This is a genomic window from Aquisphaera insulae, from assembly GCF_011064615.1.
GTDB lineage: Bacteria > Planctomycetota > Planctomycetia > Isosphaerales > Isosphaeraceae > Aquisphaera > Aquisphaera insulae.
This window is the reverse complement of record NZ_JAALJH010000020.1, coordinates 56,787-114,457: the sequence shown is the minus strand read 5'-3', so window position 1 is coordinate 114,457 and position 57,671 is coordinate 56,787. Positions and strand designations below refer to the sequence as shown.

The 57,671-nt window shown below is 69.8% G+C and carries 41 protein-coding genes (2 of these 41 cut by a window edge); 21 read left to right on the top strand and 20 right to left on the bottom strand.

Annotated features, from left to right (window positions below):
• The 6 genes from G6O54_RS13700 to G6O54_RS13675 all read left to right on the top strand — a co-directional run.
• Positions 1–939, top strand: partial view of a GTPase gene (locus G6O54_RS13700; protein ID WP_165226177.1) — the 3' portion only. 930 nt of this gene lie to the left of the window's left edge; the window shows 939 of its 1,869 coding nt (coding positions 931–1,869); the start codon falls outside the window, past its left edge; it ends in the stop codon at positions 937–939.
• Between the two features lie 9 nt (positions 940–948).
• Positions 949–1,215 (top strand): hypothetical protein, encoded by a 267-nt coding sequence (locus G6O54_RS13695; RefSeq protein ID WP_165226175.1) that lies wholly within the window; start codon positions 949–951, stop codon positions 1,213–1,215.
• Positions 1,215–1,613 carry an HNH endonuclease gene (locus G6O54_RS13690; protein WP_165226173.1) on the top strand — a complete coding sequence of 133 codons (399 nt, stop codon included), beginning with the start codon at positions 1,215–1,217 and terminating at the stop codon, positions 1,611–1,613. Before G6O54_RS13695 ends, G6O54_RS13690 begins: the two co-directional genes overlap by 1 nt.
• Positions 1,614–1,707: 94 nt before the next feature.
• Positions 1,708–3,684: a GTPase family protein gene (locus G6O54_RS13685; protein ID WP_165226171.1), complete on the top strand. Its 1,977-nt coding sequence runs from the start codon at positions 1,708–1,710 to the stop codon at positions 3,682–3,684.
• A gap of 27 nt (positions 3,685–3,711) precedes the next feature.
• Complete coding sequence (locus G6O54_RS13680) at positions 3,712–4,788, top strand: ligand-gated ion channel (protein WP_165226169.1); 1,077 nt, start codon at positions 3,712–3,714, stop codon at positions 4,786–4,788.
• A 141-nt stretch (positions 4,789–4,929) separates the two neighbouring features.
• Positions 4,930–6,753 carry a glycoside hydrolase family 20 protein gene (locus G6O54_RS13675; RefSeq protein WP_165226166.1) on the top strand — a complete coding sequence of 608 codons (1,824 nt, stop codon included), beginning with the start codon at positions 4,930–4,932 and terminating at the stop codon, positions 6,751–6,753.
• A 289-nt stretch (positions 6,754–7,042) separates the two neighbouring features.
• Here G6O54_RS13675 and G6O54_RS13670 read toward each other — a convergent pair whose 3' ends face one another.
• The 7 genes from G6O54_RS13670 to cheB all read right to left on the bottom strand — a co-directional run bounded on the left by G6O54_RS13670 (position 7,043) and on the right by cheB (position 18,772).
• The gene (locus G6O54_RS13670) at positions 7,043–7,855 is read right to left on the bottom strand and encodes a 3-keto-disaccharide hydrolase (RefSeq protein ID WP_165226164.1); all 813 of its coding nucleotides are present in this window, start codon (positions 7,853–7,855) and stop codon (positions 7,043–7,045) included.
• Between the two features lie 136 nt (positions 7,856–7,991).
• Positions 7,992–10,040 carry a polymorphic toxin-type HINT domain-containing protein gene (locus G6O54_RS13665; RefSeq protein WP_165226162.1) on the bottom strand — a complete coding sequence of 683 codons (2,049 nt, stop codon included), beginning with the start codon at positions 10,038–10,040 and terminating at the stop codon, positions 7,992–7,994.
• Positions 10,041–10,371: 331 nt separating this feature from the next.
• Entirely contained in the window at positions 10,372–12,357 is a 1,986-nt protein-coding gene (locus G6O54_RS13660; protein WP_165226160.1) for a polymorphic toxin-type HINT domain-containing protein, read from the bottom strand.
• Positions 12,358–12,515: 158 nt separating this feature from the next.
• Positions 12,516–14,423 (bottom strand): chloride channel protein, encoded by a 1,908-nt coding sequence (locus G6O54_RS13655; protein ID WP_165226158.1) that lies wholly within the window; start codon positions 14,421–14,423, stop codon positions 12,516–12,518.
• Between the two features lie 69 nt (positions 14,424–14,492).
• Complete coding sequence (locus G6O54_RS13650) at positions 14,493–16,250, bottom strand: hypothetical protein (protein ID WP_165226156.1); 1,758 nt, start codon at positions 16,248–16,250, stop codon at positions 14,493–14,495.
• A gap of 216 nt (positions 16,251–16,466) precedes the next feature.
• Positions 16,467–17,663, bottom strand: coding sequence for a SpoIIE family protein phosphatase (locus G6O54_RS38640; RefSeq protein ID WP_165226153.1), 1,197 nt, complete (start codon positions 17,661–17,663; stop codon positions 16,467–16,469).
• Between the two features lie 44 nt (positions 17,664–17,707).
• Entirely contained in the window at positions 17,708–18,772 is a 1,065-nt protein-coding gene (cheB, locus tag G6O54_RS13640) for a chemotaxis-specific protein-glutamate methyltransferase CheB (RefSeq protein WP_165226151.1), read from the bottom strand.
• A 244-nt stretch (positions 18,773–19,016) separates the two neighbouring features.
• Here cheB and G6O54_RS13635 point away from each other — a divergent pair, with 244 nt between their 5' ends.
• Positions 19,017–20,327, top strand: a complete 1,311-nt coding sequence (locus G6O54_RS13635) for a GumC domain-containing protein (RefSeq protein ID WP_165226149.1) — start codon at positions 19,017–19,019, stop codon at positions 20,325–20,327.
• A 28-nt stretch (positions 20,328–20,355) separates the two neighbouring features.
• Here G6O54_RS13635 and pelA read toward each other — a convergent pair whose 3' ends face one another.
• Entirely contained in the window at positions 20,356–23,418 is a 3,063-nt protein-coding gene (gene pelA, locus G6O54_RS13630; RefSeq protein WP_205678774.1) for a pectate lyase, read from the bottom strand.
• A gap of 357 nt (positions 23,419–23,775) precedes the next feature.
• On the opposite strand from pelA, the gene G6O54_RS13625 reads away from it, so the two are divergent.
• Together G6O54_RS13625 and G6O54_RS13620 are read left to right on the top strand one after the other, a co-directional pair.
• Complete coding sequence (locus tag G6O54_RS13625; RefSeq protein WP_165226147.1) at positions 23,776–24,822, top strand: DUF3500 domain-containing protein; 1,047 nt, start codon at positions 23,776–23,778, stop codon at positions 24,820–24,822.
• 308 nt (positions 24,823–25,130) lie between these two features.
• A complete protein-coding gene (locus G6O54_RS13620) occupies positions 25,131–25,598 on the top strand; it encodes a hypothetical protein (protein ID WP_165226145.1) in 468 nt (155 codons plus the stop codon).
• Positions 25,599–25,669: 71 nt separating this feature from the next.
• Here the strand turns inward: G6O54_RS13620 and G6O54_RS13615 are convergent, their stop codons facing one another.
• Positions 25,670–26,023 (bottom strand): hypothetical protein, encoded by a 354-nt coding sequence (locus G6O54_RS13615; protein WP_165226143.1) that lies wholly within the window; start codon positions 26,021–26,023, stop codon positions 25,670–25,672.
• Between the two features lie 326 nt (positions 26,024–26,349).
• Between G6O54_RS13615 and rbp the strand changes: the two genes are divergently transcribed.
• Complete coding sequence (rbp, locus tag G6O54_RS13610; protein WP_165226141.1) at positions 26,350–26,652, top strand: RNA-binding regulator; 303 nt, start codon at positions 26,350–26,352, stop codon at positions 26,650–26,652.
• Between the two features lie 139 nt (positions 26,653–26,791).
• Positions 26,792–27,109 carry a hypothetical protein gene (locus G6O54_RS13605; RefSeq protein WP_165226139.1) on the top strand — a complete coding sequence of 106 codons (318 nt, stop codon included), beginning with the start codon at positions 26,792–26,794 and terminating at the stop codon, positions 27,107–27,109.
• Between the two features lie 419 nt (positions 27,110–27,528).
• Here the strand turns inward: G6O54_RS13605 and G6O54_RS13600 are convergent, their stop codons facing one another.
• The 3 genes from G6O54_RS13600 to G6O54_RS13590 form a co-directional block, all read right to left on the bottom strand.
• The gene (locus tag G6O54_RS13600) at positions 27,529–28,314 is read right to left on the bottom strand and encodes a phytanoyl-CoA dioxygenase family protein (RefSeq protein WP_165226137.1); all 786 of its coding nucleotides are present in this window, start codon (positions 28,312–28,314) and stop codon (positions 27,529–27,531) included.
• Between the two features lie 107 nt (positions 28,315–28,421).
• Positions 28,422–29,174: an RloB family protein gene (locus G6O54_RS13595; protein ID WP_165226135.1), complete on the bottom strand. Its 753-nt coding sequence runs from the start codon at positions 29,172–29,174 to the stop codon at positions 28,422–28,424.
• The gene (locus tag G6O54_RS13590; RefSeq protein WP_165226133.1) at positions 29,171–30,502 is read right to left on the bottom strand and encodes an AAA family ATPase; all 1,332 of its coding nucleotides are present in this window, start codon (positions 30,500–30,502) and stop codon (positions 29,171–29,173) included. Before G6O54_RS13590 ends, G6O54_RS13595 begins: the two co-directional genes overlap by 4 nt.
• A 267-nt stretch (positions 30,503–30,769) precedes the next feature.
• On the opposite strand from G6O54_RS13590, the gene G6O54_RS13585 reads away from it, so the two are divergent.
• Together G6O54_RS13585 and G6O54_RS13580 are read left to right on the top strand one after the other, a co-directional pair.
• Complete coding sequence (locus G6O54_RS13585; RefSeq protein ID WP_250846877.1) at positions 30,770–32,632, top strand: AI-2E family transporter; 1,863 nt, start codon at positions 30,770–30,772, stop codon at positions 32,630–32,632.
• A 72-nt stretch (positions 32,633–32,704) separates the two neighbouring features.
• Positions 32,705–33,256, top strand: a complete 552-nt coding sequence (locus G6O54_RS13580) for a hypothetical protein (RefSeq protein WP_165226129.1) — start codon at positions 32,705–32,707, stop codon at positions 33,254–33,256.
• Between the two features lie 12 nt (positions 33,257–33,268).
• Here G6O54_RS13580 and G6O54_RS38525 read toward each other — a convergent pair whose 3' ends face one another.
• From G6O54_RS38525 to G6O54_RS13550, 6 genes are all read right to left on the bottom strand, one after another.
• Entirely contained in the window at positions 33,269–35,641 is a 2,373-nt protein-coding gene (locus G6O54_RS38525; protein ID WP_261357716.1) for a hybrid sensor histidine kinase/response regulator, read from the bottom strand.
• Entirely contained in the window at positions 35,638–36,405 is a 768-nt protein-coding gene (locus G6O54_RS13570; protein ID WP_165226127.1) for a chemotaxis protein CheW, read from the bottom strand. The genes G6O54_RS38525 and G6O54_RS13570 overlap by 4 nt, the downstream gene beginning before the upstream one ends.
• Before the next feature lies 1 nt (position 36,406).
• Complete coding sequence (locus tag G6O54_RS13565; RefSeq protein WP_250846876.1) at positions 36,407–37,699, bottom strand: CheR family methyltransferase; 1,293 nt, start codon at positions 37,697–37,699, stop codon at positions 36,407–36,409.
• Between the two features lie 4 nt (positions 37,700–37,703).
• Positions 37,704–38,243 carry a chemotaxis protein CheW gene (locus tag G6O54_RS13560; protein ID WP_250846875.1) on the bottom strand — a complete coding sequence of 180 codons (540 nt, stop codon included), beginning with the start codon at positions 38,241–38,243 and terminating at the stop codon, positions 37,704–37,706.
• A 230-nt stretch (positions 38,244–38,473) separates the two neighbouring features.
• Complete coding sequence (locus G6O54_RS13555; RefSeq protein WP_250846874.1) at positions 38,474–40,528, bottom strand: methyl-accepting chemotaxis protein; 2,055 nt, start codon at positions 40,526–40,528, stop codon at positions 38,474–38,476.
• A 43-nt stretch (positions 40,529–40,571) separates the two neighbouring features.
• Complete coding sequence (locus G6O54_RS13550; protein WP_165226123.1) at positions 40,572–41,981, bottom strand: urea ABC transporter substrate-binding protein; 1,410 nt, start codon at positions 41,979–41,981, stop codon at positions 40,572–40,574.
• A 290-nt stretch (positions 41,982–42,271) separates the two neighbouring features.
• Between G6O54_RS13550 and G6O54_RS13545 the strand changes: the two genes are divergently transcribed.
• From G6O54_RS13545 to G6O54_RS13530, 4 genes are all read left to right on the top strand, one after another.
• The gene (locus tag G6O54_RS13545; RefSeq protein ID WP_165226121.1) at positions 42,272–44,668 is read left to right on the top strand and encodes a DUF1592 domain-containing protein; all 2,397 of its coding nucleotides are present in this window, start codon (positions 42,272–42,274) and stop codon (positions 44,666–44,668) included.
• Positions 44,665–46,011: a DUF1552 domain-containing protein gene (locus tag G6O54_RS13540; protein WP_165226119.1), complete on the top strand. Its 1,347-nt coding sequence runs from the start codon at positions 44,665–44,667 to the stop codon at positions 46,009–46,011. The genes G6O54_RS13545 and G6O54_RS13540 overlap by 4 nt, the downstream gene beginning before the upstream one ends.
• Positions 46,008–47,474, top strand: a complete 1,467-nt coding sequence (locus G6O54_RS13535; protein WP_250846873.1) for an ankyrin repeat domain-containing protein — start codon at positions 46,008–46,010, stop codon at positions 47,472–47,474. The genes G6O54_RS13540 and G6O54_RS13535 overlap by 4 nt, the downstream gene beginning before the upstream one ends.
• A 157-nt stretch (positions 47,475–47,631) precedes the next feature.
• Positions 47,632–50,580 carry a serine/threonine-protein kinase gene (locus G6O54_RS13530; protein ID WP_165226117.1) on the top strand — a complete coding sequence of 983 codons (2,949 nt, stop codon included), beginning with the start codon at positions 47,632–47,634 and terminating at the stop codon, positions 50,578–50,580.
• Positions 50,581–50,731: 151 nt separating this feature from the next.
• On the opposite strand, the gene G6O54_RS13525 is transcribed toward G6O54_RS13530, so the two are convergent.
• Together G6O54_RS13525 and G6O54_RS13520 are read right to left on the bottom strand one after the other, a co-directional pair.
• On the bottom strand, positions 50,732–52,009 hold the full coding sequence (locus G6O54_RS13525; protein ID WP_165226115.1) for a hypothetical protein: 1,278 nt from the start codon (positions 52,007–52,009) through the stop codon (positions 50,732–50,734).
• Between the two features lie 215 nt (positions 52,010–52,224).
• Entirely contained in the window at positions 52,225–53,838 is a 1,614-nt protein-coding gene (locus G6O54_RS13520) for a sigma-54 interaction domain-containing protein (RefSeq protein ID WP_165226113.1), read from the bottom strand.
• A 362-nt stretch (positions 53,839–54,200) separates the two neighbouring features.
• Between G6O54_RS13520 and G6O54_RS13515 the strand changes: the two genes are divergently transcribed.
• The 4 genes from G6O54_RS13515 to G6O54_RS13500 form a co-directional block, all read left to right on the top strand.
• Positions 54,201–55,274: a sulfate ABC transporter substrate-binding protein gene (locus tag G6O54_RS13515; protein ID WP_205678773.1), complete on the top strand. Its 1,074-nt coding sequence runs from the start codon at positions 54,201–54,203 to the stop codon at positions 55,272–55,274.
• 4 nt (positions 55,275–55,278) lie between these two features.
• Complete coding sequence (gene cysT / locus G6O54_RS13510; protein ID WP_165226111.1) at positions 55,279–56,118, top strand: sulfate ABC transporter permease subunit CysT; 840 nt, start codon at positions 55,279–55,281, stop codon at positions 56,116–56,118.
• Positions 56,108–56,995: a sulfate ABC transporter permease gene (locus G6O54_RS13505; RefSeq protein WP_165226109.1), complete on the top strand. Its 888-nt coding sequence runs from the start codon at positions 56,108–56,110 to the stop codon at positions 56,993–56,995. The genes cysT and G6O54_RS13505 overlap by 11 nt, the downstream gene beginning before the upstream one ends.
• A 161-nt stretch (positions 56,996–57,156) precedes the next feature.
• Positions 57,157–57,671 carry the 5' portion of a sulfate/molybdate ABC transporter ATP-binding protein gene (locus G6O54_RS13500; protein WP_165226185.1) on the top strand. Its footprint extends 583 nt past the window's final position, so 515 of the gene's 1,098 nt are visible here — the first part of the coding sequence; the start codon lies at positions 57,157–57,159; its stop codon lies beyond the right edge, outside the window.

The window sequence follows — 57,671 nt, the reverse complement described above, 5'->3', positions numbered from 1 at the left end:
CGCGAGGCCCGCCAGATCATCCACGACACCGTCCGCGTGAAGCTCGACGCCCCGGTCCTCCCCGGCCACATCGTCACCGGCGAGATCTGGCGATGGCTCGAGCCCCGCCGGACGACCTTCGACCGGGCCGTGCACAAGTTCTACGGCAAGATCGGCGGCGCCGTGATGAAGCTGATCCCGGGCCGCCGCGACCCGGCCCGTGAGGAGGCCGATTACGTCAGGGCCGAGGAGGCGCTGCTGACGAAGGCCCTGGAGGAGATCTACGCCAAGCTCGACCTGGTCCAGCGAGCCGCCAAGCCGGTGCTCCGCGACGAGCTGACGCCGGTCCTCTCCGGCGAGGGGCGGCGCCGGGCCTTCGACGAGCTGCGGACGAGATTGGCCGCCACGCCGCTCCTGACCGACGCCTACCGCGCGGCGATCGCCGGGGACCTCGAGCGATTCGAGGCCGAGCACCCGAGGATGATGCGGGCGATCGAGTGGGGGCTGATCGCCACGGCGGTGATCCGGCCGGCCATCTCGATCGGGATGTTCGGCGGGGCGGAGATGCTCACGCACGCCGCCTTCCACGTCGGCTCGCACAGCGTGGTCCAGGTCGCCATCGACGTCGCCGCCGGGGCCGCCGGGGCCGCGGGGGGCGAGGGCGCGATCGCGGGGCTCTCCGCGCCCGCCCGCAAGCTGATCGCCGACCTCTTCGCCCAGTTCTACAAGGAGCGGGCCACGGTCCTGGCCCGCGTCATCCACGACTGCGTCCTGGGCCGCCATCTCGAGCGGATCGACGGCCTCGCCGAGCTCGCCGAGGGGGACGACTACCGCGACGCCTTCCGGATCGCCGCCGATCTTTCCCGGGAGCTCGCGGCGATCGACGGCGAGAATGCCGCCCCGGCAACCGAGTCGAAGGCCACTTCCCCGTCGCTTCGCAATCTTACGCTCCCGTGCTAGGATAGTGGAATGGAAACGCAGACCCTTGCCGCCCGGTTCCTGGACCGGATCCTCGACCCGCTCGCGTCCGCCCTGAACAGGGAGGCGGCCCAGAGCTTGCTCGATACCAGCCCCGACTCCGAGGTTCAGGCCAGAGTCGCGATCCTGGCAGGGCGAGCCAACGAAGGGCTCCTCACGAGCGAGGAACGCGACGAATACCTGAGCTACATCGAGGCGGCCGACATGCTTGCCATCCTCAAGCTCAAGGCCCGACAACGTCTTGATGCGGACGACTGATGGACGTGGCGACCCGGACGACCATCTGGGAACGTGCGGGAGGACGTTGCGAGTATTGCCGAATCTCGCAGGAACACGTCGAGATCAGCCATCACATCGAGCACATCGTCGCGAGGAAGCACGGTGGAATCGACGACCCGTCGAACCTCTGCGTGGCGTGCGCGCGATGCAACCTGTTCAAGGGCTCGGATCTCGTTGGGATCGATCCGGACACGGGCAGGATCGAACTTCTATTCGACCCGAGAAACCAATCCTGGGCCGAGCACTTCGAGCTCCGAGGGCCGCTGATCCTGGGTCGGACGGCAACCGGCCGAACGACCGTTCGTGTGCTCTCGATGAACGCGGGGCAGCGTCTCCAGTTTCGAGCGGCGCTCATCGCCCGCGGGCTCTACCCATGAAGAGCAGCATTGCCGCGCGGTGGTCGATGAGTCCTCGATGTCGCGCTCTGAACTTCCTGTGAGACGACGCTCCGATCCGAAGAAAGGCAATCCCTTGGCCGATCACAGCCGCCCGACCGCCCCCGACTGGGAGAAGGAGCACCTGCTCGCCGGCTTCGACCGGCTGTACGCGCGGCTCGTCGCCTGGGCCAGGAACGCGCCGGCGTGGCCGCCGTTCGAGGAGGCGAGCGGGCTGGTGAGGCGGCTGGAACCCCGGCTGAAGGCCCCGGAGATCGACCTCGACCGGGCGCTCGTGGTCGGGTTCCTGGGCGGGTCGGGCACCGGCAAGAGCACGCTCTTCAACGCGCTGCTCGGCCGGCCGGTCAGCCGGGCCGGGAAGGAATACCGGCCGATGACCCGGCGCGCGGTGGTCGCCTGCCATCCGTCGGTGGATCCGCGCTTCCTCGGGTTGGACGACGACGACATGGAAGTCCACAAGATCAACGTCCCGATGCTCCAGCAGATGATCCTGGTGGACTGCCCCGACCCCGACACCCAGGACCCGGAGGACGGGGCGGGGGGGGTGAAGCACCTGGACATCCTCCGCACGGTGCTGCCGCACTGCGACGTCCTGGTGCACACGGTGACCTCGCAGAAGTACAAGTCGCACGTCGTCGGCCGGGAGCTGCTCAAGAACGCACCCGGGCGGCAGATCCTCTACGTCCAGACGCATTCGAAGCTCGACGAGGACAACCGCCGCGACCTGCGGACCTACCTGGACGGCCTGGGCCTGGACGTCCCGGAGGTCTTCCGGCTCGACGCGGCCGATGCGCTGCGGAACCAGGAGCTGGGCGAGCCCGTGGACGCGGAGTTCGCCCGCTTCCGCGACCTGCTGGAGCACGAGCTCGCCAGCCGGGCCCGGCACCGGATCCGGCGGGCGAACCTGCTGGGGCTTTACGACTGGCTGCTGGCGACGATCCGCCCCCCCATCGACGCCGGCCTCGACGCGGTCGGCCGGCTCGAGCGCTCGATGGACGCCGACCGCGCCGCCCTGCTGGCGAAGGTCCGCGCGCGGATGACCGAGCGGATCGACGCCAACCGGCGGCTCTGGCGGTCCCGGGTGCTCCGCGCCCTGACGCAGGCCTGGGGCGCCGGGCCGCTCGCCGGGCTGCTCGGCCTCTGGTCGGCGGGGGGGAGCCTGGTCCGATCGCTGATCCTGCTGCGGGCACGGACCCCCACCCAGGCGATGCTCGCCGGGGGGCTCGCGCTCTCGCAGCTCGCCGGCGAGAAATGGCGGGAGCGGCAGGCCGCGGGCGCCTGGGCTGCGGAGGCGGACCTCGGCCTCACCGAGGCGGACGTCGCCCGCGCCCGCAGCGTCCTCCGCGGCCATCTCGCCGACGCCGGCATCAATTCGCCCGCGCCGGCATCGACCACGGCGACGCCGCGTGACCTCTCCGCGGAGCAGCTCGCCGACGTGGCGGTGGCGGCGTACCAGAAGCTCGATACGGAGGCCGGCGCGATCATCGAACGCCGGGTCGCCACCCGGGCGAGCCGCCCGGTGCACGTCCTCTTCGAGGCTGCCTTCTGCCTCCTGCCCGCCTACCTGGCCTTCCACATGGGTCGAAATTTCTTCTATGAGCATTTGTGGAACCGTGCCCCATTGCTCGGCCTGGACTTCCTCCTCCAGGCCGCGCTCTGGTGCCTGATCTGGGGCGTGCTGCTCGGCTTCCTGCTGCTCCACCTCCTCAACCGGGGGATCGTCCGCGAGCTGAAGGGGGCCGTGATCCGGCTCTCCCCGGCGGACCTGTTCGAATCGCTCTACGCCGACAGCGCGGCCGCCTGCCTGTCGATCCGCGGCCATGCGGCGACGCTCGATTCGATCGCCCGCGAGCTCGGCCAGCTCAAGGGGGCCGTCGGCGGGGGGGGCGTGCTCGACCTGGGCCTCGGCGGCCTGAGGACCAACGGCAGGCCCGCCACGACGGGGGCGGAAGCCCAGGCCTCGATCGACCCGATTCCTCCGATGATCGAGCCCGTGGTGCCCGCGTCCACGGCTCGCGATCGAGGCCCCGTGAAACGCGAGGTCGCGACATGACGGCGATCGGGAGACTCCCGGAGATCGATGATGGTTGACGGTATGCCCGACGGCGTCCGTGTCGCAATCCTGCTGACCGCGCTCGTGGCCGGTGCGACAGGGACGGTAACGGCGGCGCCTGCAGCGGACGTCTCGCCGATGACGGAGACGCTCCGCAAGGAGGGCATCCACTGGCCGGGGGAGGACGGCAAGCGGCTGGAGGTCTCGCTGGGCGTCTACCTGATCGACTTCGCACGGATCAACCTGCGCGAGGAGTCGTTCGACATGGCCGGCTATCTCGACGTGAGCTGGACGGATCCGGGGCTTGCCCTCAAGGAAGGAGAACGACACGGGAAGCCGAGGCGATACCGCCCGGGCCAGGTCTGGACCCCCGCGCTGGAGTTCGTCAATGCCGTCGAGCAGGTGCTGGCCGAACGCGAGGGCGACATCTACGTGGACGACCAGGGGCACGCCACTCAGCGAGTGAGGTTCAGCCACAAATTCCAGTCGCAGTTCGACCTCAGGAAGTTCCCCTTCGACCGTCAGACCCTCACCGTGGTGGTCGCCCCGTTCGACCCGTTCGCCAGGGACCTCGACCTCCGGGTGGACGAGGAGCGTGTGGGCAAGCTATCCGACGCGTCGGTGACGGACTGGGAGGTCGGCCAGGTGGGCGCCCGCATCGAGAGGCGCCCCGGGGAGATCCGCGGCGACGAGCGGCTCCTCTTCGAGGTGAAGATCACGCGTCGATCCACCTTCTACGTCTGGCGAGTGCTCCTGCCGATGACCCTCCTGGTCATGACCACCTGGCTGGTCTTCTGGTTCGATGTCACCATCCTCCAGCCGCAGGTCAGCACCGGCCTGGCGATCCTCCTCTCGCTGGTCACCTTCACGTACGCCGTGGATTTCTCCCTGCCCAAGGTCGCCTATCTCACCTTCATCGACCGCTATACCCTGAGCGCGTTCTCCTTCGTCCTGGCGGTGATCTTCGCCGTGTCGACCCTCCACGTGATCTTCAAGAAGAAGGGGCCGGATGCGGCCCTCCGAATCCAGCATCGAGCTCGCTGGGCCTTCCCGCTCGCGTTCCTCTCGGTGATCGGAACGGTCGCGATCCTCTCGCTCTGGTGAGCGAGCCGCCCCTTGCCCGGGGCCCTCGGGGGCGATACGTTGAGCGCTGGCTGCCCAGCCCGCCGACGATCCCTGCTTCAGCGATCCACGCACACGATCGGGTCAGCTACCCACCGCATCATCCCCCCGAAGGAGCCACCCATGCGACGGTTCGCCTCCCCCGTCAGCACACGCATCGGCCTCGCGGCACTCCTTTGCACGACCTCCGCCCTGGTGACCACGCCGGCCCGGGGCGAGGTCACGCCGGTCACGCTCGCGAGCTGGCCCATCGTGATCCCCCCCGGGGCCGCGCCCGCGGAGAGGCATGCGGCCGAGGAGCTCCGCGAGTTCCTCCCGAAGGTCGCCGGGGCGAAGGGCCCGGCGGAGATCCTCGCGACCGATAGCCCGCCCGCGCGGGCGATCCTGATCGGGAAGGCGGCCGCGCTGAAGACGGACGACCTCGGCGACGAGGGGTTCCGAATCAAGGTCGGCGACGGCCGCGTGGAGATCGCCGGCGGCGCGCCGCGGGGGACGCTCTACGGCGTCTATGCGTTCCTGGAGGACGACCTGGGCGTCCGATTCCTCTGGAACGATGCCACCTCGGTCCCGACCGATCGCGCCGCCCGACCGATTGCATCCGGCGAGCGGACGTTCCAGCCGCGGTTCGCCTGGCGGTACTCGTATTTCGGCGTCAATCACGCCCAGCCGGCGTTCGCGGCGAGGCTCCGGAACAACGCCGTGACCTCCGCGCCGGAGCTCGGCGGGAGCTCGGCGTGGACGTTGATCTCGCACAGCGTCCCGGAGTGGGTCCCCGTGGCGAGGCTCGGGAAGGAGCACCCCGAGTTCTTCAGCCTGGTCAACGGCAAGCGCCGGGCGTTCATGCAGGAGGACAACGCCGAGGACGGCGGCACCCAGCCGTGCTTCACCCATCCCGAGGTCCGGCGGCGGATCATCGAGGGCGTGCTCGCGAAGATCGACCGCGAGAAGAAGACGTCCGGGAATGTCTCCATCTCCCAGAACGACAACACGGAATACTGCCGTTGCGACGCCTGCCGGGCCATCGACGAACGTGAAGACTCGCACATGGGCTCGCTGCTCACCCTGGTGAACGAGGCGGCCGACGCGGTGGCGAAGAAGAACCCGGGCGTCTTCGTGGGGACGCTCGCCTACCAGTTCTCGCGGAAGCCGCCGAAGGGCCTGAAGCCCCGGCCGAACGTCGCGATCCAGCTCTGCAGCATCGAGGCCTGCCAGCTCCATCCCCTGGACGACCCGAACTGCCCGCTGAACGTGGCCTTCTGCCGGGACCTGGAGGGCTGGTGCAAGATCACGTCCAATGTTTACGTGTGGAACTACAACACGAATTTCTCCTCGTATAATTCGCCCTGCCCGAACCTGGACGTGATCGGCCCGAACGTGAGGTTCCTGGCCGCGCACGGGGTGAAAGGCGTGTTCATGCAGGCCCCCGGCAATGCGCAGAACACCGAACTCTGCGAGGTCCGCAACGACCTGATCTCGCGGATGCTCTGGGATCCCGCCGGGGACGATCGCAAGATCAAGGACGCCTTCATCGACGCCTACTACGGCAAGGCGGCCGAGAAGGTGAAGGAGTACATCGCCCTGATCCAGAACACGGCGAGGGAGTCCGGAGTCCATCAGCACTGCTTCGGGCCGGCGGCCAGCTACGGCATCGACGCCAGGGCCGCACGGCGCGGGCTCGCGATCCTTCAGGAAGCGATGGGAGCCGACGACGACCCCGTGATCCGCGGCCGGGTGGAGAAGATGACCATCTCGCCGCGGACCGTGATCCTGAACGACCTGGCCCGCTGGGTCCAGCACCACGGGGGCTCGCCGTCACACGCTCCGGCCGAGCTCATCGACCGTCACAAGGATGACGTGCGGGAATTGCTGCGGCTCTATGACAGGTACGGCGTGGACCGCTTCTCGGAGGGGATCTCCGCGGATCAACTCCTTCACGCGATACGCTGATCTGAGACGAAGAGAAGAGTAACTACCACGGATGACACGGATATCACGGATGAAGACAGGGGATGGGATGAACGGGGAGGGAAGGGAACGGAGGATAAGGATGGAAGGAGCAGTCAGGTCAGGCCGAATCAGGTCAGGTAGTCTGACCCAGGCTCCAACCTGACCGACTTTTCCCGCTTCCATCCGTGTTATCCGTGTCATCCGTGGTCGTTACCCTGCATTGTCCTCCCCTCCTCGATCCGTGATTCCCTCCCTGGTCCTGGCTTTTCTGTCATCCGCGATGTCCGCGTCATCCGTGGTTCAGCGGACGTACCCAGATGTTGCGGAAGCGGACGGGATTGCCGTGGTCCTGGAGGAGGATCGGGCCGGCCGGGCCGTGCTTGCGGTACTTGGGCAGGGCGCGGAAGGCCATCGGGCCGAGCAGCTCGGCGTGGTTCTGGACGGCGACGCCGTTGTGCAGGATCGTCGCGTGGGCGGGGGTCTCGACGGTGCCGTCGTCCTTGAACCGCGGGGCGGTGAAGAGGATGTCATAGGTCTGCCACTCGCCGGGCTTCCGCGAGGCGTTCACCAGCGGCGGATGCTGGCCGTAGATGGCGGCGGCGTGGCCGTCGGCGTAGGTCTTGTTGTCGTAGCAGTCCAGGACCTGGATCTCGTACCGGCCGAAGAACATGACGCCGCTGTTGCCGCGTCCCTGGTCGGCGCCCTTCGGCGGGACGGGCGAGGCGAACTCGAGGTGGAGCTGGCAGTCGCCGAACTCGTCGCGGCTGAGGATGGCCCCGGCGCCGGGGTGGATGACGAGGGCCCCGTCCCGGATGTCCCACTTCGCCTCACCGCCGCGGTCGGATTTCCAGTGGGAGAGGTCCTTGCCGTCGAAGAGGACGACCGCGTCCGACGGGGCGGAGCCGGGCGCGTCCTGGGTGCTCGCCGTCCCGGGCGTGATCACCGGCGGCAGCGGCCGGTCGCTGTCGTGGACGTGCCACTTCCCGCCCGGGAGCATGGGCGTGTCCTTGTAGCCGTACTTCGGCTTCTCCTGGGCCCAAACACCGGAGGCCACCAGGCCGACCATCACCGTCGCACACGCCAGGGGTCCGCGCCGAGACATAGTCCAACGCCCTCGCTACTGAACCGGGAGTACAAGGACAGACCTTCGCCGAAGTCGCCCGATTCCAGGGCGGCTCCGGCCCAGGCCCTCATTCTAGCGCGGGTTGAGGGCGGATGGCAGGGGCCCGAGGCGTCTGTCAGTTGGAGTCGGGGACCTGATGGGCGTTGCGGAGGCCGTCGAAGGGGGTATCAACGGGGAGGACCAGGCTGAAGTCGTGGACCAGGAAACGGTGCTCGCCGACGAAGAAGTTGCGGTTGCTGTCCACGTCCAGGTTGAAGACGGGCACGACGGCGTCGGGCTCGACGGATCGGACCACCGCGGAGGAGCCTACACGGCGGAGGCGGTCGCCGGGCTTCAGGTCCCGAGCCATCACCCAGCCCTCGCCGACCTTCCAGAAGCGGTGGATCCCCGTCGCGAGGAATGTCTCGTCGCCGACGGCGACCCGGAGTGTGGGCATGGGGGGGCTGTGGTGAATGTCGGTCACGGGGCGAAACGTCATGGAGCCGGCGGCCGTATCCTGCGAGAGGACCAGGTCGCCCACGCGGATCGACTCGATCGACCGTGGCCCGTCGATCGTGTGGACGATCGTCCCGGCCGCGAAGCAGTCGTGGGCGCTCACGGGGGTGAATTGGAACTGGTTGTTCACATGCTGGGTGATCTGGCTCGTCCGGGTCACGCCGGCCTGGAGCGTCAGGGTGACGTCGGGGACGGCGACGACCTCGGAGTAGGTCGGCTTGATGGTCGGCTCGGACGACGAGACGTATCCCTGCTGGTCGGCACTCCATCGCCGCCAGCCGTCGGGATCGGCCCCGAGATCCCGGCCCGTGATCGACGCCAGGACCGGCAGCACGCGCGCATTGATTTGACCGATCTGATCGTTCAGGCCGTCGATCATCCGGATGTCATCCTCGATCGATCGATGGACGGCCACGGTCCGCCGAACGAACTCTTCCTGCGCGGCCTGCAACGCGAACTCGTTCTGGGCCGTGATGGCCTGACCGGTTTCCGCAGCCCTGGCCCGGGAGCCTTCATCGACAGCCCTGGCCGTGGCCTGGGCACGCTGAAGGTTCTGCGCGTTGTGTCCCATCGTCATACCGGGAGGTCTCCCTCCCCACGACGGCCGACGCGGATCCGGCTGCGCGAAGCCGTCGTCCACGACCTTCGTGTCCGTCAGCTCGACCCAGAAGCTATTCTGGGTCACGTTGAGCACGGGGAAGCGGTAGGACTTCTGGACGTCGAATGCCTCGCCGTCGACCAGGAGCTGGGCGCTCGTCCCCGGGCCGGTGGCGGGGATCACCTCGTACTTGAACGGCCGTCGCACCAGGCCGATGAGCCCGTCGGTGATGCTTCGTGTGTCGCGGCGGACGAGCGTGGCCGACGCGTTCGACCGGACCGCGGCCGAGTCGCTGAAGACGGCGAGCTGGGCCAGGCCGGCGACGGCCATCTGCCCGTCGAGCTGGCCCAGCGCCTGGACGGCATCAAGCTGGAGCCGCTCATTGCCCGTGGCCAGGATCGTCATGATCGACGGCGTGGCACGACGGTCGGTGATCGCCGCGAGCTGTCGCTCCGCGGCCTCCCTCGCGGCCGGGTTGGCGGCAAGCAGCCCCTCGCGAATCTTCACCATTCGCGGCTGCCAGTCCGCGTTGGCCTTCTTCTGCGCGTCGGCCTCGGCCTTCCGAGCAGCCTCCTCATCGGGATGGACCCAGTGGCGGCCCTGCCGCTTGTAGCCCAGGCGGCGCCAGGCCAGCTCCCTGGAGGGATCGAGCCGGACCGCGAGCCGGTAGTGGGCCTGCGCCTGCTCCGTCAGGTGATTCTGCTCGCACCACTCGGCCAGCTTGACCTGCGAGTCGGCCCGCATGAGCGTCTTCGCGCGCCTCTCCAGGTACTCACGGACTCGCGCGGCCCTCGCGTCGTCCGCCCGCACCTTCGCCTCGACCGTCTCGGATCGCTGCCAGCGGCCCTGGTATTCCACCAGCCCCATCAGGCCCCGCGCCAGCGCATTGCCCGGGTCCAGCGCGATCGCCCGCGCCAGGTGCGTCAGCCGCTCGGCGTCCAGCCCCTTCGCCTCGGCCTGGAGCGCCTGCTTCACCTGCGATTCTGATTCCGCCTTCTTCGGGTGGACGGCCGGCTGGCCATCGGGCCCCGATGCGACCAGACAGGTGCAAAGGATCCATGCGGAGATCATGATGCCGACCCTCCCCTTCGATCAGCCCCACGGAAAGCGTGATCGCCCCGGAGCATCCTCGTTCAGTCTACTATGGGGGGAAGAACAAGGAGAGTGCCATCGGTCTCGAGATTTGCGACGGATTTCACCCCCATGCACCCACTATGCGGATCGCCCCCGATCATGGAGGGCATTGGGGCGGATCGCGAGGCGGCGGGCCTGTCGGCTCATCGCGGCGGTCGAGCACGGAACCTCGATGTTGCGGAGCGACGACCAGGCACCGCGGCGATTCCCGGGCATCCCCGCGGTGCCGGTGCCCTGATCGATCCGGGCACCGGCGAGGAGGCGGGCTTCATCTCGCCGTTTCGACCTGATGTCCGTTGCTCGGGAGCCCGTCGAACGGCATCTCGACCGGTCGGACGAAGCTGTTGTCGTGGACGAGCGCCCCACGCTGGCCCACGAAGAAGTCCGAATTCCCCTCGATCTCGAGGTTGTACACCGGCTGGATGGTATCGGGCTCGACCGATTCAACCACGGCGCTGGCCCCGACCATCCGCACGCGGTCGCCGGGCTTCAGCTCGCGGGCCATGGTCCAGCCATGGCCGGCCTTCCAGAATCGGTGGATGCCGGTGGCCGTGATCGTCTCGCCGCCGATCCGGAGCCGGAGCGTCGGTGCGGGGTCGTTGTGATGGACGGCCGCGACCGGGCGGAACGAGATGCTGCCCGTCACCGTGTCCTGCGACAGCACCATGTCGCCGACGGCGATCGTCTCGATGGGCCGCGGCCCGTCGATCGTCCGCACGGGCGTGCCGCCGGCGAAGCACGAATGCCTCGCGGCGATCGTCGTGAGGGCTGTCGTGAAGACGGGCACCTGCGTTGCGACCGCGACGTCGGCGGGGCTCACGACGTCCGTATACGTCGGCTTGGGGGGCGTCGAGCTCGGAGAGGCGTAGCCGAGCTCGTTGGTCCACCATCGCGCCCAGGCGTCGGTATCGGTGCCGAGATCCTGCCCGGAGAGCGTCCGGAGCAGGGGCAGGGCGCGGGCGTCGGCCTCCTCGATCGCCCCGTTGATCGCTTCGATCGTCCGGACATCCCTCTCCATGCCCTCCTCGACGGCGGCGTTCCTGCGTGCGGTCTCCTCCAGGGCCTGCCGCCGGTAGACTTCGTTCCAGTAGAGGACCATCGCGGCCTGGGACATCGTGATCTGGTTCCTGATCTCGGCCTGCGCGACCGCCTCGCGAATGCGACCCTCGGACTCCTTGCGATCCGCCGCGGAGGCGTTGGCCGGCAGGTTGTTCACGACGTTCGGGACCTCCAGGGTGGCCGCGAAAGGCTGCGCGGGCGCCTCGATGAAGGTGGGGAATCGATAGGTCCTCTCGAAGTTGTACTCCTGGCCGTCGACGACGAGCCGGGCGGCGGTGCCGGGCCCGTTGCCCGGGGCGAGCTTGTACCTGAAGGGACGGCGGACCACCGCGATCAGCCGGCCGATCACCTCGCGAGGGTCGCGCTCCATGATCGTCCGGGAGGCGGCGTCCCGGACCGGAACGTGCGGGCTGAAGACCGCAAGGTCGGCCAGGACGGCCGACGCCGACGGCCCCTCGATCTGCCCCAGCGCCCGCACGGCCGCGAGCTGGGGCCGCTCGCCGGCCGGGATGAAGATCGCCAGGATCATCGGCACGGCCCGGTGGTCGTGGATCGACGCCAGGTCCGCCTCCGCCTTCTCTCGTCTCGACGGATCCTTGCCGAGCAGTCCGTCGCGGATCCGCTCCAGCCGCGGCTTCCACTCGCGGTCGGCCTTCTTCTGCGCCTCGGCCTCGGCCTTCTCCGCGGCCAGGTCCTCCGGCCGCACCCAGCGGCCCCCCTGCTTCCGGTAGCCGAGCCTCTTCCACGCCAGCTCCCGGGACGGGTCCAGCCGCAACGCCGCGCGGTAGTGGGCCTTCGCTTGCTCTTTCAGGCCGTTGTGCTCACACCACTCTGCCAGCCGCACCTGCGCGTCGGCCTTCGCCGGCGTCCTCGCTCGCTTCTCCAGGTATTCGCGGAGACGCCCGGCCCGCGCCGGATCCTCCTGGGCCTTCGCCTCCGCCGCCTCGGAGCGCTGCCACCGCCCCTGGTATTCCACCAGCCCCATCAGGCCGCGTGCCAGCGCATTGCCAGGGTCCAGCGCGATCGCCCGCGCCAGGTGCGTCAGCCGCTCGGCGTCCAGCCCCTTCGCCTCGGCCTGGAGCGCCTGCATTACCTGCGATTCGGATTCAGCCTTCTTCGGGTGGACGGCCGGCTGGCCATGGCCATCGGGCCCCGATGCGACGAGACAGGTACAAAGGATCCATGCGGAGACCATGACCCCGACCCTCCCCTCCGGTGAGCCCCGAGCGAGGAGCGATCGCCTCGGATCGTCCTCTTGCTGTTTATCATAGAAGGGAAGAACACCGGACAAGTTCGTCGGTATCGAGATGCGGGACGGATTTCGCACCCATGCACCTGCAAGTCGGCTCGTCTTCAGGACCGGTGCGGGTCAGGGGCCGGTGTCCGGAGGGATTCGATCAGGGAGGTGTACGACGAGGTCAGCTCGCGGCGGCTGAGCAGGCCGATGAGCTCCGTGTGGTCGTCCCGGGAGACGACGGGGATCTCGTCCACGTTGAGCTCGGTCATCCGCCGCAGGGCGGTGTGCAGGGTGTCGTCCGGGGTGACGGAGAGGACCGGCCGCGTGGCCAGGTCGTCGGCCAGGACGAGCGGGCCCCAGTCGGCACCCAGGAAGGCCAGGCGGAGGTCCCGGAGCGTGAAGATTCCCCGCAGCCGGCCCTGGGCGTCCAGGACGGGGAAGAAGGATTCGCTCGATCGCGCGACCCGCTGGATCAGCTCCGGGAAGGGCATCGACGCGGCGATCGTCTCCAGGCCCTTGACACGTATGTTCGAGTCGCGGACGAGGATGCGGTCCAGGACGTCCACGACGAAGTCCCCCTGATGCGCCGGGCTGTCGATCGGGCTGGCGACCTGCTCCTCGTAGATCGTCCATCGTCGAGAGATCGCCATGTTCAGCCCGCAGGCGAGCATCAGCGGCACCAGCAGGCTGTACGAGCCGGTCATCTCGCTGACCATGACGATGGAGGTCAGCGGCGTCTTGGAGACGCCCGCGAAGAAGCCGCCCATGCCCACGAGCACGAACGCGGCCGGGTTGATGTGCGCGATGGGCAGGAGCCGGGCCATGAGCTGGCCGTAGAATCCGCCGATCATCCCGCCGATGAGCATCGACGGCCCGAAGACGCCGCCGCTGCCGCCGGAGCTGATCGTGAAGCCGGTGGCGACGATCTTGAGGAAGCAGAGCGTCAGCAGCAGGGTCATGTCCATGTGGGGCGTGAAGATGGCCTCGCCGGGCATCGCCAGCTTCGGAGGCATGCCGATGGCCCCCCACTGCACCCAGCCGTAGCCGCCGGTCATGATCTGGGGGAACGCCAGCGCGATCAGCCCAAGCAGGAGGCCGCCGACCGCCGGCTTGAGATGCCGGGGGATCGGCATCGGCTTGAAGAAGTAGTCCCTCAACCCGTAGAAGACCCTCACGTAGAGCCATCCGAAGGCGGCGCAGACGATCGTCAGGCCGGCGTAGAGCGGCAGGTCGCGGAGCCCCTGGAAGCTGAGCGTGGGGAGGCTGAAGATCGGCTCCGGCGTGATGAACAGGGCGAACGTCGAGTAGGCGATGATCGAGCTCGCCAGGCAAGGCAGCAGCGCCGTGGATTCGAACGCGGTGGACGAATAGAGCACCTCGCCGGCGAAGAGGGCACCGCCCAGGGGTGCCCGGAAGATGGCCCCGACGCCGGCGGCGGCGCCGGCGAGCATGAGCGTCCTCCTCTCGTCGACGTGCAGGCGGAGCACGCGTGCCAGGTAGGATCCGAAGCCGGCCCCGATCTGCGCGATCGGCCCCTCCTGGCCGGCGGATCCCCCCGTGCCGATGGTGATGATCGAGGCGATCGACTTGATGAACGGCACCCGGGCCCGGATGAGGCCTCCGCCGCGGTGGAAGGATCGAACCATGGCGTCGGTCCCGTGTCCCTCCGCCTCGGGCGCCCAGGTGAACACGAGGACGCCGGAGATCAGGCCGCCGATCGCCGGGCAGAGGAGCACCAGCCACCATGGCCACGGATACGTCACGGCATGCGCCGTCCCTTCAAGGGTCGGCGGCATGTTGTAGTGCAGCAGGCCGGCCAGGACGTACCGATACATCGCCTGGAGGCAGACGAGGAAGGCCACCGCCCCCAGGCCGCCGATCACGCCGACGGCCGGGCTGCAGAGGGCCACCCGGCCCACGCCGGGGGTCGCCCAGAGCCCGGCCACCCTCTCGAACCCCTTCCGGATTGGACCGTGCCACCACGCCGATCGCTTCCCGTCGGCCACCCTTCCCGATCCCGCCATCAATCGAGACTCCGAGTTTCCCTGCCGCCGGCCGCGCGAGGCTCGTCCCCGCGCGGCCGGCGTGGAACGTCAGTTGTTCGCCGGCGGCCGCATGGCCCCGAAGAGGGGGACCAGCCCCTTCTCGAAGACCGGGCCCACCGCGGCGGGGACGACCGCGCGGAACTCGACCCCGTGCGGGGCCGCCGGGGTCGTCGCGAATCCGAAGACGGCCGGCTCCGAGGGGAGCTCGCCGGGCTTCAATTCGGGGCGGCTCAGCGCGGCGGCCAGCGAGTTGGCGATCAGCGAGGTGAACCCCTGGGCGCTCATCAGGAAGGCGATATTCGCCTTCTCGGGCAGCCCCGCGCGGACCTGCTTGAAGGACGCCGACTCGCCGATCCCGAGCTTGCCGTCGAGGTACGAGCCGATCAGGGCCCTGGCCTCGTCCCAGGTCGCGGCCGTGGCCTGGAAGACGAGCGTGCCGTCGGTCCCGATCCAGGAGTTCGTCTCGCCGCCGGGGAACATCGACCTGAGCATCTCGGCCGCGGGCCTGTTGCTGGCCGCCTGCTCGACGAACCGGTCGATGTCGAGCTTCGTGACGACGTGGGTGAGGGGGATGCCGCGGAAGGGCTCCGCCACCGGCTCGGACGTGATGTCCTTGATCAGGCCCTTCGCGCCCCCCGCCTTGAACGACCGCTGGACGGCCTTCGAGGCCTCGATGTAGCCCGCGGGGTCGCCGACGCGGGTCACGTTGAGCACGCCCATGCCGCCGGCCATCTTGACGGAGCCCAGGGCCTCCACCCGGCCGAAGGTGGCGAGCTTCGCCAGGGCCTCGGCCTGCTCCGGCGTGGGCTTCTCGCCGGAGTTCATCATCCGCAGGTTGGAGTTCATCAACCGGTCGAGCGTCGAGGAGTCGATATTCATGTAGAGGAAGTAGGCGGCGTCCGCCGGCAGCTTCGCCAGGCCGTCGGCCGGACCGGCCGACAGCTTCGCGAAGCCCTCCGCGGACTTCGAGTCCGGCTTCGCCGTGATCACCCCGCCGAGCGTGAGCCCCTCGGCCGCGGCGTCCACGTTGAGCACCAACGCGTCGGCGTCCTTGAGCGCGTCGAACAGCGCGTTGTAGATGTCCTTGGCCGCTTCCATGCTGCCGGCGTTCCCGGCCTGCTGCCCGGCCTGGTCGAGCGCCGCCATCAGCCCCTGGCGGACACCGTCGATCCGCTCCCAGTACCGCTTCACCAGCGCGTTCGCATTCACGTAGAGGCCGACGTCGCCCTTGAGAAGCTGGGCGGCCTGGGCGGGGGTAAGGACCGAATCCAGGGCTTTCTCGGCCGGCTTCGCGATGGCCGCGATCAGGGACTTGTCGGTCCCGAAGGCCACGCAGCCGGGCCCCTTGGCGGAATAGAGCTTGCCGGTCCCCGTGTGCTCGAAGGACGAGACGCCACCGCCCTCCTCCTTCAGCTCGGGGGCCTTGCCGCCGTTGATCGAGGCCAGGACGTTCGCCTGCTCCCCTTCGAGGACGAGGATGGCGAGGCTCCACGACGCGGCCTCGGCGCCCTCCAGCCGGAGGAGGCCGACCCACGGGGTGGTGACCGCCCCGTCGCCGAACTGATGGCGGAGCGAGCCCAGCCCCTGCGACAGGGCCGGCTCCGCCCGTTCCGCCAGCGCGGGGCTGAACGCCTTGAGCATGGCGGAGACGTCGGCATGGGCCGCGTCCACGCCGCGGATCCGCACCGCGGCGTCCACGTCCGCGGGGATCGCCTTCAACCAGGCCGGCGGCGCCGGGGCCTCCGCGGGCGCGGGCGCCTGCCCGAGCGCGGCGGCCAGCATCCAGAGAGATAGAGAGGAGAGCATCGGTCAGGATCTCCAGGGTCTCGGGGCGGCTCGTCGGCGGCCGCACGCGGCGCCCGGGACGTCGGGTGCACCTTCGCATGCGGGGGCGGCCATCGCCCCGTTCTGAGGGCATTCGTCGGGCCGGCCACTTCCTTGCGAGCCGGCCCTGAATCTCCGCGGCCTCCCGACCGCCGCGGCCCGCTCCCCCCCCCGCCCCCGACGTCGCCGATCGCGTCGTCAGAAGATCAGCTCGACGATCGACAGGTCGTCGGCGAAGTCGTCGGTCCCCATGAGCACGCGGTCGTGCGCGATCAGGCGGTCCATCTTCGATTCCGCGACCCCCTCGTGGGGGCCCTGGCCCATGTAGGCGAGGAACTCGCCGAACGGCCACATCGTCTTGTCGGCCTTCTCGATCTCATAGGCGCCGTCGCTGAACAGGTAGACCGTCGCGAACTTGTCCAGGGTGGTGGTGCCGGACTCGTACTCCAGGTCGGTCATGGCGCCGATCATCGGGCCCTTGGAGTCGAGGACCTCGAGCTTCGCCTCGGCGGCCGACGGCCCGCCCAGCAGCAGGGCCGGCGGGTGGCCGCCGCCCGAGTAGTCGACGCGCCGCGTGGGCTTGTGGAAGACGCCGTACCAGATCGTGAAGTAGAGGCCGTTCTGCTGATCCATCTGGAAGGCGTTGTTGAGCGCGAAGAGGACCTGGCTGGGCTTGCGGAAGTCGGTGTTCGGCAGCGCCTGGGAGCGGAGCGAGTTGATGGCCGAGACCGACAGCAAGGCCGCGCCGACGCCGTGGCCGCTGACGTCCAGGAGGTAGAAGGCGAAGTGGTCGTCGTCCAGCCAGTGGTAGCCGAACGAGTCGCCGCCGAGCTCCGCGGAGGGGACGAACCGCCAGTCGGTCCGGATCTCCCCCTTCTTGAGCTTGTCGGGCAGGAGCGACAGGACGTAGCGTTCCGCCTGCTTCACCTCATTGGCCAGCCGCTTCTGGCTCTCCTGGAGGGCCTGGTAGGCCTCGTTCCGCTGGAGCTGGGCGATGTAGCCCTTGGAGTGATACCGAATCCGGGCGAGCAGCTCGAGGCGGTCCGGGAGCTTGACGACGTAGTCGTTGGCCCCCAGGGCGAAGGCCTCCGCCTTGACCGCCGGCTCCTCCTTGGTGGAGAGGACGATCATGGGGGTGTCCTTGGTCGCCTCGTTGGCCCGGAAGTTCTTGACCAGGGACAGGCCGTCGATGTCCGGCATGACCAGGTCCTGGAGGATCACGGTGGGCTTGATCCGGCCGGCCTCGTCGAGGGCCTTGGTGGCGTCGCGGCAGTAATGGAAATCGACGTCGGGCTCGCCGGCCAGCATCCGCCGCACGGCCTCGCCAATCATCGGCTGGTCGTCGATCAGGAGGACAGTCACCTTGTGCTGGGTCAGTTGCGGCTCGTTGCTCATGGCTGCGTCCCGTCGAGGGTGGGTCGATGCGTCGCTTCATTGTTTCAGCGCGGGACGGGTCGCGCCTGCGCCCGACCGGCGAACTGGACGTGGAAGAGGTTGGCGATGACCGGGCCGATCCGGGGGAGGGGGAGGACGAATTCGGCCGCGTCGAGCTCGACGGCCGCGCGGGGCATCCCCCAGACGACGCTGGTCTCCTCGTCCTGGGCGATGGTCCGCCAGCCCAGCCGGCGGAGCTCCAGCAGGCCCTCCGCGCCGTCGCGGCCCATGCCGGTCAGGAGGGCGGCGATGCCGGGCCGCGGCCAGAATTTCGCCACGCTCCGGAAGAAGACGTCCACCGACGGGCGGTAGTTGAGCTGGCGGGGCTCGATCGAGTAATAGAGCCGCCGATCGGCCTGCATGACGAGGTGGTCCCCGGTGGCCGAGAGGTAGACCTTCCCCGGCGCGACGAGGTCCCCATCCGCGGCCAGCTCCACCTTCCGCTTGGCGAAATCGCCCAGCCACTGGGCCAGCCCCGGCGCGAAGGCGGCGTCCACGTGCTGGATGATCACGACGGACGCGTCCGGCCCCGCCGGCAACAGCGGCAGGATCTCTGCCAGGGCGAACGGGCCGCCGGTGGACGAGCCGAGGACGATCAGCGGGTGATCGGCCGGCGCCGCGATCGGCCGGACGGGCATCGCCGGGATCAGGGCGGCGTCGGCCCGCGCGGGGGCCTTGCCGACCAGCCGGCCGACGACGTCGATCTTGCGGAGCAGGGCCGCCGCCTCCGCGATCTGGCCGGACGGCCCGATCACGGGCGTGTCCACCGCGTCGAGCGCGCCGTAGCCCATGGCCTGGTAGACCTTCTGGATGTGCCCGCTGACCGTGGCCGTGACCACGAGGATGGCGCAGGGCGATTGCGCCATGATCAGCCGGGTGGCCTCCACGCCGTCCATCCGCGGCATGAACAGGTCCATCAGGACGACGTCCGGCACGTCGGCCTTCGCCTTGGCCACGGCCTCCTCGCCGTCCTTCGCGACCCAGGCGACCTCCTGCCCCGGCACCGAGGTCACCACCCGCCGCAGGACCTCGCAGGCCATCACCGAATCGTTGACGATGCCGACTCTCATGAATTGCCTCGGCCCGCGGATGGGAAGACGTCCCGGCTACCTTACCACGAACGGGGAGGACGATGCTCGCACCGAGGGGACGTTATTGCCAGCCCTCTGCCAAGCTCCGGCCGCGATGAACTTTCCCCACGCCCACATTTTGGCGATTGAAGACCCGATGCGAACGGGATAGAACGGGGATGGTCAGGCAGACGACGAGTCCGATTCTCGCCCCCCGCGGTCCCAACCTCGGAGAGGAATCACCATGACCGATGCGAACGGCCCGGATCAGGCTCCGACCACGGGATCAAAGGCCGAGCGACGGGGGGGAAGCGGCCTCCGCGGCCTCGTCCGGCGGATCGTGCTCCCGTGGCTCCTGCTCTCTGCACCGCTGGTGTACCTGGCGTATCGATTCATCGAGCCGACCTACTGGGCCCAGAGCCTGGTCATGCTGGAGTTCGGCGGGGCCAACCCGTTCGGGCCGGGGGGCGACGCCGCCGAGATCGCCCCAGGGCCGCCGGAGTCTCTCCGCACCCAGTTGGTCTCGGTCCTCAGCGATCCCGTGCTCGACGCCGCCTTCATCGTCGATCCGGGGATCGCCAAGTTCTCGCTCTTCAAGGAGGCCCGCGATCCGATCGGCGAGCTCCGCCGGAGGCTGGACGTCGGATTCGTCCCCAACACCCAGTTCCTCCGGATCGGGCTCGAATCCGCATCGCCCGAGGAGGCGGCCCAGGTCGTCAACGCGGTGGCCAGCGCCTACAAGATCACGACCCAGCCGGACCCGTCCCAGGTCATCCCGTCGGGGATCACCATCCTGCAACGGAATACCGCCAAGGCCGAGGTCGAGGCTCTGGAAGAATTCCGGCGAAATGAGATCGAGCCGAAGCTCAAGCAGAAGCAGAACGAAATTCTAAAGCTGACCGAAAGGCGGCACGTCGGTCTCCACGGGCCGGCATCCAGCATTGGGGGGGATCTGAAGAATGCCCCCGAATCACAGCTCGATGGGGATCTCGAATCGCTCCACCGGCAGGCGAACGACGAGCTGACGAAGGTCCAACTCCAGCTCATCGCCCTGGAGTCGAAGCTCGAGGCCAGGCAGGAAGGAAAGCCCCGAGTTCAAGCGGAGGAGAACAAGCCGGTCTCGCCGGCGAGCGACGAGCGGGAGCGGCGGCGGGCCGCGGAGCTCCAGGACCTCAAGGAGGAGATCCGGGCGGCGACCCTCACGAGGGATAAGCTGAAGGCGCTCCTCGCGCGATCCGAGGTCAACCCGGCGGAGTCGGGAGCGGACGCCGTGCGGGCGGACCTCTTGCGGCAGGAACTCGCCGACTTCCAGTCCGCGGCGCAGCAGATCGAGCGCCGGATCCTGCAACTGAAATTCGCCCAGGACAGGACCTTTATCAAGATCCCCCGCATCGACCTGGCCCAGGTCCCGAAGGCCCCGCTCCGCGACCGTCGGCCGCTCTTCATGACGCTGGCCCCGGTCGCGGTCCTGGCCGCGCTGCTGGCCCTGTCGATGACCCTGCGGCTCGTCTCCCCCCGCGGCTGGAAGCCGGATCCCGATGCCGGCCCGGCGTGACCTCAAGGCCCGATGGCCGTGCGGCTGCCTATAGACCTCTCGCCGAGAACCCGATCCGCGCGATGGCACCCGGGGGCAGGACCGTCTCAACCCGGCCGTCGCGCTTCACGTTCAGGGCCGCTTCGGCCTCGATCAGCTCCGATTCTCCGTCCGCGAAGGAGCGCGGCGTCAACTGCTTGAGCACGGCGTCGAACTCAGGCGAGAAGCCGGCCAGGGTCAGGGAGACGGGGATACTCCGGTCGCAATTCCTGTTCAGCAGCGTGACGTGGACCGCCTTGCCGTCCGGGGCCGCCGAGGCACAGAGGTCGATGTCGGGATCGGCCGCCTGGACGGACGTGCCGAGCACGCGGGCGCGTTGATGGACGCGGTAGAGGGCGAAGACCTTGCCCGCGAGGTCCAGCTTCGCCTCCAGGGGCGTGACGGTGATGGCCCCCTCGTTGATCGGCTGGAAGTAGTAAGCCTGAGAGATCCCCCGGGCCTTCGCATCCCGGCAGAGCCCGTTCAGGGTGCTCGCGGCGTGGAGCGCCGTGGGGATTGTGGCGTGCCGGCCCCAGAAGACGTTCCATTCGTCCAGGGTCACCGGCTTGCCGATGTTCGTCGCCAGCACGCGGCAGGACTCGGCGACCTTGTCGCTCGCCCTGGCCATCCCGCGGAAGTCGTTGGGCTTCTTCTCGTCCCCGACGTAGGCGTGGTAGGAACCGGATGCCAGGAATGCCCCGGCCCGCTCCATCAGGCCGTGGTTCCATTGGTCCTTGCCGTCCTTCGTGAAGTCGGTGCAGCCGACGAGGATCAACGACGGGTCCGCCTTCTTCATGGCCTCCGCGAAGAGGCCGGCGCGCGGCACCGAGATCTCCGCCCGGTTCATGCCGTTGCGGCCGAAGAAGGCGAGCTCGTTGCCGACGAACCAGGTCTTCACGCGGTAAGGATCCGCATGTCCTCGAGCAGCTCGGAGTTTCCCCCAGCGAGTCTCCGGGCCCCCGTTGCAGTATTCGATCCAGGCGACGGCCTCCATGGGCTCCCAGGGCTTGTTCCAGATCCGGACGGTCAGGGCGGGCTCGCAATCGAGCTCGCGGCAGAGGGCGATGAACTCGTCGATGCCCAGCTCCTGGGTGTCGTAGCCGTCGGAATCGGTGAGCAGGAATTCGAGGCTCCCCTCGTGGATCGGCGGGCGTTCATCCACGGGTAACAGGCCGTCTTGCCAGCGGTAGAAGTCGGAATAGCAGCCGCCCGGGAACCGCAGCGCGGTGCATCCGATTTCCCGGAGCAGCTCGATCACGTCCCGCCGCATGCCGTGAAAGGCATCCGAGGGCTGGATCGACGCGGCGCCGATCCAGAGGTAGTCCGCCGTCCGGCTGCCGATCTCGAGGCGCGCGTTGGGAACCGTCTCGGCCGCGGTGAACTCGCCCGACCACGTCTGCCACTTGCCGGGCTCCAGCGTCGTGGTTGCCTCGCCGATCGTCCGCGTCCCGGTCGGATCCGAGACCCGCATCCAGACTCGCCCGGGCGCGGCGATGGTCCAGAGCTGCCAGCGGAAGCGGTACTTACGGCCGCCGTGGAAGGCGAGGACACCCCCAACGTCCGAGCCGTAGTCGTCCGGCAGGATCGACCTGGTCCAGCTCTGCTTCGGGAAGAGGGGGAAATCGACCTGCTGCCGGGCCCCGCCATGACCGTCGCTCGAGACGCGGAGCGACGGCCGCCCCGCGTAGGGCATCGCCGGATCGATCGCCAGGGTCGTCCCCCCCGAGATCGGCTTCCAGCGCTTCGGCAGCGAGCCCTCCTTCGCCGCGAACTTGCGGTTGGACACCATCTCCGCGCTGAGTCCTCCGAAGACGCTCCGCCGGGTAACCTCCAGGTTGTGGCCGAAGAGCAGGGGGGAGATCTCCTCACCTTTCCGGTCGAAGTCGATCGACGCCGAGAACCGCCGCTCCGGCCCATCCGGCTTGCCCGCGCCCTGGGCCTCGGCCGCGGGCGGAGCTGGTGGCAGCACGAAGGCCACCTCGCCCCATCGCGCGCACCATTTCCGATATCGCGTCGCCACGTCCTCGCCCCGGCGGCCGTACCAGGCGTAGCCGCCCCGGCGCTCGCGTTCGATCTCGGCGAGGCTGTAGCGGATGACGCCGTCGCGGCCGCTGAAGATCGGGCGGTTGGTGCCGATCTCATAGAAGCGAGCCCATACGGGAGGGGCGGCCGGGTCGGCGACCACCACGGCGTCGCCATCGCGCTTGTCGACTCGGATGCCGGAGAGTCGCGACCGCGCGAACCAGCGGGCGCCGGCGTGGACGGCGCGGCGGACCTCGAGGGACGGATCGTCCAGGCTCATGAGCAGGGTCAGGATGGCCGCGCTCTCGCCGCCGCTCAGCGACGGATGCTCGTAGGCCCGCCCCTTCGCGGGCTTGAGCGTGACCTCGTCGTGCTGGGCGCACCAGACGGCCGGCTCGCCGTCGACGACGACCTGGCAGGCCAGGATGCACCGGATTCCCGCGTCAAAGGCCCTGGTAGCAGCCTGCCGGCGAGGGGCGTCGACGAAGCCGTAGGCGTCGTCGCGGGCCACCTCGCGAAGGAACTCCAGGAGACGGACCATCGCATCGTCATTGAATGTGATGTGGCGGGGATAGTCCGGGCCGGGGGGATCGTACTGGGGCCAGCCCCCGTTGGGATACTGCGCGGCCAGGATGTGGCCCAGGCCCTTGAGGAAGGCCTCGCGGTACAACGGCCGGCCGGTCACGCGATGGATGCGGGCCAGGAAGCGGAGCTCGCCGGTCGTCGCCCCGTTGTCGAAGTTCCCCCGGATCTCCGACCGATCGCCCGTGTGCGGCGCCTTCGAGGTGTCGACGTTCTTCGGCCAGGTCCCCCGATCCGATTGGTAGCTGAGGATGTTCTCCGCCATCCGGGCCGCTTCGGGGCCGGCGAACCAGGCGTCGGGATTGCCGGCGTAGTCTCCCCACCGGAACGAGTCGCCCCGGGCGGGAACGCCCAGCAGGGCGAGGATGAGGACGGTGGCGAGTCTTCGGGACGTCCAGACGCTCATGCTCCAGGCTCCGGCCGCGAGGATCGATCGGAACGGGTCGTGCTCGGGCGATCGAAAATCCATCGTAACCGATCCGATTCCCTCCGGGTGGTTCTCAGCGGGATGGATCCTTGTAACGCCACTTCGGCCTCGGGCCACCCGCGCGGATGCCCGGGCTGGGCATCCGCGGGAACATACCTGATCGAGCGAGGTGCCCGAATGCTCGCCGGCCATCCGCGTTGCAGGCCCCGGTATTCGCTCCCACCCGTCCTTATCCCGCGCGGGCCGCCCCGGGGCCACCCCCTCATGCGCCGTGCGAATACCCGATACGCGATGCCTCCGGCCACTCGTCGCGGGTTTTCGTTGACCTGGGCGCAGGGTGGGGCTAGCTTGATCGTGAGTCCAGGATCCCCTCGGTCCCTCAGCCAAGGAGTCGCATCGATGACCGACGACACGAGCCGGCCGGAAGAATCCGAGTCCCAGCGCGATGCCTGCGAGCGTTTGTCCCGGCGTGACTTCGTGCGAGGGGTGGGGGCGGGGCTCCTGGGGGCGGCGGTCCCCGGGCTGGGCCTGAACGTCGCGGCCCGGGCGGCGATGAGCCTGTCGAGGTCGGCGCCCGAACGGACCAATCCCGCGGAGACGGCCGTCGCCCGGTTCTACAAGAGCCTGACGAAGCCTCAGCGCGAGGCGATCTGCTTCCCGTTCGATCACAACCTGCGGTCGGTCGTGAAGAACAACTGGAACATCGTCAAGCCGTCGATCCGCGACCTGGACAAGGAGCAACAGGCCCTCTGCCGCGAGATCATGAAGGGGCTCTCCAGCGAGGACGGCCACGAGCGGTTCATGAAGCAGATGAAGGACGACTCGGGGGGCTTCGACGCCTATCACGTCGCCGTCTTCGGCGAGCCCGAGAGCGAGAAGCCGTTCGAATGGGTCCTCACCGGCCGTCACGACACGCTCCGCGTCGACGGCAACAGCGTCGCCGGCGCGGCGTTCGGCGGGCCGATCTTCTACGGCCACGCCGCCAACGGGAACTTCGACGAGGACGCGAAGCACACCGGCAACGTCTGGTGGCCCCAGGCCGAGGCCGCCAACAAGATCTTCTCCACCCTGGACGACGCGCAGCGCAAGCTGGCCCTCCGGGACGACGCCGAGGCCGACGACGCCGACACGGTCCGCCTCAAGGGCAAGGCCCTCCCCGCCACCGGGCTCTCGATCGGGACGCTCGACGGCCAGCAGAAGCAGATGACCCGCGCGCTCGTGGACACGATGCTCGCGATCTTCCGGGACTGCGACGCCGCCGAGGTCCGCCAGTGCCTCGATGCGAGCGGCGGGGTCGACTCGCTCCGCCTGACCTTCTTCAAGGAGGACGACCTGGGCGAGGACCGCATCTGGGACATCTGGAAGCTCGAGGGGCCGGCCTTCTCCTGGTACTTCCGCGGCGCGCCGCATGTCCACGCCTGGCTCAACGTCGCCCGCCTGGCCTGAGACGCGGATGGATGCGGCCTGAGAATTCCCGAGGTCCCCGCGATACCTCCGGTCCTCCGCGGTGTTCAATGCCCCATGCTTCGAGGGCGTGACGTCCTCGAGGAGGATCGGGGGCTCGCGGGGATCGTCCTCGGTCGCCTTGCGCGCCGAGGAGCCTCGGGCCCCTGAGGGGATGATCCGTCACCGTTCGTCCGAGTGAACGCCCGCCACGTCCGCGGGCGCGGGCTCTCCCCGCGCGTGAACAGGATAAACAATGATCATTCTTTCGCTTGCCGACCGGGGCACCGGCTCGGGAGGAGTGAGACGCCATGCGCCGACTGGGACAGGGGATCGCGTCCGCCTTGACGGCGTGCGTCCTGCCCGCGGGACTGTTCTTCCTCGCCCACCTGGCGATCGAGCGGTGCGGCGACGTCGATCCCGGGATCGGCCCGGCGAGTCGCGGCCCGGCCGTGCGGGAGATCCACGTGACATCCGGGATCGTCGAGCTGGCCAGGCGGAAGCGCGTCTATCGCTCGCACGAGGAGTTGTGCCGCGCGATGGAGGGGATCCACGCGACCGGCGACTGGTACAGGCTCGTGTCCATCGAAGGGCACGATGGCGGACCTGGGATCGGCCCCCAGGACCCCGTCTTCCCCTACTCCGAGCCGGAGCAATTCTATCGGACGCTCGCCGTACTCGAGACGATCGTGCCGGCGCATCCCGGGAGCGGGCGATTCCTCGAGGCGAAGGTCTCGAGCGTCCCGAACGGGCGGTCGACGCCAGCGCCGGCGCGGTGAATCGACGACAGGGCGTACCACGGTTGGTCCGCCGAGCGGCGGTTCCCCTCGGCCCCGGGGGGGACCGCCCTTCATGGGCCGTCCCGGAACTCGATCACCCTTCGCCGCTCCGCCTCGACATGTCGCCGGATCAGGCCGAGCAGCTCCTCGACGGGATGATGATCCTCGATGATCGTCACCTGCCGCTCGGCCAGCGGAACCCCGCCCGGCTTGTAGGAGACCCGGAACGATCCGTCCCGCTCGGCCGTCCCGACCACGATCGCGTAGTATGGGCGCTTCTCATCGCCCGTCGGCTTCGAAGTGCGGATCCTCAGGGTCAGGTCGGGGCCGGCCGCCTTGAGAGCCAGGCCGATGCCGGAATCCGCCTTCAGCTCGCCCCTCAGCCTGGAGAACAGGTCGACGAGGATCTCCTCGGTTCGATCCATAGATATCCCTTCCATCCGCACAAGGGTTGATGTGTTCGCCGATCCCTGGCCTTCGAGCATCGTATCCGATCGCCGCGACGCGGGCGACTGGATTCCGCGGGCGGGAGAAATCAAGAATTCGAACGGATTATCCTATCTTTTAGTTCCAATCCTTGATACTCTCCGGTTGGTTGGTCTGACGACCGAGTGGCTCCGCCGGCTCTTCGCGATCCTGTCGTTGCTCCTCTCCTTCGCCGCTCCCGCCGGGCGGGCTCCCCTCGAGCCCCCCTTTCGCCTCGACCCGGGAAGCCTACACGGGTCAGCATCCTCGCCTTTCGGAGTGTCACTTGTCTAAGAAGCTGTACGTCGGCAACCTGAGCTACAACGTCAATGAGTCCGACCTGGAGGCGCTGTTCGCGCCGTTCGGCGCCATCCAGAGCGTCCAGGTCGTGGTCGATCGCGACACGAACCGATCGAAGGGATTCGCCTTCGTGGAGATGACCTCCGACGGCGAGGCCGATGCGGCCATCGAGGGGCTCAACGGCCTGGCCCACGGCGGCCGCAACCTCACGGTCAACGTGGCCAAGCCCCGCGAGAATCGCCCGTCCGGCGGCGGCTATGGCGGCGGCGGCGGCGGTCGTCGTTATTGACCGCGCCCGCCCGGCCTCCCGCCGTGGAGATGCGTGTCGGCCGGCTCCTCCGTGGTGCCTCGCCGCGGGATCATCGTCCGCATGGCAAGCCATCCCCGCATGAGCACGGCCGAAATCGGGGCCTTCCGGAGGAACGCCGATGCACACCTACCCGTCGGATGAGCTGCAAATCTCGGACGTCGAGCGGGGCCGACGCTGCGAGGCGGTCGTGCCTTCGCCCCCCGGCGCCTCGCTCCAGGTCGGCGACTCGGTCCTCTTCGCCCTCTCCTCGTCACGCCCCGGTGAGGAGCCTTGCTACGTGAGGGGGGGCGACTCGGTCCTCGTCTCGCTCACCGCGGTGACCGATCTCGGCATGACCGACCCCATCTCCGGCGATCCCCTGGTCCAGATCGGCTGGACCGCGCCGCGACCCGACGCCCCCCAGCCGCTTCCTCGACGATCTCGACGGCCGAGGTAGTGCCTGCCCCATGGGGCCCCTCGATTACCGCTCGGAAAAGGTAGGGGAGGCGGATTCCGGCTCTCACACCGACCGAAGGGGAAACGGGAATGGGCCTCGAGGTCGCTGCGCACGGCATGGCATAGCCCCTTAGCTGGAAGGCAGAGACGATGCTCCCGAGACACTATCACAACCCGCCAAACCCGGTCTCCACGAGAATCCGCTGTCCCATCTGCAACCAGCCCGTCTACTCGCAAGCGGGTATCCACCCCCAGTGCGCGGTGCGGCAGGCCGATCCCCCCCGGTTGAAGTCCAAGGGGTCGAAGTTCGCCCCTCCTTCATCGCTCACCGACACGGAGATCCCCTGAGCACCGGCCTCCCGGGGGCCTGCCCCGAAGGCCACCCCGGAGGATCGAGCCGGCTCGCGATCTCGCCGATACTCACGAACGCTCGCCGCGGCCGAGGCCCCGTGAGCGGACGTACCAGTCGAGACCATGCGGCAGGGGATCCGCCGCGTACTCGAGATGGATCACCCGCCGATGCCCGGGGCCGGTCCCGGACGATGACGCATGGACCAGCAGGGGCCGCATGACGACCACCCCGCCGGCGTCCACCAGGCAATCCGCGGCGATTTCGGGAGCGCGGGCCGCCCATCGGAGCAGGCCCTGGGTGTCCAGCTTCCCCTCGCGATGGGAGCCGGGGAGCACGCGCATCGGGCCGTTCTGCGGGCCGCAGTCGTCCAGGTGGAGCCGCACGGTGATCATCCGCTCGAGGAGCCCCGCCGGGGCGATCGCGTGGGGGATCCCGGCCTTCAGGGTCCACGGGCCGAACCCCTCCGCCTCGCGCAGGGCGCGGACGGCGATCGTCGTGTCCTGGTGCCAGGGCAGGTTCCAGTTCGTGGTCGGCGTCTTGTCGAAGAAGATCCCCCGGACCGCGAAGGCGTCCTCGCCGATCACCGCCCGGGCCAGGTCCAGGAGGGGCGGCGAGGCGGCGAGCTGCGCCACCTCGGGAGAGCGCCAGAGGAGGTCGCGGACGCCGTAAGTCTCGCCCCCTCGCTCGAGGACACCCGGCCCGCCCGTCTCCAGGTAGGGCATCGCCCGTTCGATCAGCCCCGCGGCGGCCTCGGGTGAAAAGACGCCTTCGATGACTGTGTAACCGTCATCAATGATGGCCTCCTTCCAGTCAAACCGGACGGCCGACTCGTTATCTCGTGCGAGTCTTTCCATGCGTGATCCTTCGCGACACCCACGACGCTCTTATCGACTCCAAAGGGAAGGGTACTGGCGGCATGGAGTGGCGAGGGAGGCCTCTCTTGGCGACCGGATCGTGGGACTCATGCCTCCGGATCTTTACTCCATCTTACGGGCCTGCCTTCATGCTCCGGCAACCTGTCTCCCCTGACGAATTCGACCGTCACCGAGGAGCTGCCCGCCGATCTCCATCTGCCCGCGATCGGACACCTCTCCGCCGTCTTGGCGCCGATCAAGATGGCCACAAGCTCAAAGACCTGTGTCGATGGATTGACGCAAACCGCGGCATTCTGCGAGTGGATGTGATGGAGATCGATCGCCAGCGCCTGGTCACAAGCCAGCATCAATCGATCGGACAATCGCTCGAACACATCCTGATCGGTCTTGTCGTATGGAAACTTGCAGACGCCCTTCCACTTCCGGTCGAGCACCTCGATCACCGAAGCACAATTCCGGAAATGGCTCCGCGACGCCTTCTCGAAGTGGCACAAGAGCCAGTACTCGAAAGAGGGGCAAGAATAGACGATATCGATTCCATTCTTCTTCGCCAGACGATTGGCTTCCGGAAGTTCCGATGCACGACCGGGTCCCTCCGTGTCCAGCAAGAGGAACGCCCGATCGCCGCGATCTGGGTCAGGCTTGAACTCCTTCCGCTTCTTGATCGCGTTTTCCACGATGTTCCGCGCACTGCCGCCTTTGCCTCGCTTCACGACGACAGAAGTCGCGGTCGACTCCAGTTCTTCCTCAAGCGCATTACGAAATCCGACGAAATAGTTGTATTCGGTTTCGCGCCCCTCGCCCACGATCAGGATGCGACGATTGAGGCGCCGATTCATCGGGGGTCGAGCTCCAGAGGCTCGGCGTCCACGGGCACGTCTTCGAGCGTGGGGCCGAATTGCGGCACGCCACCGAATCGCCCGTCCAGGTACTGCTTCTCCAGATTGGCATCCGACCTCGCCGTATCCTGATACTCGTCCAACCGCCTCGCCGCGCTTCGGCCGAAGCGGCTCTTCTTGCAGATCATGATCTGATCCCGGCGCAACAGCCTGTTCATCAGGTGGGTATCGTGCGTCGTGAACAGGATCTGATTTCCCGCGTTGTTGAAAGTTCGACCATGTACGACGCGGAGTAGTCGTCGGACAAGGGCCGGATGCATACTCGCGCTCAGTTCGTCGATGCAGATCAGGCGCCGCCGCGGGCTGGGATGGAGGATGGCGGCTATCAACGCCACGAACCGAAGGGTCCCGGACGACTCCTGCCGCCTTCGAAAGATGGTCTCCGAACCATCCCGCGCCGCATGCTGGAAGGAAAGCCCCGGCCGGACGCCCTCTTTCCATTCCAGCTTGCTGCCCGATTCCAAGATCACTGGCTCGGCCACCTTCTCATCGACGACCCGCAGCCGCCGAATTCCCGTGTCCGCGTCCCTCATGAGACGCTCCACCATCTCAGCGAAGGCCGGGTTCTCCCTCAGCAGCCTAGCGGTCGTCGTCAGCATCGCATCCTCTGAGTAAGGATTTCGATGCATATCATAGAATTGAAGGTCTTCATCAAACCATTGCATGATCCGAGACGCAACAGCATGACCCATCGACGATAGCTTCCCCAGCATGAGGCGGTTGCGGGGAGTCTGCTCGAGGACAGATCTACGCGTGAGGTCCGTCCCGAGATCTTCGTGAAGTGAGGTTATGTACATCCTCTTATCGGGATCCCAACGGCGCTCGATCAGGATCTTCTCCGTCGCCTTACGGCTCGGCTGTTTCGACACTCGCTGCGTCCTGAGCGTCTCGCTCCAGACTCGATCGGCCGTCGCGGAGACATCGAGAGTATAGCGATCCCCCTCCAGGTCGACGACCAAGGCCACACGCGCTGGCTTCAACGACGAGGATCTATCGAGAGCGAACGGCTCGAAGTGGGGAATCTTCGCGGTGGGCTTCTGATCCTGGCTGCTGAAGAGAACGAAGGAGCTCAACGCATGGAGCGCGTCCAGGACCGTCGTCTTCCCGCATGCATTCAGGCCGTATAGGGCCATGGATTTGACGAAACGCTCGCCATTCCGATGTCTGAGCAAATTCCCTGGGAGTTGCGACGTCGTACCGGCCGCGAAGCCGATGGTCATCGCTTCGAGGAAAGATTTGAAGTTCTCGATCGTCAGTTCAATGATCATGATCCCCCATCTCCTCTCATCGACAAGTCTACTCCGGGCGGCGTAGATTTTCTACGGCCAGTAGAATTCGCCGGTGAGATCCATCTCCCGTCCAGCGAAATCGAGACACTCCGACGCCCGCCATCTAACTTGGCGCTGCGTACGCTCCGGTCACGACCCTTGGACCCTTCTTCGGAGTCGGTTTTGGTGCGATTGGCAAGGGAACTGCATATTGCTCGCTACGCATCCCGTCCCCGGGCCCGTGTCCGTCGTGCGGAGGAGACCGCGGTGGCCGAGAATGAAGCGAGCCGCTTTGCCGACCCGTTCAAGCTGACGATCATCCTCTTCTCATCGATCGCCTTCATGTATTTCGCGGGAGAGGTCCTCAAGCCCCTGGCGCTGTCCATCCTGCTCAGTTTCGCGCTGGCCCCGGGCGTCCGCCTGCTGGAGAAAGCCGGGCTGCCGCGGACGGCGTCCGTCGTCTTCATGGTCCTCCTCAGCCTGGGGCTGCTCGGCGGGATCGGGTTCGTCGTGGGGCAGCAGTTGACGTCGCTGGCGGCGAAGCTCCCGGAGTATCAGAAGAACATCGAGAGCAAGCTCAGCGGCGCGGGCGTCTTCCGGGAGAAGGGGAAGGAGACGACCGCGGAGAGGCTCGAGAAGATGGCCAACGAGGTCACGGCCAAGATGGAGGCTCCCGCGGTCCCCGACGAGCGAGGCCAGGTCCCGATCCAGAGGGTCGAGGTGGTCTCGCATCCGTCGTTCCAGGAACGGCTCTCCTCTTATGTCGGCCCATACCTGGAGTTCCTCGGCGTCGGCAGCTTCGTGCTCATCCTGGTCCTGTTCATGCTCATCGGCCGCGAGGAGCTGTCGGACCGGATCGTCGCCCTGTTCGGGCACTACCACGTCACGCTGACCACACGGACGATGCAGGAGATCGGCCAGCGGATCAGCAAGTACCTGGGCATGTTCTCGCTGATGAACGCCGGTTTCGGCCTGGTGATCTGGCTGGGGCTCAAGGTGATTGGTGTCCCTTATGCGGAGCTCTGGGGGTCGCTCGCGGCGATGCTCCGATTCATCCCCTACGTCGGGCCGGCCGCCGCATTCGTGCTGCCGGTGGTCTTCTCGTTCGCCTACTTCCCCGGCTGGCGGCAGCCGCTGGAGGTGATCGCCCTCTTCGGCGTGGTCGAGACGGCGCTCAACAGTTTCCTGGAGCCGGTCGTGTATGGGAAGACCACGGGCGTCTCGGCGCTCGGGCTGCTCGTCGCGGCGATGTTCTGGACGTGGCTCTGGGGGACGATGGGGCTGCTCCTCTCGACGCCCCTGACGGTCTGTCTGGCGGTGATCGGCAAGTACGTCCCGGTGCTCTCCTTCTTCTCCACCATGCTCGGCGAGGAGACGGAACTCGAGCCGGACGTCCGCTTCTACCAGCGGCTGGTGGCCCTCGACCGGGAGCGGGCGATCGACGTCGTCGAGGGGGCGCTCAAGAAGCGGCCGCGGGCGGAGGTCTTCGACGAGGTCCTGATCCCGGCGCTGGCCCGGGCGGAACGCGACGCGGCCCGCGAGGAGCTGAACGACACCGAGCGCGAATTCGTCTGGTCGGTGGTCGGCGAGATCCTCGATTCGCTCGAGGGCCGGCCCGACTATAGCCTGAGCACCCGGGGGCTCGTCCCTCAGGGGGAGGAGGCGTCCGTGGAGAGCGACGGTTCGCCCTGTGTGGTCGGCCTGGCCGTGGAGAACACGTCGGATGCCCTGGCGCTGCGGATGCTGGGCCAGCTCCTGGCGGCGGGGGGATGCCGGATGGAGGTCCTCGCCTGCACCGACTCGTCCCTGCACGTGGCCGAGCGCGTGGCCGAGGAGGCGCCGCGGGTCGTGGTCGCCTCGGTCCTGCCGAAGGAGGGCCTGGCGCTGGGCCGCTACCTCGTCCGCCAGTTGCGGGCGAGGTTCCCGGACATGCCGCTGGTGCTCGGCCGCTGGGGACACGCCGACGAGGCGGGCGACGGCCCCGGCCCTGGCAAGGGCCGCGAGCGGCTCTCGGAGCTCGGGGCCACCAGGGTGGTGGACACGCTGGCCGAGGCCCGGGAGCGGATCTTCCAGATGGTCAATCCCGAGCTCAGGGAGAAGGCCGTCGCGTCGGCCCCACTGCCGGCCTGAGCGTCATTCTCGCCGAACAGACAGCCCTCGTCCTAGGAACGGATCAGATACGGAAGCGAAGGGAGAGCCGCCATGTCCACGCCGGGGACCATCACCATCGATCGCGCCTGGATCGCCGCCGAGCTCGTCAAGAGCCTGGACGTCGAGAAGGGGCTGGCGGCGAGCGCCGAGGACCGCGCGGAGGCCCCCCCGGAGCCGGGGCTCGGGGTCCTCTATCACGAGATCGCCGAGGCCGATGAGCGGCACGCGCGGATCATCGAGACCGTCGCCACCCGGTACGGCCACACGCCAAGCCGCGCATCCGGGGGCAAGGTCGGCAAGGTCTGGGACCAGATCAAGGACAAGGTCGGCAAGCTCGCCTCCGGCCCGCTCGACCATCTCGGCGCCGACCTCGACGCGAAAGCCCACGAGATCCACCGCCTGACCGCCTGGTCGAAGGCCCTGGCCGCCGTCGGCGACTCCGAGGGCGCCCGCGATGTCGCCGCCATCCTGACGGAAGAGCAGGCCCATCGCGATGCTCTCCAGGATGCCTATAATCGGCTCCTCCAGCAGCGCTGCACGGCGATCGAAGATGCGGTAAAGGAAGAGGCTCCGGTCGGAGCGGACCCGGCACCGGCCACCTGAAACCTCGCGTCCTCAGCCCCCCGCCTCGCCGATCAGGTCCACGATCGTGTTCAGGAACGTCTGGTCGTGGAAGCTGCTCTTGGTCAAGTAAACGTTCGCCCCCACGTCCAGGCCGCGGATGCGGTCCTCCTCGCGGTCCTTGTACGAGACGATGATCACGGGGATGGACCGGAGACGTGCGTCTTCCTTGATGTGGGAGACGAACTGGATCCCGTCCATCCGGGGCATGTCGATGTCGCTGACCACCAGGTCGTAGCGGTTCGACCGGACGGCGTTCCAGCCGTCGACGCCGTCCACGGCGATGTCCACCTCGTAGCCGCGGTTCTCCAGGAGCTGGCGCTCGAGCTCGCGGACGGTGATCGAGTCGTCCACGACCAGGATCCGCTTCGGGCCCCTCGACTCGGCGGCGGCGGCGACCTCGGCGGCCAGGTTCTTGATCCGACGGCCGGTCAGGAGGTTGTCGACCGACCGGATCAGGTCCTCGACGTCGATGATCAGGACCGGCCAGCCGTCCTCCAGCACCGAGGAGCTGTTCAGATTCGGCACCTTGCCGAGCCTGGGGTCGAGCGGCGCGACCCGGAGGTCTCGCTCGCCCAGGAATTTATCCACGACGACGCTGAACCGGTGGCTGCGGTCGCTGGCGACGACCACCGGGAGGGTGCCCCTGTCGCGAGCGGAGGCCGGCAGCTCGAGGATCTGGGCGGCCTCGACGAGTCCCACGGGCTGGCCGTCGAGGAGCATGTGCGGCTTGCCCTCGAGCTCGCGGATGTCGCCGCGGTCGAGCATCAGGATGCGGTCGATCCGGTTGAGCGGGAAGGCGTAGGGCTCGCCGGCGATCTCCACGAGCAGCGCCCGGATCACCGAGACCGTGAGCGGGAGCTGGAGGATGAACCGCGTCCCGGCGCCGAGCTGGCTGGAGACCCGGACCGAGCCGCGGACGGCCTGCACCATGCTCTGGACGACGTCCAGGCCCACGCCCCGGCCGGAGATCTCCGTCACCGCGTCCTTGGTGGAGAAGCCCGGCAGGAAGAGGAAGTCGAGCAGCTCCGCGTCGTTGAGCCGGGCCGCGACGGCGGCCGTCGTCAGCCCCTTCTCCACGACCTTGGCGCGGAGCCGGTCCAGGTCGATGCCGCGGCCGTCGTCGGCGACGATGATCTGGAGCATGCCCGCCCGGTGGCGGGCCTCCAGGCGGATCGTCCCGGCCGGATCCTTGCCGGCGGCCCGGCGGGCGTCGGGCATCTCCAGGCCGTGGTCGAGCGCGTTGCGGACCAGGTGATTGAGCGGGGCCTCGAGGCCGTCGAGGATGTCGCGGTCGACGCCCGTCGTTTCGCCGACGACCTCGAACTTCGCCTGCTTGCCGAGCTGCTTGGCCACGTCGCGGACGAGCCGCGCGAAGCCGCGGATGCCGTCGGCGAACGGCCGCATCCGGCTGGCCAGCACCTCGTGATGGAGCCGGCCGGAGAGGTCCTCGCTGCCGCGGGCGAACTCCTCGATCGTCTCGAGCGTCGCCCCCAGCCCCTCCATGCACCGCGAGGCCTGCCCCCGCGCCGTGGCCAGCAGCTCGCGGTCGGCCGCGGGCAGGGCGTCGCCGGCCTCCGAGAGCCGGTCCTCCAGCCGCTGGAGGGTCTCGAGCAATCGCGACTGCCGACTCTTGAGGTTCAGCAGCGAATCGACGAACGGCCGGAGCCGCCGCGTCTGGACGAGGGACTCGCCGGCCAGGCCCATCAGCCGGGTCAGGCTCTCCGCCGTCACCCGGACCACCCGGTCGGCCGGCTCCGCCTGGGCTGCGGCGGGGCTCGGTGCGGGCGAGGGCTTCGGGGCGGGTGCCGGGGCCGGGGCCGGTGCCGAGACCGGGGTGGCCTCGACGACGGGCGGCGGGGCGGGGGGCGCAGGCTCGGGCTCCGGCTCCGGCTTCAAGGCCGGCGCGATGGGCTCGGGAGCTGGTGCCGGTGCGGATGGCGGGACCGGCTCCGCGGACATCCCCTGCTCGATCTTCGCGAGCTCGGCGGCGAGTGTCTCCACCTCGCCGGCGCGGGCGGCCTGCCAGGGCTCGATCTCGGGCTCGGCGACCTTCGAGATCTGGGAGAGGAAATCGACCCCGCGGAGCAGGACGTCGATGTCCGGAGGCGAGAGGGTGATGGCCCCCTTCTGGGCGGCGACGAGGCAGTCCTCCATCGCGTGGGCGACGCGGACGGCGGCGTCCAGGTTGACGATCCGCGCGGCCCCCTTGAGCGAGTGCGCGGCGCGCATCAGGGGCTCGATCGTGGCCGCGGTCGCGCCGCCGCCTTCGAGCGCGACGAGGCCCTCGGAAAGCACGGTCAGGCGCTCCTCCGCTTCCATGCGGAAGAGGTCCATCATCGAGAAGCTGCTCAGGTCGTCGCTCATTCGCCGAGACTCCGGAGCGCGGCGAAGACCCGCGGCTCGTCCAGGAAGCTGACGCTGCGACCTTCCCACGAGAGGATGGCCTGGCTGAAGCTGACCTCGGCGTTGGCCAGGCTCGACGACACGCCCAGGACGTGGGCCTTCGCCAGCCGATGCACGCCCAGGACCTCCTCGGCCGCGAAGACCCAGGTCTCGGACCGGGCCCGGTCGCGGAGGACCACCAGGCGCGACCGCGCCCCGTCCTGCTCGTCCGACCGCGCGACGCCGAGCAGGCCGTGGAGCGAGATGCAGAGCTGAAGCTGGCCGCGAAGGTTCACGAGCCCCCGGAGGATGTCATCGGAACGGTGCGGGATCCGGTGCACGGGGCGGGGGCTCGTCACCTCGGCCACGGTGGTGGTGCGGAACGCCAGCCATTCCTGGCCCAGGCGGAAGATCAGGACGCTGAGCAGGTCGCGCCCGCCGGCGGTCAGCTCGGCGTCGTCCCCGGCCTCGTCCCCCTCGGTCCCGGGGGCGGCGGCGCCGCCTAGCCACCGCGTCCACTCGGCGAGGTAGCCCTCCGGCGCGTTGCGGTCGAAGAAGGTCCGGGCCGCGGAGGCGAAGACCGGGCAATTGCGGCAGTGGACGTGGACCTCCAGCTCCGGGCAGCTCTTGTCGCCGGACGTACCGATCACGTTCCAGCAATCGGCGCCCGGCAGCGGGACCACGCGAGCGGCGGATGCGGACGATGCGGACGACCCGGGCCCGCGGGCGTCGTGACGGTCGGTCATCTCAGGACCCTCCCTTCTTCTTCAACCTGGCCCGCTCCGCCCGGCGGCGATGGCCGGCCGCCTCCGCCGCCTCGCCCCGGCGGTCGGCGATCAGGGCCAGGGCGAGGAGCGCCTCGTCGTGGTCGGGGTCCAGATACACGGCCTTCTTGAAGGCGTCCTCGGCGCCCCGGCGATTGCCGACCGACTGGTAGAGCACGCCGAGCATCGCATAGACGGCCGCGGACCGTCTCGGTCCCTTCAGGTATTCGGTGCAGGCGGCGATCGCCTCGTCGGCCCGGTTCGCATTCGCCAGCTCGGTCGCGCGGGCGAGCAGCGACTCGACCTCCTCGCCCGCGAGGGCCGGAGGGGGGGCGGGGGGCTCCGCCGGGGCGGGGGGCTCCGCCGGGGCGGATGGCCGCGGCACGGGCCGGGCGGGACGCGACGTCGTGGGCGATGGGGGCGGCGGCGGCAGGAAGGCCGCCGGCCTCGCGGGCGCGGGCAGGGAGAGGGCACGCCGGTAGGCGAAGGCTCGGGGCTCGGCGGCCGGGGCGAAGTACGGCCCGCGGCCCGGCATGCCCAGCCGGTCGGCGTGGCCGATGACGAGCAGGCCGTCGGCCGCCAGGAGCCGGTCGAGCGTCGCCATCGCGGCGGCCTTCGCGGCGGCGTCCAGGTAGATGAGCAGGTTGCGGCAGAAGATCACGTCGTACGGGGCCTCGTGTCCGAGCAAGGCCCGGTCCAAGATGCTGCCGACATGGAACCGGACTCGGGATCGGAGCGCCGGGTCGATCTCGAAGCCGCGCGGGTGGCGGCGGAAGAAGCGGCCGCGATACGCGAGGTCGCCGCCGCGGAACGCATTGGCCGAGTAGACGCCGCGCCGCGCGGCCTCGACCTGCCGGGCGCTGACGTCCACGGCGTCCAGCCGATAGCGGTCGGGAGGCAGCCCGACCTCGGCCAGCGCGATCACCAGCGAATAGGGCTCCTCGCCCCCCGCGCAGGGGATGCTCAGCAGCCGCAATGGCGGGCGCTCCGGGCGGGCGATCCAGCCGGCCCGGACGTGCTCGCGGAGGTGGACGAAGGGGGCCTCGTCGCGGAAGAACCAGCTCTCCGGGATCACCACCTCCTCGACGAGCGACTGGAGCTCGTGCTCGGAGCGTTCGAGGAGCTCGGCGTAGGGCTCGGCCTGGGCCAGGCCGCGGTCGATCATCCGCAGCCTCACGGCCCGGGCGACCAGGTTCGACCCGACCGACGCCGGATCGAGGCCGATCCGGCCGGCGAGCATGGCCTCGATGCGTCTCATCGCGTCGGTCGACGTCATGGGCTCAGCTCCCCGCCGGCGTGCCGGCGGCACCCGGGGCGAAGAACGCGTCCTGGAGCGGCGGCTCCAGGATGTGCTCCGCGGCGACGAGCTGGACCATCTCCTGGCCGATCTCCACGATCGGCCCGAGGTAGGGCGACTGCGGGAGCTGCATCCGCGCCGAGATCATCTGCGCGGGCTTGACCGCCGAGACGTCGCTGACCTGCTCCGCGATCAGGCCGAGGAGCCGGCGCTGCCGGGCCGTCGCGGCGGCCTCGGCCTCCGGCGCGCGGGCGTCCACCAGGATGACTCGCGTGCTCAGCCGGTCGGCGGAGCGAGGCCCCCCGAACAGCAGGCCGAGGTCCACCACGGGGACGACCCGGCCGCGGTAGTCGAAGACGCCCACGAGGGACCCCGGCGCATGGGGCAGGGCCCTCAGCTCCACCCGGGGCACGACCTCCACGACCCGCTTCACGTCCACCGCGTAGCGGCTCCCCGCCGCCCGGAAGGTCAAGAGCAGCATGGCGTCCACGCCCGGCCGCGGGCGCCCTCCGGTGTCCCCCATGAACTCCCATGCCGGAGGGCAAGGCGAGTCCCGGTTCGATGGGTCGACGAGATCCCGCAGTGCCGATTGTCCGGGTGGCCGTGGTGGAAGCGAAGCGACACCACGGGACCGCGCGGGCTGGTCCCGAAGCGGGCGCCTTGCGCGCGGGCCACCGCGGTCCCGTGGCGTCGCCTTCGGCTCCGCCACAGCCACCCGGCCGCCGCTCCCGCGCCTTGTGGATCGCCCATGGCTCAAGCCCGTGAGAGGAAAGACGCGCCGCTCGTCCCCGCCCCGGGGGTCACCTCGGCCGACTGGCCGACGCTGAATCGGGAGACCTCCTCCTTCAGGCCGCCGACGGCCTCGCGGAGGTGGTCGGTGGCCTTGTTGAACTCGCGGAGCGAGACCGTGGTCTGCTGGGCCCCCTCGCTCAGCCGCATCATGGCCTCGCGGATCTGCTCGGCCCCCTGGGACTGCACCTTCATCCCCTCGGTCACGGAGTCGAACCGCTCGTCCAGGCCCTGGACCGAGCCGATGATCTGGCCGAGCTGGCCGCCGATCTTCTGCACGTCGGTGACGACGTTCCGCACCTGCTCGCTGAACTTGTCCATCTCCATCACGCCCGCGGAGACGCTGTACTGCATCTCCTTGACCATCCGCTCGATGTCCAGCGTGGCCACCGCCGTCTGGTCGGCCAGCCGCCGGATCTCCCGCGCGACGACCAGGAAGCCGAGGCCGTACTCGCCGGCCTTCTCCGCCTCGATGGCCGCGTTGATGGAGAGCAGGTTCGTCTGGTCGGCGACCTTGGTGATCGTCGTCACCACGAGGTTGATGTTGGCGGCCCGCTCGCTGATGACCGAGAGCTTGGAGCCGATCGAGCCGGTGCTCTCGGCGAGCTGCCGCATGGTCTGGTCCATGCCGCCGAGGCTCGCCTGCCCCCTCGCCGCCATCTGCGAGGCCTCGCGTGCGAGCAGGTTGACCTCGCTCATGGTCTCCACCAATTGCTTGCTCGTCGCCGAGATCTCGTTGACCGCCGCCGCCGCCTCGTTGGTGGAGGCGCCGTAGTCGTAGACGGTCTGCTCCTGCTGCTTGCTCGTCGCGGCGATCTCGGTCGCGGTGGACATGAGCGCGACGCTCGACTTCTGGATCCGGCCGATGAGCGACCGGAGGTCCGTGGTCATCTTGCGGATCGCCTGGAGCAGGATGCCCGCCTCGCCGGGGGCCTTGAGGTTGGCGCAGACGGCCGTCAGGTCGCCATCGGCCACGCGGTCGGCGATCAGGGCGGCCTCGCGGACGGGACGGGCGATCGAGCGGGCGACCCGCCAGGCGACCCACACCACGGCCGCGGTGGTCAGCGCCAGCAGCAGGCCGCTGAGCAGCCGCTGGCTGTAGATCGACTCGTACGCCTCATCCAGGTCCTGCTTGACCTGAAGGCCCCAGCGGAAGGCCGGGGCGTAGGTCCACGCGGCCAGGACGGGCTCGTCGCGGTAGTCGATCGCCCGGCCATAGCCGCGGTCCCCCTGGACGGCCTTCTGGGCCGCGGTGGACCGGTTCTCGCCCATCCGGATCTTGCGGGTGAAGGCGGCCTTCGGGTCGTGCCGCGTCGGGGTGACGAAGATCATCTGATCCCCCTTGCGGGTCACCGCCACGGTCTCGCCCTTCTCGCCCAGGCCGCTGAAGTCGCTGAAGATCCGGTAGAGCTCCCCGTTGCCCACCTGGAGCACCACCACGCCGATCACCGTCCCCTCCTTGAGGACGGGCTGGGCCAGGAACAGCGCCGGCTCATTCAGGCCGGGGTAGGTCTGATAGTCCGAGACCTCGGACTGGAGGAGCATCCGCGACCGCTCGAAGACTTCGGCGAACTCGGTGTCCTTGAGCGGCCCCGAGAGCAGCCGGTCCCCCACGTCCAGGTCGGCCTTGGTGCGGTACAGGAGCCGGCTGTCGGCGTCGAAGAGGTAGAGATTGGCGTAGCCGTAGGCCTCCATGTAGCCGAGGATCCACTGCCGGAAGAGCTTCTCCTTCTCCTGCCGGACCGCGTCGGTCAGCGTGCCCTTTGCCATCGCCGCCGACAGGTCCTCGATCGTCTGGGTGGTCCGGGGCGCCTGGCTAATTACCGCGATGTCGCCCCGGCGATTGCGGATGAAGTTGTCGAGCTGCGTGACCTTGGACGCGCCGACCGACAGGAGCTGGCTCCGCACCGAGCGCTCCAGCGACCGCACCGCCCGGTCGTTGTTCAGCAGCGTCAGGACGATGCACGGGATCAGCGAGATCGCCAGGAACCACAGCATCAGCCTGACGTTGATGCTCATGCGATCTCGAGACAGCCAGTTCCAGTTCATGGGGAATACCACCCTAGCGCCGATAGGTCCCGGTCCGTTGCGTGCCCGCCGCTGGATGCCCGCCGGGGGGGGCAATCCCACCCCCCGCCGACACCCCCGAGGTCGCCGGCCGCGGCGCGGGACGCCTCGCCAGCATCGCGGGCGGCCCGGCCGCCGGATCGCCCAGGGCCTGGGGGTTGAAGTCCTTGGTGCCCCATGTCGTGTAGAGCTTGTCCACGAACTCGGACCACTCCGCCCGGGTCCGGAACGCGGGGAAAGGCACGGGCCGGATCGGCTTCTCCAGGCTCCAGACGATGTCGAACTGGCCGTCGCCGCGGATCTTGCCGACGTGGAAGGGCCGCCAGGTGTGCTGAGTCCCCGCGTCGATCGACACGATCCCCTCCGGCGCGATTCGGCTCTCCCGCTGGATCGCCTTCCGCACCTCGTCCGTGGCGTCGGTCCCCGCCTCGTCCACGGCCAGGGCCCAGAGCCGGACTGCGTTGTACGCGGCCACGACCGTGTCGCCGGACATCCGTTCCTTGCCGTACTTCGCCTGGAACCGCTCCACGAACCTATGGTTCTCCTCGTTGTCGAGCGTCTGGAAGTAGCTCCACGCCGTGTAATCGCCCACCATGTCCTTGATCGGCAACGTCCGCAGCTCATCCTCCGTGATCGTGAACGAGATCACCGCCAGCTTCGACGGCGGAAGCCCGGCCGCGGCGAGCTGCTGATAGAACGCCTTGTTCGCATCCCCGAGCACCGTGCTGACGATCATGTCCGGCCCGGACGACCTGATCGCCTTAAGCATCTCCTCCATGCCGGAGCCGTCCATCCCGACGTACTTCTCGCCCACGGCCTGGGCGCCGATCGCCCGGAGCTGGTCCTTGACCAGGGCGTTCGAGGAATAGGACTGCACGTCCTGCGAGCCCGCCAGGAAGAACTTGCGGGCCTTCAGCTTCTCGAAACACCAGGTCACCGCGGGGATCACCTGCTGGTTGAGGATCGGCCCCGTGCAGACGACATTTGGAGAGACGTCCATGCCCTCATAATTCGAAGGGAACAGCAATAGGTGCCCCTTGTCTGCGACGACGTCGCGCAAGGACCGGCGGCACTGGCCGGTCAGGCCGCCGACGATGACGCTGACCTTCTCCCCCTCGATCAGCCGCAGGGCCTCCTTGGCGAACGTGGCCGGGTCGGAACGCCCGTCGGCCTCCACCGCCACGACCCGGCGCCCGAGGATGCCCCCCGCCGCGTTGATGTCCTCGATGGCCAGCAGCTCCGCGTCGATCAGCGACTTCTCGCTGATCTCCAGAGGGCCGGTCTTCGAATGCAGCAGCCCGATCTTGATCGGCGGCTCGGCTCGCCAGAGCAGGTAAGGCAAGCCCCACCACGCCGCCAGCGCCAACACCCCCAGCCCGATCATCCAGCCAAGCCAGCGTTTCATGCCTCGCCCCGCATCACCGCCCTCGATCCCTCCGCGCAGACTCCGCGCCCCGATTATATCCCACGCATGCTGCCGGGGCGTCCGTCGCCCGCAAAGCTTGCCCCATTTTCTCGGATTAACCCGCGCCAACCTACGGCCTGATCCCACGGACGTACGCCCCGGCGAACGAAAACCTGCGTGCGTCACGCCGCCCCATGCGTTAGAGTCGTCTGCAGAACGCCTCCGAGACGATCCGTCCCCTCGCCCGCCCGATTCCCGTCCGCGGGCCTCAACCGACGGAGAGCCCCCTCATGTGCCCATGGCGATCCCGCCGCCCGATCGCGCCGCCGGTCTTGCTCGCGGCCTGCGCGCTGGCCGCGACCGCATCGGCCGTGGGGTCCGAGGAGCCGGCGGCGGCCGATCGCGGCAATCTCGGCCGGTTCATGGACCGCTTCTGCGTCGAGTGCCACGGCGGCGAGGACCGCGCCGGAGGCCTGGCGATCGACGCGCTGGACGTCCGCGAGATCGGCCGCGACGCCAAGGACTGGGAGCGGGTCGTCCGCAAGCTCGAGACCCGCCAGATGCCCCCGCCATCCGCCGCGCGTCCCTCGGAACGGTCCTATCAGGCCGCCCTCGATGCGATCGTCGGCGTGCTCGACCGGGAGGCGACGGCCCACCCGCGTCCCGGCCGGACCGACACGTTCCGGCGGCTCAATCGGGCCGAGTACCAGGCCGCGATCCGCGACCTGCTGGCGGTCGAGATCGATGCCGCGGCCCTGCTGCCGCCCGACGAATCGAGCCGGGGCTTCGACAACATCACCGTGGGGGACCTGTCGCCGACGCTCCTGGATCGATACATCGCCGCGGCCCAGCGGATCAGCCGGCTGGCCGTCGGCGGCCCGGGCCGGGCGCCCGACGTGCAGACCTTCCGCGTCCGCGCGGACATCACCCAGGAGGAGCACGTCGAGGGCCTGCCGCCGGGCACCCGCGGCGGGGCCGTCTTCGCGTGCACGCTCCCCCGCGACGGCGACTATGAGGTCCAGCTCCGCCTCGCCCGCGACCGCAACGAGCACGTCGAGGGCCTGCACCGGGACCACGAGATCGAGGTCCTCCTGGACCGCGAGCGGAAGGCGCTCTTCACCATCAAGGCCCCCCGGTCCGAGGGCGACCACGCGACGGCCGACGCCCACCTGAAGGCCCGCTTCCGCGCGACCGCCGGCCCGCACCGGCTCGGCGTGACCTTCCCCCGGGAATCATCCTCCCTGATGGAGACGAAGCGGCAGCCCTATCAGGCCCACTTCAACACCCACCGGCATCCGCGTCGGACGCCCGCCCTCTTCCAGGTGACGCTCGAGGGTCCGCAGGAAGACCGCGGGCACGGCGACACCCCCAGCCGCCGTCGCCTCCTCGTCCGCGAGCCGGCCGGCCCGGACGACGAGGAGGCGTGCGCCCGGGCCGTCCTCGCCGCGCTGATGCGCAGGGCCTACCGCCGGCCGGTCGCCGAGGACGACTTCCGCAAGCCGATGGAGCTCTTCCGCACCGCCCGCGCCGAAGGGGATTTCGACGCCGGCATCGAGATGGCCCTGGCCGGCGTGCTCGTGAGCCCGGAGTTCCTCTTCCGGATCGAGCCCGACCCGCAGGGCGCCGCGCCGGGATCGGCCTACCGCGTGCCCGACGTCCCGCTCGCCTCGCGGCTCTCGTTCTTCCTCTGGAGCAGCATGCCGGACGACGAGCTGCTGGACCTGGCCGAGGCCGGCCGGCTCGCGGAGCCGGCGACGGTCGCCGCCCAGGCCCGGCGGATGCTCGCCGACCCGAGGTCGTCGAGCCTGACGACGAACTTCGCCGCCCAGTGGCTGCACCTGCGGAACCTCGACGCGATCACGCCGGACCTCCGCCTCTTCCCGGACTTCGACGACAACCTCCGCCAGGCCTTCCGCCGCGAGACCGAGCTCCTCTTCGATGACGTCCTCCGCCGCGACCGGAGCATCCAGGAGCTGATCCGGCCCGGACGGACCTACCTCAACGAGCGGCTCGCCCGGCACTACGGGATCCCCCACGTCGCGGGGAGCCGCTTCCGCCCCGTCGAGCTCGCCGGGGGAGGGAGCCGGGACGCGGCCGAGGCCGGCCCCATGCGGGGCGGCCTGCTCCGGCAGGGGAGCATCCTCACGGTCACGTCGTATGCCACGCGGACCTCGCCCGTGATCCGCGGCAAGTGGATCCTGGAGAACCTCCTGGGGACGCCCCCGCCGCCGCAGCCGGACAACGTCCCCGCGCTCAAGGATAAGACCGTCTCGGCGTCCCTCTCGGTCCGCGACCGCCTGGCGGAGCACCGCGCGGACGTCGCCTGCGCCGGCTGCCACGCGATCCTGGACCCGCCGGGGTTCGCCCTGGAGAACTACGACGCCGTCGGCCGCTGGAGGGGCGCCGAGGAGGGCCGGCCGATCGACGCGACCGGCGGCCTGCCCGACGGCCGATCGTTCGAGGGCGTCGCCGGCCTGGAGCGGGCCCTCGTGGAGCGGCCCGAGGTCCTCGCCACGGCGCTGACGGAGAAGCTGCTGACCTTCGCGCTGGGCCGCGGCGTCGGGCCGTCGGACGCGCCGGCCGTCCGCCAGATCGTCCGCGCCGCCCGCGCGGACGGCTACCGCCTGTCGTCCCTGATCGTGGGCATCGCCACCAGCACGCCGTTCCGGATGAGGAGCGCCCGATGATCGTCACCAAGAAGGCCCTGCCGCGGCGGACGTTCCTCCGGGGGCTGGGCGCGGCCGTCTCGCTGCCGCTGCTGGACGCCATGGTCCCCGCCATGACGGCCGCCGCGGCGACGCCCGCGAGCCCGGCGAAGCTCCGGCGGCTGGGGTTCGTCTACATGCCCATGGGCTGCGACATCACCCGGTGGACGCCGCCCGGGGACTCGCTCGACGAACTCTCGCCGATCCTGGACTCGCTGAAGCCGGTCCGGCAGCACGTCGCGGCGATCTCCAACCTGGAGCTGCGGAACGCCTATCCCGGCACCCATGCCACGTCCAACAGCGCCTTCCTGAGCGCCGCCCGCGCGAAGCACACGGAGAGCACGGACTACTACCTGGGCACGACCGTGGACCAGGTCGCCGCCCGGGCCCTGGGCGAGCAGACGCCCCTGCCGTCGCTCGAGATGGCGATGGACCTGCTCTCGGTGGTCGGCCAGTGCGACAACGGATATGCGTGCGTCTATCAGAACAACCTCTCCTGGTCGTCGCCGACGACGCCCTTGCCGGCGGAGGCCCACCCGCGGATCGTCTTCGAGAGGCTCTTCGGCGAGGGGGGCACGGCCGCCGACCGCCGCGCCGCGCTGCGGCGCCGGGCCAGCCTGCTGGACGCCGTGGCCGACGACCTGGCCCGGCTCCGCGGCCGGCTCGGGCCGGCGGACCGGGACCGCGTGGGGCGGTATCTGGACACCGTCCGCGATGTCGAGCGGCGGATTCACCGGGCCGAGCTCGCCGCCAGGGACGGCGCCCTGCCGGACCTGGACCGGCCGGCGGGCGTGCCGGCCTCGTACGCGGAGCACGCCCGGTTGATGTTCGACCTCCAGGCCCTGGCCCTCCAGGGGGACGTCACCCGCGTGATCACCTTCCAGCTCGCCCGCGAGACGAGCGGCCGGACCTACCCGGAGATCGGCGTCCCGGACTCGCACCACCCGCTAACCCACCACGGCAACGACCCGGCGAAGATCGCCAGGATGGCGAAGATCAACGCCTTCCACGTCGGCCTCTTCGCCGACTTCCTCCGGAAGCTCGCCGACACGCCCGAGGGGGCCGGCAGCCTCCTGGACCACTCGCTCTACCTCTACGGCAGCGGGATGGGCAACCCGAACGTCCACGACCACACCAACCTGCCCATCCTGGTGGCCGGCGGGGCGGCCGGCAAGATGCGCGGTAATCGGCACATCCGCTTCGACCGGCCCGTCCCGCTGGCCAACCTCCACCTGACCCTGCTCGACAAGGTCGGCGTCCGGCTCGACGCCTTCGCCGACAGCCGCGGCAAGATCGACGACCTCTTCGAGCCCGTCACGCTATGATGACGCGACTACGCATCGAGGTGGCCATCGTCGGGCTGATGCTGGCGGCGATCGCCCCCGCCGCCTCGGCCGACGACGACGCCCCGCTGGCCGACGCCATGGAGCGGGGCGACGGGGCGGCCGTCCGCGCCCTGCTCGATCGCCATGCGGACCCGAACCGCGCCCAGCCGGACGGGATGACGGCACTGCACTGGGCCGCGAGTCGCGACGACACCGAGAACGCCGGCCTGCTGATCCGGGCCGGGGCGGACGCGAAGGCCGCCAACCGGTACGGCGTCACGCCGCTTTCCCTGGCGGCCGAGAACGGCAATGCGGCGATCGTCGCCCTGTTGCTCGACGCCGGCGCGGATCCCAACGCCGCGCTCCGCGGCGGCGAGACGCCGCTGATGACCGCCGCCCGCGCGGGGCGGCCCGAAGCGGTCAAGGCGCTGATCGACCGCGGGGCCGACGTCAACGCGAGGGAGCGACGCGGGCAGACGGCCCTGATGTGGGCCGCCGCGGAGGGGCACGAATCGGTCGTCCGGATCCTCCTGGCCGCGAAGGCCGATTTCCGCACGCCGCTCGCCTCCGGCTTCACGCCGCTGGCCTTCGCCGCCCGCGAGGGCCGCATCGGCGCCGCCCGTGCGCTGCTGAAGGCCGGGGCCGACGTCAACGAGCCCATGCAGCCTCGCGAGAGGGGGAACGACCGATCCCCGGCGAAGGGGACCACGCCCCTGATCCTGGCCGTCGAGAACGGCCACTTCGAGCTGGCCGCGATGCTCCTGGACGCCGGCGCCGACCCGAACGACCAGCGATCCGGATTCACGCCACTTCACATGCTTACCTGGGTGCGCAAGCCCCCTCGGGGCGACGACGCCTCCGGCGACCCGCCCCCCATCGGCTCCGGCAGGCTGACCAGCCTGGAGCTCGTCGGCGTCCTGGCGAAGCACGGCGCCGACGTCAACGCGCGGCTGCGGCGCGGGGCGTCCGGCGCGGGGGTCCTCGGCCGCGCCGGGGCCACCCCGTTCCTGCTCGCCTGCATGACCGCGGACGTCCCCTACATGAAGGAATTGCTCCGCCTCGGCGCCGATCCCCGGATGCCCAACGACCGCGGCAGCACCCCGCTGATGGCCGCCGCCGGCCTCGGCTGCCTGGCCCCCGACGAGGAGGCCGGCACCGAGGACGAGGCCATCGAGGCCGTCGAGATCCTGCTGGCGCTCGGCAACGACATCAACGCCGTCGACCGCGACGGCGAGACCCCGATGCACGGCGCCGCCTACAAGAACTTCCCCCGCGTGGTCTCCCTCCTCGCCGCCCGCGGCGCGAAGCCCGCGGTCTGGAACCGTCCCAACGCCCACCACTGGACGCCGCTCTCGATCGCGGAGGGCCACCGCCCGGGCAACTTCAAGCCGTCCCCCGAGACCCTGGACGCCCTCCGCCGCGCCCTGCCATCGACGGATGCCCGGGCGAGCCGCGAAGGATGAGCGACCGACGGCCGCCGATCGAACCCTCCGGTCCCCGGCTCCGGGCCGCTTTTGTCTAGTTAGGCATCGACGGGATCGGCCTGAAATGCCATCATGAGCCCCTTCATCGCGCCCCGCCCCCTGGCTGCGCCGATCCTCCCGAGCAGGAGTCCACTCCGTGGCGACGACCGCGATCGACCGAGACCGGATCCTGGCCGAGCTGGCGATGCGGACGGGGCTGGCGTCGGCCGAGGGCGTGACGACGGCGATGGCGGAACAGGGGGGGCGGCCGCTGGGTGACGTCCTCGTCGAGAGGGGAGATCTGGAGGAGTCGGATCGCTCGGCGCTGGAGCACCTCGCCGAGTCGAGCCTGGTGGCGAGGGGGGGGGATGCTGGCGGCGTCCTGTCCGGGTTCGACGCCATCGCGAACTGGTCCGGGTGGGACTCGGCCATCGCCAGCGGGATGGCGTCGATCGCCCGCCGGCGGGCCGGGTTGACCGGCCGGGACGATGGGGATCCCGGCCCGGAGGCGGAAGGGCAGGGGGCGGCCCGCGCGTCGGACGGGGAGGGGAGATTTCGGGCGCTGCGGCTGCACGCGCGGGGCGGCCACGGCGAGGTCTTCGTCGCCCGCGACGAGGAGCTGAATCGCGAGGTGGCGCTCAAGCGACTCCAGCCCCGCTACGCCGGCCGGGCCGACCACCGGGCGCGGTTCCTCGTCGAGGCCGAGGTCACCGGCCGGCTCGAGCATCCGGGCATCGTGCCCGTCTACAGCCTGGGCGCGGACGCGGATGGGCGGCCCTTCTACGCGATGCGGTTGGTCCGCGGGGAGACCTTCCAGGCGGCGATCGACGCCTTCCACCGGGCCGACCTCCCTCCCCATGGGCGGACGCTCGGCCTCCGGAAGCTGATCGGCCGGCTGATCGACGCCTGCCAGGCGATCGCCTACGCCCACAGCCGGGGCGTGCTGCATCGGGACCTGAAGCCGAGCAACGTCATGCTCGGCGGCTTCGGCGAGACCCTGATCGTCGATTGGGGCCTGGCGCGGGCCCGCGGCGCGGAGTCGCCCGGGGACCGGCCCGCGGAAGACCCCGAGGGCCCCCTGATCGCCTCAACCTCGGGGGCCTCGGAGACGGCCGAGGGCGCCCTCTCCGGCACGCCGGCCTTCATGAGCCCGGAGCAGGCCAGCGGCGCCTCGAGCCGGATCGGGCCGGCGACGGACGTCTACGGCCTGGGGGCCATCCTCTACGTCCTCCTGACCGGCCGGATGCCGCTGGGCGAGGGGCAGTCTCCCGTCGTCCTGCTGGGCCGAGCCCGCCGCGGCGAGGTCGTCCCGATCCGGTCGGTCCGGACGGACGTCCCGCCGGCGCTGGCGGCGATCGGCGCGAAGGCGATGGCCCTCCGCCCGGAAGACCGCTATGAATCCGCCCTGGCCCTGGCCGACGACCTGGAGCGGTGGCTCGCCGACGAGCCGGTCTCCGCCCATCACGAGCCGTGGTCGGCACGCCTGGCACGCTGGCGACGACGGCACGGCACCCTCGTCACGGCGGCCTCGGCGGTCCTGATCGCCACGGTCATCGGGCTGGCGATCGGCGCCTCGGCCATCAACGCGGAGCGGGCCGTCGCCGTCGCCGACCGCGACCTGGCCCGCCGCGAGCACGACCGGGCCGAGCAAGAATTCCGGCGCGCCCGACGCGCCGTGGATGATTCGTTCACGCGGGTCAGCCAGGAGGTCCTGCTGGACGTCCCCGGCCTCCAGGCGCTCCGCAAGGACCTGCTCTCCTCCGCCCGCGGCTTCTACGAGGAGTTCGTCCTCGATCGGGGCCAGGATCCCTCGGTCCGCGCCGACCTCGCCGAGACCCATTCCAGGCTGGCCGGGATCGCCCAGCTCCTGGGCCGGGGCGAGGAGGTCGTGGCCGAATACGAGGCGGCCGTCCGCCTCCGCGAATCGCTCGCGAGCGAGCGGGGGAGCCCGGGAGTTGGAGACGATGAGGAAGGGCGGCAGGCCCGACTCGCGCTGGCCCTGGACCTGGACCGCCTGGGCGTGGCCCTCCTGGATAGCCGCTCCGACCTGGCCCGCTCGAGGCAGCTCACCGAGCGTGCCATCTCGATCCTCGAGGCGATCGGGGATCGCGGCGGCGACCGGGTGCGGGACGTGCTCGCCGGGGCATACGCCAACCTCGGCTCGCTCAGCCAGTTCGAGGGCCGGGCCGGGGCGGGGCTGCCGCTGATCCTCCGAGGGATCTCGATCCGCGAGGAGCTGGCGCGCAGGACTCCCGGCGACCGGCCTCTCCGCTTCGGGCTGGCCCGGATGCTCATCAACCTGGCGCTCCTCTACAAGCAAGCCGGGCCGGATTCCGCGGCCCGCTCGGCGATGGAGCGCGCCGTCGAGATCCTGGAGGGGCTGCACCGCGATCGCCCCGAGGCGGCCCGCGACACCCTGACGCTGGTCACCGCCCTGGACGACCTGGGCCGCCTCGACTTCGACTCGTTCGACCTCGAGCCGGCGCGGCGGCATCTCGGCCGCGCACGCGACCTGATCACCGGGCTCGTCCGGGAGAATCCGCGGGCGGTCGAGTACCGGGCCTCCGAGGGGTCGATCGACAACATCCTGGCCAATCTCGAGCGGCGGAGCGGCCGCCCGGACGTCGCCGCGCGGCACGCCGCCGCGGCACGCGACCTGTTCGAAGGCCTGGCTCGCGAGCACCCCGGCGACCTCGAATACCGCGACGCCCTCTCCCAGGCCTGGAACGTCACCGGGAGGCTGGACGCGACGGCCGGGCGCCGGAGGGAGGCCCTCGCCGCCTTCGACCGGGCCGCCGGCCTCCTGGCCGAGGCGACCGGCCGATTCCCAGCCCGCCACTACAACGCCGCCTGCAACACCGCCCTGGGCCTGCCGCTCGTCGCCGCCGACCCCGTGCACCCGACCGCGGCCGAAGGCCGGGAGATCGAAGCCCGGGCCGGCCGGGCCGTCGCGTCGCTCCGGGCCGCCGCGGCGTCCGGATTCACGAATGTTGATACTTACCTCGCCGACGACGACCTGCATCCCCTCCGTTCCCGCCCCGACTTCCGCGACTTCCTGGCGGGCCTGCTGGCGCCGGGCTTTCCGGCACGCCCGTTCGCGCCGTGAACCCGCGGGGCTCAACGTGGGGACGCAACCGCCCCCTGCCGAGGTCGTCCCCCCATGCCAGGCCACGGCAAGGATCGCCGGGCGACGACCGGGCCGGGTCCTTCGCGGGCCCGCCCGGTGTTGCTCCCCGCACGGATCAGGCGTCCGGCCCTCAGTTCGGCGACGCGTGCCGGGACCCGCTGCTGGCTCCGTTGCCGGCGTGGGCGCGATCGAGATTGCGGCGGATGGCGTCCAGCCGGGGCGCGCCGGCGATGTAGCGCCGGTAGGGATAGGCCAGGCGGAGCAGGTCCACGTCGTTAGACCCCGTCTCGGCGGCGGCCCGATCGAGGAGGTCCAGGAACCGGTCCAGCCCCTCCTCGGGGAGGTGCGCCCGGGTCATGAACTGCTTCAGATCGGTCAGGCCCCGCGACGTGGTGGCGACGGCCGTCGCGGAGGAGGAGGACGAGGATGCGGATGCGGCCGGTGCCGCGGCCCGCGACGCCGGCGCCTCCGCGGGGGCAGGGGTGGGGGCCGATGCCGATGCCGACGCCGCGGCCGCGGCGGTCGTCGACGGGGTCGCGGCCGTCCCGCCGGCCGACGGGCCGCTGGTGGCGGCCGCATCGCGGTTGCGGCGGCCCGCCTCGATGGCCTGGACGAGCTGGTCCTGGGCCTCGGCGACGTAGGCGTTCCAGTCGGTGGAGAAGTCCTGGCGGAAGGCCTCGATGTAGCCGGGCTCGTACTGGCGGGACATCCACTTCAACTGGTGGAAGACCCGGTGCCCCAGCGTCTGGAGCTCCTCGGTGGTGTCATTGTCCCGCTCGTGGGCCGCCTGGTAGCAGCGGAAGCGGCCGATCCAGACCTTGAGGCGGGCGTACTGCTCGAGCTTGCCGAGGTTCGCGTACGCGTTCAGGCCGGCGTCCACCTCGTGGGCCAGGAGCTGGAGCTGGCCGCCGGGGAAGTGGCTCTCCGCATCCCAGAGCAGGCGGTCCTCCGCGGCGAACCGCTCCGCCAGCTCCGGCAGCAGGCGGTCGAGCTCCTTGCGGAGCTGGCGATACTGGTCCAGGGCCGTCCGCAGCTCGCGGCGGGCCTCGTCCACCTCGCGGGCGATCTCCTCGAGGTCGGCCCGGGACTGCTTGCGGATCCGCTCGATCTCGGCCTGCGAGGTGGAGATCAATTGCTCGGCGTCGCCCTGCGATTCGAGCGACGACTTGAACTGGGCGAGCTTCCGGACCAGGTCCTTCAGGAGCTGCTCATCGGCGTCCGCCTGCTCGAGCGCCTTGAGGCTCGCCGGGCGGGCCGTCCGCAGCCGCTCGACGGCGTGCCGGGCCCGCAACTCGGTCGCGCGGAACTGGTCCGCGGCCTGCTGGATCTCGCCCTCAATCTTCCTCGCGCGGGTCTTCGCCTCGGCCTGGCGGACTAACTCCGCCAGCCGTTCCAGGGATGGAGTCATGTTCGGTCTCGTTTCAGGCTTTACCATGAGGAGGGTCGCGCCGGGGAGGGGGGGGCCGTGGGGCGGCCTGCCGCCGCCCGTCCGGCACGCCGGCCCGGGGCCGACGCATGGGACTGCGTGAACGCTTTTTAGGAATGCATAAATATTTACGGGTTTTTGGAGGGTGGGATCGACCGGGTGGCTCCGGGCCCGGGGGGTTGAGCACCACGAGATCATCATACACCCGCGCCGGCGCCAGGTGAACCCGGCGGCGGGTCGCGGCGCGGAGAGCCCGGGCGATACCGGTCCCAGTCGATCCCGAGCTTGCGCATCCGCGAGCGGAGGGTGTGGGGATTGACCCCCAGGCGATCCGCGGCGCCGCCGGGCCCTTCGATGCGGCCCTCGGTCCGGGCCAGGACCCTCTCGATGTGCCGTGCCGCCGCCCGATCCAGGGTCAGGTCGACGTCCGGGCCCGCCGCGGCCGCCACCCTGCGAACCGCCGCCGGGCCGGACGCCGGGCGGACGGAGGCGCCGAGCGCCCGCGCGATCTCGAGCCGGCGGCCCTCGCCCAGGATCGCCGCCCGCTCGATCACCGCCGCCAGCTCCCGGATGTTCCCCGGCCACGGATAGGCCAGCAGCAGGCCGATGTCCTCCGTCGTGGCGACCAGCGGCGGCAGGCCGAGCCGCCGGGCCGCCCGCAGCGCGAAGTGCGAGGCCAGCGCGGGGACGTCCGGCAGGCGATCCCTCAGCGGGGGGAGATGGATCGGGAAGACCGCCAGCCGATACCAGAGGTCCTGGCGGAATTCCCCCAGGCCCACCGAGCGTTCCAGGTCGCGGTTCGTCGCCGCCACGATCCGGACGTCCACGTGCCGCGGCTTCTCGCCCCCGACCCGCTCGAACTGGCCATCCTGGAGGATGCGGAGCAACCGGACCTGGGCCGCCAGCGGCAGCTCGCCGCATTCGTCGAGGAAGAGCGTCCCGCCGTCGGCCCGTTCGAACCACCCCCGGCGATCCGCCACCGCCCCGGTGAAGCTCCCCCGCTCGTGCCCGAACAGCTCCGAATCGACGAGATCCGCCGGGATCGCCCCGCAGTTCACCCGCAGGAACGGCCCGGCCGACCGCCTCGAGCGGACGTGGATGGCCCGCGCCACCACCTCCTTGCCGGAGCCCGTCTCCCCCAGGATCAGCACGGGCGCATCGGCCGGCGCCACGAGCTGGATGTGCTCCATCACCTCCTTCAGGCCCGTCTCCGCCCCGATGATCGACTCCGAGATGTCATGCCGCCCCAGCCTCGACAGCAGGGACCGATTCTCCGCCTCCACCGCCTCCCGCAGGGCCACCAGCTCACGGACCCGCCGGTCGTTCTCGAGCGCCACCGCGAACGGGTCGATGAGCTCCGCCGCCAGCGTCTCGTGCCCCTCGCCGAAGGCCCTGGGCGACTGCGAGGCCAGGATCAGGGCCCCGAGCAGCCCATCCTCGGCGACCAGCGGAGCCACCAGGCAGGAGCCTTCCAGTCCTTCAGGCAAGAGCCGGGGCAAGGCCGGCCGCAGGGCCGCCGCCAGCCCCCTCCTGATCGTCCCCGACCGGCACCACGCCACCAGCCGCACCAGGTCGTCGCCCGCGCAGTCCGACTTCATCCCGGGCGACGTCCGGCCCGGCCGGACCAGCCCCATCGCCACCGTCTCCACCACGCCCCGCGCCGGGTCCACCTGCCGGACGATCAGCTCGTCCACCGGCAGGCTCCCCACCAGCAGCGGCGTCACCCGCGTCACCGACTCCTCGATCGCGATGTGCCGGCAGACCTCGCGCCAGACCTCCAGCAACACGCTCTGGAACGAAGGACTCGCCATTCCACGACCTCACGCCCCGAGAGGGCGAGGCTCCAGCCGAGCCCCCACGCGGCTCGGCGGGAGCCTCGCCATCCCAGGAAATAACACGGGCGCCGTGAAATATCACGGCCTTACCCATGAAATATCACGGCAAAGTCCTGCGCTGTCCAGCCCGGCGCGTGGAAATCTCAAGTAATCTGATCAGATTTCCGGGTTTTCCCGGGAGATCGGACGGGGAAGGCGGCCTGGGACCCGCCGAGGGGGGTTTGCGGCATCGATCTTGCTCCGATCGTGCGGCTCTTTCGGAAGAGATCTTCCTCATCCTCGAGCGACGAGGCAAGCCGAGGATGGATGGGCCAGCCCGGGATGGAGCGGGGAAATTGATGAGGGGTCGCAATTTGCGAGCGATGGTGGGGACAGTCCGCCTGCTGGCCGGGTTCCTGGCCGTGAGCACGATGGTTTCGGGCTGCGGCGGATCGGGCGGGGCCGATAGCGATACCGTGAAAATCGGCGCGTATTCGGTGGTCAATGAGGTCTTCCACGACGGCCTGATCCCCGCCTTCAAGGCGAAGTGGAAGGAGAAGACCGGCAAGGACGTGGACTTCCAGGAGTCCTACCAGGCCTCCGGCGCCGCCGCCCGATCGATCGCGGCCGGGTTTGACGCCGATCTCGCCGTGCTCTCGCACAGCGGGGACATGGAAACCCTGGTGAAGGCGGGCAAGGTGAAGTCCGACTGGGCGGCCGGGGCGGACAAGGGGATCCTGACGAACAGCCTGGTGGTGATCGGCGTCCGGGGGGGAAATCCGAAGGGGATCAAGGACTGGGCCGACCTGGCGAGGCCGGGCGTCGGGGTCCTCTATCCCGACCCGAAGACCTCCGGCGGGGCGCGCTGGAACATCAACGCCATCTATGGAGGGGCGGCGATCGCGGCCCGCAAGGACGGGCAGACGATCGAGCAGGCGACGGCCGACCCGTCGGTCCGCGACCTGGTGGCGAAGGTCCAGGCAAATGTCGTGAACATGGACCCTTCCGGCCGCCAGAGCATGGCGAACTTTGCCGAGCGTGAGACGGGCGACGCCGTCGTGACGTACGAGAACGAGATCCTTCTCCGCGGCAAGCAGGGAAAGCCGATAGAGTATGTGGTCCCGCCCGCGACGCTCCTGATCGAGAGCCCCGCGGCGATCGTGGACAGCTCGGTGGATCGGCACGGCAACCGGGCGCTGGTGGAGGCGTTCGTCGAGTTCCTGCGGTCCGCCGAGGGCCAGAAGATCTTCGCCGATTACGGCTTCCGGCCGGTGAGCCCGGACGTCAAGAAGGCCGACCTGCCGGCGCCGAAGACGCCGTTCACGATGGCCGACCTTGGAGGCTGGGCCCGGGTGGAGGGAGAGCTCTACGGGGCGAAGGGCCTCTGGACGACCATCGTCGCCGAGCGTCCCGCCGGCGGCCAGGGGAAGTGAGCCGATGTCCAGCCAGGCCCCGACCGTCTCTCGACGGGCCACCACGCCCGACCTGATCCTCCGCTGGAGCACCCTCTCCTACCTGGCGATCATGGTCGCCCTGCCGATGCTGGCGCTCGCCGTCCAGGCCGCCCGGCCGGGCTTCCGCCCGTTCTGGGAGGCCGTGACCGACCCGACCGCCTGGCATTCGCTCAAGCTCACGTTCCTGACCGCGGCGATCATGGTCGCGATCAACGCCGTCACGGGGACGGCCACGGCCTGGGTGCTCGTCCGCTACGACTTCCCGGGCCGGACGATCGTCAACGCCCTGATCGACCTGCCGTTCGCCGTGCCCACGGTGGTCACCGGCGTGATGCTCGTCATCCTGTATGGCCCCTCCAGCGTCGTCGGCACGGTGCTCGGCAAGTTCGGCTGGGGGGTGATCTACCGCCAGCCGGGCGTCGTCCTGGCCCTCCTCTTCGTCACCTATCCGTTCGTGATCCGGAGCGTCCAGCCGGTCCTCATGGAGCTGGACCGGGCCGAGGAGGAAGCGGCCACGATCCTCGGCGCCGGGCCGTGGACGACCTTCCGCAAGATCATCCTGCCGGCGCTCTGGCCCTCGATCGTGACCGGCTCGGCCCTCTCGTTCAGCCGGGCCCTGGGCGAGTTCGGCAGCGTGATCCTGGTCGCCGGCAACCACCCGCTCCTGACCAAGACCGCGCCCCTGTACATCTACGGCGAGATCGAGAGCGGCAACCGCCACGGGGCGCTCGCCGTCTCCGCGGTCCTGCTGATCTGCTCGCTGACCATCCTCGTCGGGATCAACGCCTTGCAGGGCAGGAAGGGCGAGGACCATGGCGAGTGACCTGGGCCTGGGGCTGCACCGCGAAGCCGCGATGGCGCCGCCGAAGCCCGTCGCGCGCGGGGCCTGGGGCCGGCGGCTCCTGCTGACGGCGGTCCTCGGCTGGTTCGCGATCCTGATCCTGGTGCCGACGATCGCCCTGGCCCGCCAGGTCTTCCTCGGCGGGCTCAGGCCGTTCTTCGACGCCCTGGCCTTGCCCGAGGTTCGCCGGGCCTTCGGCATGACGATCGGGATCACGGCGATCGCGACCGTGGTCAACACGGTCTTCGGCGTGGCCTTCGCGCTGGTGCTGACCCGCCAGCGGTTCCTGGGCCGGGCCCTGGCCGATTCCGTGGTCGACATGCCGTTCGCGATCTCGCCGATCGTCGCCGGCCTGATGCTGATCCTCCTGTATGGCCCCGACGGCTGGTTCGGGCGGTGGCTCGAGCCGCACGGCGTGAGGGTCGTCTACGCGGTGTCGGGCATGGTCCTGGCGACCATGTTCGTCACCGTCCCGTTCGTGGTCCGCGAGCTCGTCCCGGTGCTCCGGGAGCTCGGCGAGGAATACGAGCAGGCCGCCCACACGCTGGGCGCCGGGCGGTGGCGGACGTTCTGGAGCGTGACGCTGCCGTCGATCCGCTGGGGCGTCGCCTATGGCGTGACCCTGACGGTCGCTCGGTCGCTCGGCGAATTCGGCGCCGTGCTCGTGGTCTCCGGCAACGTGATCGGCCACACCCAGACGGCCACGCTCTACGTCGAGCAGGGCGTGGAGAGCTTCCGGCCCGAAGGGGCCTACGCCGCCAGCCTCGTCCTGGCGGCCGCCTCGTTCGTCCTCCTTGTGGGCATGGAATACGTCCGCAAGCACCTCGAGGGGGGCAAGGACAAGGAGCATCGCTCATGATCGGCTCGAACCTGATCAAGGCCAGGACCCGGGGACGGTCCTCCGCCCGGACGCCGCACGGCCTTTCACGCCCGGCGACAATGACCTGGGAGCCCCGCGACGCCCGCGGCTTCTCCTCCACGATCCTCCCGTACGAGCCGACATCCCAGAAGGAGACCGCGGTGGCCATCGAGGTCCGCAACCTGTCCAAGCGCTACGGCGCGTTCCAGGCCGTGAAGGACGTCTCGTTCGAGGTGCCCGCCGGGCAGCTCGTGGCGCTCCTGGGCCCCTCCGGCTCCGGCAAGAGCACGATCCTGCGGATGATCGCGGGGCTGGAGACGGCGGACACCGGTCACGTGGTCCTGACCGGAGAGGACGCCACCAGGATGCCCGTGCAGGAGCGCGGGGTCGGCTTCGTCTTCCAGCACTACGCCCTGTTCCGCCACATGACCGTGCGGGACAACATCGCCTTCGGCCTGAAGGTCCGCAAGCTGCCGAAGGCCGACATCAAGGCCCGCGTCGACGAGCTGCTCGAGCTGGTCCAGCTCACCGGCTATTCCCGGCGGCTGCCGTCGCAGCTTTCCGGCGGCCAGCGCCAGCGGGTGGCCCTGGCGCGGGCGCTCGCGCCGCGGCCCAAGGTGCTGCTCCTGGACGAGCCCTTCGGCGCGCTCGACGCCAAGGTCCGCGACGAGCTCCG

What these genes read in the sequence shown, in the direction of transcription:
- G6O54_RS13695 (WP_165226175.1), top strand. Translation starts at nt 949, where the DNA reads ATGGAAACGCAGACCCTTGCCGCCCGGTTCCTGGACCGGATCCTCGAC.
- G6O54_RS13690 (WP_165226173.1), top strand. Translation starts at nt 1,215, where the DNA reads ATGGACGTGGCGACCCGGACGACCATCTGGGAACGTGCGGGAGGACGT.
- G6O54_RS13680 (WP_165226169.1), top strand. Translation starts at nt 3,712, where the DNA reads ATGATGGTTGACGGTATGCCCGACGGCGTCCGTGTCGCAATCCTGCTG.
- G6O54_RS13675 (WP_165226166.1), top strand. Translation starts at nt 4,930, where the DNA reads ATGCGACGGTTCGCCTCCCCCGTCAGCACACGCATCGGCCTCGCGGCA.
- G6O54_RS13670 (WP_165226164.1), bottom strand. Translation starts at nt 7,855, where the DNA reads ATGTCTCGGCGCGGACCCCTGGCGTGTGCGACGGTGATGGTCGGCCTG.
- G6O54_RS13665 (WP_165226162.1), bottom strand. Translation starts at nt 10,040, where the DNA reads ATGATCTCCGCATGGATCCTTTGCACCTGTCTGGTCGCATCGGGGCCC.
- G6O54_RS13660 (WP_165226160.1), bottom strand. Translation starts at nt 12,357, where the DNA reads ATGGTCTCCGCATGGATCCTTTGTACCTGTCTCGTCGCATCGGGGCCC.
- G6O54_RS13655 (WP_165226158.1), bottom strand. Translation starts at nt 14,423, where the DNA reads ATGGCGGGATCGGGAAGGGTGGCCGACGGGAAGCGATCGGCGTGGTGG.
- G6O54_RS13650 (WP_165226156.1), bottom strand. Translation starts at nt 16,250, where the DNA reads ATGCTCTCCTCTCTATCTCTCTGGATGCTGGCCGCCGCGCTCGGGCAG.
- G6O54_RS38640 (WP_165226153.1), bottom strand. Translation starts at nt 17,663, where the DNA reads ATGAGCAACGAGCCGCAACTGACCCAGCACAAGGTGACTGTCCTCCTG.
- cheB (WP_165226151.1), bottom strand. Translation starts at nt 18,772, where the DNA reads ATGAGAGTCGGCATCGTCAACGATTCGGTGATGGCCTGCGAGGTCCTG.
- G6O54_RS13635 (WP_165226149.1), top strand. Translation starts at nt 19,017, where the DNA reads ATGACCGATGCGAACGGCCCGGATCAGGCTCCGACCACGGGATCAAAG.
- pelA (WP_205678774.1), bottom strand. Translation starts at nt 23,418, where the DNA reads ATGGATTTTCGATCGCCCGAGCACGACCCGTTCCGATCGATCCTCGCG.
- G6O54_RS13625 (WP_165226147.1), top strand. Translation starts at nt 23,776, where the DNA reads ATGACCGACGACACGAGCCGGCCGGAAGAATCCGAGTCCCAGCGCGAT.
- G6O54_RS13620 (WP_165226145.1), top strand. Translation starts at nt 25,131, where the DNA reads ATGCGCCGACTGGGACAGGGGATCGCGTCCGCCTTGACGGCGTGCGTC.
- G6O54_RS13615 (WP_165226143.1), bottom strand. Translation starts at nt 26,023, where the DNA reads ATGGATCGAACCGAGGAGATCCTCGTCGACCTGTTCTCCAGGCTGAGG.
- G6O54_RS13605 (WP_165226139.1), top strand. Translation starts at nt 26,792, where the DNA reads ATGCACACCTACCCGTCGGATGAGCTGCAAATCTCGGACGTCGAGCGG.
- G6O54_RS13600 (WP_165226137.1), bottom strand. Translation starts at nt 28,314, where the DNA reads ATGGAAAGACTCGCACGAGATAACGAGTCGGCCGTCCGGTTTGACTGG.
- G6O54_RS13595 (WP_165226135.1), bottom strand. Translation starts at nt 29,174, where the DNA reads ATGAATCGGCGCCTCAATCGTCGCATCCTGATCGTGGGCGAGGGGCGC.
- G6O54_RS13590 (WP_165226133.1), bottom strand. Translation starts at nt 30,502, where the DNA reads ATGATCATTGAACTGACGATCGAGAACTTCAAATCTTTCCTCGAAGCG.
- G6O54_RS13580 (WP_165226129.1), top strand. Translation starts at nt 32,705, where the DNA reads ATGTCCACGCCGGGGACCATCACCATCGATCGCGCCTGGATCGCCGCC.
- G6O54_RS38525 (WP_261357716.1), bottom strand. Translation starts at nt 35,641, where the DNA reads ATGAGCGACGACCTGAGCAGCTTCTCGATGATGGACCTCTTCCGCATG.
- G6O54_RS13570 (WP_165226127.1), bottom strand. Translation starts at nt 36,405, where the DNA reads ATGACCGACCGTCACGACGCCCGCGGGCCCGGGTCGTCCGCATCGTCC.
- G6O54_RS13565 (WP_250846876.1), bottom strand. Translation starts at nt 37,699, where the DNA reads ATGACGTCGACCGACGCGATGAGACGCATCGAGGCCATGCTCGCCGGC.
- G6O54_RS13560 (WP_250846875.1), bottom strand. Translation starts at nt 38,243, where the DNA reads ATGGGGGACACCGGAGGGCGCCCGCGGCCGGGCGTGGACGCCATGCTG.
- G6O54_RS13555 (WP_250846874.1), bottom strand. Translation starts at nt 40,528, where the DNA reads ATGAGCATCAACGTCAGGCTGATGCTGTGGTTCCTGGCGATCTCGCTG.
- G6O54_RS13550 (WP_165226123.1), bottom strand. Translation starts at nt 41,981, where the DNA reads ATGAAACGCTGGCTTGGCTGGATGATCGGGCTGGGGGTGTTGGCGCTG.
- G6O54_RS13545 (WP_165226121.1), top strand. Translation starts at nt 42,272, where the DNA reads ATGTGCCCATGGCGATCCCGCCGCCCGATCGCGCCGCCGGTCTTGCTC.
- G6O54_RS13540 (WP_165226119.1), top strand. Translation starts at nt 44,665, where the DNA reads ATGATCGTCACCAAGAAGGCCCTGCCGCGGCGGACGTTCCTCCGGGGG.
- G6O54_RS13535 (WP_250846873.1), top strand. Translation starts at nt 46,008, where the DNA reads ATGATGACGCGACTACGCATCGAGGTGGCCATCGTCGGGCTGATGCTG.
- G6O54_RS13525 (WP_165226115.1), bottom strand. Translation starts at nt 52,009, where the DNA reads ATGACTCCATCCCTGGAACGGCTGGCGGAGTTAGTCCGCCAGGCCGAG.
- G6O54_RS13520 (WP_165226113.1), bottom strand. Translation starts at nt 53,838, where the DNA reads ATGGCGAGTCCTTCGTTCCAGAGCGTGTTGCTGGAGGTCTGGCGCGAG.
- G6O54_RS13515 (WP_205678773.1), top strand. Translation starts at nt 54,201, where the DNA reads ATGAGGGGTCGCAATTTGCGAGCGATGGTGGGGACAGTCCGCCTGCTG.
- cysT (WP_165226111.1), top strand. Translation starts at nt 55,279, where the DNA reads ATGTCCAGCCAGGCCCCGACCGTCTCTCGACGGGCCACCACGCCCGAC.
- G6O54_RS13505 (WP_165226109.1), top strand. Translation starts at nt 56,108, where the DNA reads ATGGCGAGTGACCTGGGCCTGGGGCTGCACCGCGAAGCCGCGATGGCG.